General features: G+C 52.2%; 38 protein-coding genes and 3 pseudogenes. 7 read left to right on the top strand and 34 right to left on the bottom strand.

All coding sequences use genetic code 11. From position 1 onward, the window contains the following. A pseudogene (locus ACFPVS_RS09250) lies at nt 1-90 on the top strand (IS1595 family transposase); the annotation flags it as partial. A gap of 29 nt (nt 91-119) precedes the next feature. Here ACFPVS_RS09250 and ACFPVS_RS09255 read toward each other — a convergent pair. Together ACFPVS_RS09255 and ACFPVS_RS09260 are read right to left on the bottom strand one after the other, a co-directional pair. Beyond that, nucleotides 120-1,112, bottom strand: coding sequence for a TerC family protein (locus ACFPVS_RS09255; protein ID WP_378595700.1), 993 nt, complete (start codon nt 1,110-1,112; stop codon nt 120-122). Between the two features lie 110 nt (nt 1,113-1,222). Then, entirely contained in the window at nt 1,223-1,672 is a 450-nt protein-coding gene (locus ACFPVS_RS09260; protein ID WP_123804625.1) for a CopD family copper resistance protein, read from the bottom strand. A gap of 186 nt (nt 1,673-1,858) precedes the next feature. On the opposite strand from ACFPVS_RS09260, the gene ACFPVS_RS09265 reads away from it, so the two are divergent. Next, nucleotides 1,859-2,065: a glycine zipper 2TM domain-containing protein gene (locus ACFPVS_RS09265; protein WP_123804626.1), complete on the top strand. Its 207-nt coding sequence runs from the start codon at nt 1,859-1,861 to the stop codon at nt 2,063-2,065. 114 nt (nt 2,066-2,179) lie between these two features. Here ACFPVS_RS09265 and waaA read toward each other — a convergent pair whose 3' ends face one another. The 27 genes from waaA to ACFPVS_RS09400 form a co-directional block, all read right to left on the bottom strand. Continuing rightward, entirely contained in the window at nt 2,180-3,460 is a 1,281-nt protein-coding gene (gene waaA / locus ACFPVS_RS09270; RefSeq protein WP_378595701.1) for a lipid IV(A) 3-deoxy-D-manno-octulosonic acid transferase, read from the bottom strand. A gap of 255 nt (nt 3,461-3,715) precedes the next feature. Then, nucleotides 3,716-4,912, bottom strand: a complete 1,197-nt coding sequence (locus tag ACFPVS_RS09275; RefSeq protein ID WP_123804628.1) for an FUSC family protein — start codon at nt 4,910-4,912, stop codon at nt 3,716-3,718. A 122-nt stretch (nt 4,913-5,034) separates the two neighbouring features. Further along, complete coding sequence (locus tag ACFPVS_RS09280) at nt 5,035-6,321, bottom strand: FAD-binding domain-containing protein (RefSeq protein WP_123804629.1); 1,287 nt, start codon at nt 6,319-6,321, stop codon at nt 5,035-5,037. Between the two features lie 142 nt (nt 6,322-6,463). Next, nucleotides 6,464-7,588: a glutamate 5-kinase gene (proB, locus tag ACFPVS_RS09285; protein WP_123804630.1), complete on the bottom strand. Its 1,125-nt coding sequence runs from the start codon at nt 7,586-7,588 to the stop codon at nt 6,464-6,466. Between the two features lie 168 nt (nt 7,589-7,756). Further along, on the bottom strand, nt 7,757-8,056 hold the full coding sequence (locus ACFPVS_RS09290) for a DUF2818 family protein (RefSeq protein WP_378595702.1): 300 nt from the start codon (nt 8,054-8,056) through the stop codon (nt 7,757-7,759). A gap of 206 nt (nt 8,057-8,262) precedes the next feature. After that, on the bottom strand, nt 8,263-9,705 hold the full coding sequence (gene nuoN, locus ACFPVS_RS09295; RefSeq protein ID WP_123804632.1) for an NADH-quinone oxidoreductase subunit NuoN: 1,443 nt from the start codon (nt 9,703-9,705) through the stop codon (nt 8,263-8,265). 9 nt (nt 9,706-9,714) lie between these two features. Next, the gene (locus ACFPVS_RS09300; RefSeq protein WP_378595703.1) at nt 9,715-11,214 is read right to left on the bottom strand and encodes an NADH-quinone oxidoreductase subunit M; all 1,500 of its coding nucleotides are present in this window, start codon (nt 11,212-11,214) and stop codon (nt 9,715-9,717) included. Between the two features lie 28 nt (nt 11,215-11,242). Continuing rightward, entirely contained in the window at nt 11,243-11,383 is a 141-nt protein-coding gene (locus ACFPVS_RS09305; protein ID WP_158608770.1) for a hypothetical protein, read from the bottom strand. 52 nt (nt 11,384-11,435) lie between these two features. Continuing rightward, on the bottom strand, nt 11,436-13,460 hold the full coding sequence (nuoL, locus tag ACFPVS_RS09310; protein ID WP_378595704.1) for an NADH-quinone oxidoreductase subunit L: 2,025 nt from the start codon (nt 13,458-13,460) through the stop codon (nt 11,436-11,438). Between the two features lie 51 nt (nt 13,461-13,511). Then, complete coding sequence (gene fic, locus ACFPVS_RS09315; RefSeq protein ID WP_378595705.1) at nt 13,512-14,057, bottom strand: protein adenylyltransferase Fic; 546 nt, start codon at nt 14,055-14,057, stop codon at nt 13,512-13,514. Nucleotides 14,058-14,088: 31 nt separating this feature from the next. After that, on the bottom strand, nt 14,089-14,394 hold the full coding sequence (nuoK, locus tag ACFPVS_RS09320; protein WP_095503504.1) for an NADH-quinone oxidoreductase subunit NuoK: 306 nt from the start codon (nt 14,392-14,394) through the stop codon (nt 14,089-14,091). Beyond that, nucleotides 14,391-15,056 (bottom strand): NADH-quinone oxidoreductase subunit J, encoded by a 666-nt coding sequence (locus tag ACFPVS_RS09325; RefSeq protein WP_378595706.1) that lies wholly within the window; start codon nt 15,054-15,056, stop codon nt 14,391-14,393. Before ACFPVS_RS09325 ends, nuoK begins: the two co-directional genes overlap by 4 nt. Nucleotides 15,057-15,274: 218 nt before the next feature. Beyond that, nucleotides 15,275-15,562 carry a hypothetical protein gene (locus ACFPVS_RS09330; protein ID WP_378595707.1) on the bottom strand — a complete coding sequence of 96 codons (288 nt, stop codon included), beginning with the start codon at nt 15,560-15,562 and terminating at the stop codon, nt 15,275-15,277. A 111-nt stretch (nt 15,563-15,673) separates the two neighbouring features. Beyond that, nucleotides 15,674-16,270, bottom strand: a complete 597-nt coding sequence (locus tag ACFPVS_RS09335; RefSeq protein ID WP_123804637.1) for a toxin-antitoxin system YwqK family antitoxin — start codon at nt 16,268-16,270, stop codon at nt 15,674-15,676. Nucleotides 16,271-16,306: 36 nt separating this feature from the next. After that, a complete protein-coding gene (gene nuoI / locus ACFPVS_RS09340) occupies nt 16,307-16,786 on the bottom strand; it encodes an NADH-quinone oxidoreductase subunit NuoI (protein ID WP_123804638.1) in 480 nt (159 codons plus the stop codon). Nucleotides 16,787-16,904: 118 nt separating this feature from the next. Further along, on the bottom strand, nt 16,905-17,981 hold the full coding sequence (gene nuoH, locus ACFPVS_RS09345) for an NADH-quinone oxidoreductase subunit NuoH (protein ID WP_373754457.1): 1,077 nt from the start codon (nt 17,979-17,981) through the stop codon (nt 16,905-16,907). 2 nt (nt 17,982-17,983) lie between these two features. Next, entirely contained in the window at nt 17,984-20,245 is a 2,262-nt protein-coding gene (gene nuoG, locus ACFPVS_RS09350; protein ID WP_378595708.1) for an NADH-quinone oxidoreductase subunit NuoG, read from the bottom strand. Nucleotides 20,246-20,419: 174 nt separating this feature from the next. After that, entirely contained in the window at nt 20,420-21,253 is an 834-nt protein-coding gene (locus ACFPVS_RS09355; RefSeq protein ID WP_378595709.1) for a PD-(D/E)XK nuclease family protein, read from the bottom strand. 10 nt (nt 21,254-21,263) lie between these two features. Continuing rightward, nucleotides 21,264-21,434 carry a hypothetical protein gene (locus tag ACFPVS_RS09360; protein ID WP_378595710.1) on the bottom strand — a complete coding sequence of 57 codons (171 nt, stop codon included), beginning with the start codon at nt 21,432-21,434 and terminating at the stop codon, nt 21,264-21,266. Between the two features lie 77 nt (nt 21,435-21,511). Beyond that, nucleotides 21,512-22,807: an NADH-quinone oxidoreductase subunit NuoF gene (gene nuoF, locus ACFPVS_RS09365; protein ID WP_378595711.1), complete on the bottom strand. Its 1,296-nt coding sequence runs from the start codon at nt 22,805-22,807 to the stop codon at nt 21,512-21,514. Between the two features lie 744 nt (nt 22,808-23,551). Next, nucleotides 23,552-24,025: an NADH-quinone oxidoreductase subunit NuoE gene (gene nuoE / locus ACFPVS_RS09370; RefSeq protein WP_123804643.1), complete on the bottom strand. Its 474-nt coding sequence runs from the start codon at nt 24,023-24,025 to the stop codon at nt 23,552-23,554. A gap of 155 nt (nt 24,026-24,180) precedes the next feature. After that, nucleotides 24,181-24,786 carry a hypothetical protein gene (locus tag ACFPVS_RS09375; RefSeq protein ID WP_123804644.1) on the bottom strand — a complete coding sequence of 202 codons (606 nt, stop codon included), beginning with the start codon at nt 24,784-24,786 and terminating at the stop codon, nt 24,181-24,183. A 49-nt stretch (nt 24,787-24,835) separates the two neighbouring features. Next, complete coding sequence (nuoD, locus tag ACFPVS_RS09380; RefSeq protein ID WP_123804645.1) at nt 24,836-26,095, bottom strand: NADH dehydrogenase (quinone) subunit D; 1,260 nt, start codon at nt 26,093-26,095, stop codon at nt 24,836-24,838. After that, the gene (locus ACFPVS_RS09385; protein WP_123804646.1) at nt 26,088-26,678 is read right to left on the bottom strand and encodes an NADH-quinone oxidoreductase subunit C; all 591 of its coding nucleotides are present in this window, start codon (nt 26,676-26,678) and stop codon (nt 26,088-26,090) included. The genes nuoD and ACFPVS_RS09385 overlap by 8 nt, the downstream gene beginning before the upstream one ends. 9 nt (nt 26,679-26,687) lie before the next feature. Then, nucleotides 26,688-27,167 (bottom strand): NuoB/complex I 20 kDa subunit family protein, encoded by a 480-nt coding sequence (locus tag ACFPVS_RS09390; protein ID WP_066075530.1) that lies wholly within the window; start codon nt 27,165-27,167, stop codon nt 26,688-26,690. After that, nucleotides 27,158-27,514 (bottom strand): NADH-quinone oxidoreductase subunit A, encoded by a 357-nt coding sequence (locus tag ACFPVS_RS09395; RefSeq protein ID WP_095503515.1) that lies wholly within the window; start codon nt 27,512-27,514, stop codon nt 27,158-27,160. Before ACFPVS_RS09395 ends, ACFPVS_RS09390 begins: the two co-directional genes overlap by 10 nt. Before the next feature lie 421 nt (nt 27,515-27,935). Further along, nucleotides 27,936-28,667, bottom strand: a complete 732-nt coding sequence (locus tag ACFPVS_RS09400; RefSeq protein WP_123804647.1) for an LOG family protein — start codon at nt 28,665-28,667, stop codon at nt 27,936-27,938. Between the two features lie 190 nt (nt 28,668-28,857). Between ACFPVS_RS09400 and ACFPVS_RS09405 the strand changes: the two are divergent. Next, nucleotides 28,858-29,412: pseudogene (locus tag ACFPVS_RS09405) on the top strand (pseudouridine synthase). Nucleotides 29,413-29,865: 453 nt separating this feature from the next. On the opposite strand, the gene arcC reads toward ACFPVS_RS09405, so the two are convergent. From arcC to allE, 5 genes are all read right to left on the bottom strand, one after another. Further along, entirely contained in the window at nt 29,866-30,813 is a 948-nt protein-coding gene (gene arcC / locus ACFPVS_RS09410) for a carbamate kinase (RefSeq protein ID WP_123804648.1), read from the bottom strand. A gap of 80 nt (nt 30,814-30,893) precedes the next feature. Beyond that, nucleotides 30,894-32,255: an allantoinase AllB gene (gene allB / locus ACFPVS_RS09415; RefSeq protein WP_123804649.1), complete on the bottom strand. Its 1,362-nt coding sequence runs from the start codon at nt 32,253-32,255 to the stop codon at nt 30,894-30,896. A gap of 99 nt (nt 32,256-32,354) precedes the next feature. Then, a complete protein-coding gene (locus tag ACFPVS_RS09420; protein WP_123804650.1) occupies nt 32,355-33,779 on the bottom strand; it encodes a YfcC family protein in 1,425 nt (474 codons plus the stop codon). Nucleotides 33,780-33,983: 204 nt separating this feature from the next. Further along, the gene (locus ACFPVS_RS09425) at nt 33,984-35,012 is read right to left on the bottom strand and encodes an aspartate/ornithine carbamoyltransferase family protein (protein WP_123804651.1); all 1,029 of its coding nucleotides are present in this window, start codon (nt 35,010-35,012) and stop codon (nt 33,984-33,986) included. A gap of 80 nt (nt 35,013-35,092) precedes the next feature. Beyond that, entirely contained in the window at nt 35,093-35,869 is a 777-nt protein-coding gene (gene allE / locus ACFPVS_RS09430) for a (S)-ureidoglycine aminohydrolase (RefSeq protein ID WP_123804652.1), read from the bottom strand. A 459-nt stretch (nt 35,870-36,328) separates the two neighbouring features. On the opposite strand from allE, the pseudogene ACFPVS_RS09435 reads away from it, so the two are divergent. From ACFPVS_RS09435 to ACFPVS_RS09450, 4 genes and pseudogenes are all read left to right on the top strand, one after another. Beyond that, a pseudogene (locus ACFPVS_RS09435) lies at nt 36,329-36,666 on the top strand (transposase); the annotation flags it as partial. A 379-nt stretch (nt 36,667-37,045) separates the two neighbouring features. Next, nucleotides 37,046-38,095, top strand: coding sequence for an AraC family transcriptional regulator (locus ACFPVS_RS09440; protein WP_158608790.1), 1,050 nt, complete (start codon nt 37,046-37,048; stop codon nt 38,093-38,095). A 276-nt stretch (nt 38,096-38,371) separates the two neighbouring features. Further along, nucleotides 38,372-39,844: an NCS1 family nucleobase:cation symporter-1 gene (locus ACFPVS_RS09445; protein WP_378595712.1), complete on the top strand. Its 1,473-nt coding sequence runs from the start codon at nt 38,372-38,374 to the stop codon at nt 39,842-39,844. A gap of 195 nt (nt 39,845-40,039) precedes the next feature. Beyond that, nucleotides 40,040-41,902, top strand: a complete 1,863-nt coding sequence (locus ACFPVS_RS09450; protein WP_378595713.1) for a ribonuclease catalytic domain-containing protein — start codon at nt 40,040-40,042, stop codon at nt 41,900-41,902. Nucleotides 41,903-42,118: the final 216 nt, after the last annotated feature.

Here is a 42,118-nt window from a genome sequence, read left to right on the forward strand (position 1 = left end):
TTTGAAGGAATGTGAATGGCGTTTTAACCACAGTGAGATAAAGTCTCTTGTTCCATTTTAAAACAATTAGTAAAGCAGAATTTATTCTAGTTATCTAATACAGCCCCTTTTTTTATGTTTTACAGTTTACCTTGTTGCTTATCAAGATGACGGCTATAAATCAGCGAAGTCAGAATTGATGTACCCAGCGCACCGAACACCACCGACAGCGAAATCGAAATCGGAATATGAATCCAGTGCATAATCAACATTTTTACGCCGATAAAGCTCAACACAAAGGCCAAACCGTATTTCAGGAAAATGAAGCGATCGGCAACATCGGCAAGCAGGAAATACATCGCACGCAAACCCAGAATTGCAAAAATGTTGGACGTTAACACGATAAACGGGTCGGTAGTCACGGCAAACACAGCAGGAATACTGTCTACCGCAAAAATCACGTCGCTTAACTCAACCATAATCAGCACCAGAAATAGCGGCGTAGCGATGCGTTTGCCGTTTTCTATCGTAAAGAATTTTTCGCCGTTTAATTCGTGACTGACCGGCACATGTTTGTTCAGCCAATTGAGCAGTTTGTTTTGCGACAAATCCCCACCCTCGTCATCGCCGCCGCAGGTTTTAATCATGTGCAGACCGGTGTAGAGCAAAAATGCGCCGAATAGGTACAGAATCCATTCAAACTGCTGCACCAAAACCGCGCCGACAAAAATCATGATTGCACGCAGCACGATCGCACCGAGCACGCCGTAAAGCAGCACGCGGTGTTGGAATTGCGGCGGCACTTTGAAATAGCTGAAAATCATCAGAAAGACGAAAATATTGTCCACCGCCAGAGATTTTTCCAGCACATAGCCGGTAAAAAATTCTAAAACTTTTTCTTTTGCTACTACTGCGCCGTAAGCCGGATTGCCGGCAAGCTCGAAATACAGCCATAAGGCGAAACCGCAGGATACCGCCACCCAAACACATGACCAAGCCAAGGCTTCCCTGACACTGACTTTATGTGCGCCGTTTTTTTTCAGCGACAGCATATCGATGGCAATCATGACCAACACGACAATAAAAAAGACACCGTAAAACAACGGCGTACCGACCGAAGGATGATCTGTCATCTGTATAACCCTTAAGAATTTATTTTTTCAGACGGCATTCTGACATGCCGTCTGAAAAACTACCAACAAATTTCGTTAACATCATTTAATCTGTTGTTGCTAAATCAATATTACCAATTAAAATAGAACATCGCTTTGGCTAAAAACACAATCAGCAGCATATGGGCAAACACCACAACATGAATATATTTCGACCAGCCCACGGTTAACGTGCCCCGCGCCATTTTCACTACGGCGACGGCAAAATGCAGCAACACGCTAAACGCCAGCAAAACTTTGAGAAACAGCATCGCACCGAAAGACGAGGCAAACGGTTGATGGAACACCGGCACATAGCGTTCAAACACCATCACCAAGCCGGATAAAAACAACACAATCACTACCGGCGGCATTACCCGCACGGCACGATACGACATCGCCTTTTCCACTTCACGCCGCGCCTCGCGTGAGACGCGTTTGGTGTGCATGACCGACAACACCAACATCTCAAAAAACACACCGCCGACAAAAGCAATCGCGCAAAACAAATGCACAATGTGTGCCACCGCATAAATACTCATCGCTGATTCTCTATCCTTTTAAAATTGCCGTCATAGTGTACACCCGCCGCAAAAGAAGTGCCACGCATAAAAAAATTTTCTTAGTTTAAAGAGTCTTTACTTTTATAAGATATTATTAAACCAAGTTTGTGCCATACTAGACTGACTATACCAAACAACATAAATCCTTTTGGATTGGAGACTTTTATGAAATCAATCATCACCAAAACCGTTGCCCTGATTGCCGTTGCGGCTTCTTTGAGCGCTTGTGCAGGCATGTCTACTTCTCAACGCAACACCGCAACCGGCGCCGTTGTCGGTGGCGTGGCCGGTAACTTGTTGGGCGGCGATACAGCTTCTACTTTGGGCGGTGCAGCCTTGGGCGGCGTAATCGGCAGCCAAGTAAACCGTTAACCGGACAAACACCACAAAGGCCGTCTGAAACCTTTCTCCAGTTGGTTTCAGACGGCCTTTTCTCATGCGGAAAACTATTCGCCCAACGGTTCAATTTCTTGCGTATCGTCTTTCTTAAAGCGCAATATTTCTATATTTCAAAATCATTTTGCCGATTTCATAGGCCATACGATCGCTCGCACCGCGATGTGCCGACACAAACGCTTCGGCATTGCCTCTCAAACGATTGCCCACTTTCGCATCATTCAAACACGCGGCGGCAGCTTGCAACCACTCTTCCGCACTCTTGACCTGTTGCGCCGCACCGGCTTTGACCGCCAAATTGCACGCGGCGGCAAAATTATAAGTAGACGGCCCGAACAAAGTCGGCACGCCGCAGGCAATCGGTTCGATGATGTTTTGACAGCCGGTATCGACCAAGCTGCCGCCGACAAAAGCCACATCCGCACTTAAATAATAGGCAAACAATTCTCCCATGCTGTCGCCAATCCAGACTTGCGTGTGCGGCGACACCAATTCATTGTCGCTGCGTTTTTGTACCGTAAAGCCTAAGCCGGCTGCGGCATCAAAGGCCGTCTGAAAACGCTCGGGATGGCGCGGCACGATTACCAGCAGCGCATCGCCTTGATATTGCTGCCATGCTTTCAATAATAATCCGGCTTCATCAGTGCCTTTGTGCGCGCGCGTACTGGCGCACAACACCACCGGCCGATTACCGATGCGTTCTTTAAACGCGGCGGCCAAAGCGCGCATGCCTTCCGGCGGCGTGATATCGTATTTGGTATTGCCGCAAACATGCACATTCGATGCGCCGATTAAGTGCAAGCGCTCGGCATCGGCGGCAGTTTGGGCAAAGCAGCCGCTCAAAGTCTGCATGGCAGGCGCGACCAGCCGGCGGATTTTCAAATAACCGTTTTGCGATTTTTCCGACAAACGCGCGTTTGCCAAAAACAGCGGCACACCCTGCTCGGCACAGCCGTAAATCAGATTCGGCCAGATTTCGGTTTCCATCAACACACCAAACCGCGGCTTGTGTTCGCTCAAAAACTGCTCAATCCATTCCGGCTTGTCATACGGCAGATAGCGGCATTGCGCATCAGGGAACAATTCTTCGGCGGCGGCGCGGCCGGTCGGCGTCATCTGCGTCAACAGCAGCGGTGCATCAGCAAAATAACGGCGCAAGGCGGTAACCAACGGCAGCGCGGCACGGGTTTCACCCACCGACACGGCGTGTATCCAAATCGGCTGGTGCACGGGATCGGGCAATGGCGCGCCGAAGCGTTCGTCCCAATTATCCAAATAAGCGGGCGATTTGGCGGCACGTTTTTTCAGATAACGGCGGATCAGCGGCGGCGCGGTTTTCCAAAGTTGTTTGTAAAGCCAACGGTTTATCATCTATTTCTGCTTTGAGGGTGTCGCGGTTCTTTGCCCATTCTAGCTTATTTTAAGTGCAAATGCGAAACTCAGGCTGTCTGAAAACCTGAATATTCGGCTTTCAAACAGCCTGAGACCTTTGCAAAACCCTGGATTTGAGTGCAGCTCAAAGTTGTAGCAGTACACAAAGCGCAGACATATTATGAAGACAGGCAAGCTTTCGAGCAGCACACAATGAAAAAATGTGCCCAAAATAGGGATTTGAAAGGCCTCGGCCTACTCTTCTGCAACTTCGCCCGCCCTGCCCTCCAGCAAATAAGTGCGCAAACGTTGCAGTTCATGGCCATCCAGCCAGCGGCGGCGGGTGCGCTGCAGCAAAATCACCAAGCCGGCGACTTCATTACGGGCATTTGCCCCCAACCATAAAAAGCCCTGCCAATCAAAGGGCAAATTCTGCGCCAGCTTTTCCAATTCGGGATTCGCGGCGTTGCCAAAGCGAATGCGGCGTGCGTAATGTCCTTTAATCAGGCGCACGGTCAAACGCAATTCGCGCTGCAACTGGGCAAACTGGCGGCTGATGAGTTTGGCTTCGTCTTCACTGGTTTGCGGCTGCTGCAGTTTGGCAGAAGTGGTCAGCAGCAATTCGGTGCTGTTGACGATTTTGCGGTGCGCCAACTGCATCGATTCCATCATTGGTTTACCGATATGGCTCTCGCCCGACATGGCATCAAGATGGCTGCGGCTTTTTACCAAACGCGCGTTAATCTGCTTCATTTTGACGCGGTTTTGTTCCAAACGCTCACGCGTCATGTGTTGGCCGTTGCTGACTTCAGAGATGATGCGGCTGCATTCGGTCAGATTATCCGCCAACATAAAGCGCCACATCAAAGTTGAACGCAAAGGCAACAATTTGGCCGCGCCTATTGCAATCAATGCGCCGATCAACACATTCAACGCACGCGTCACGCCGCTGTCGAGCCAATCCATACTACTGTCGCCAATCAGCATACACATGGTCAAGCCGACCAGCATGGGCATGTAGCCGTTTTTACCGACCGCCGCCCAGCCCGACAGCGCGCTCAGCAAACCTACCGCCACATAAAACAATATGCCGCCGTGAAAATAATGCTGGTTCAGCCACAATACGCTCAAACCCACGCCCAAACCGATGACCGTGCCGAGCATCCGCTCCACCGCCTTGGAATAAATCGCGCCCTGAAACTGCAGCATACCCAATACGATAAAGACCGTCATGCCGATCCATTCGCCGTGTTCGACTTGCGGCAAACGCGCCAGCAGTGTGGCGAACACCACCGCCAACCCTAAACGCACGGCGTGAATCAGGCGGCGGTAACGGTAGCGTTCATAAGAATTGAGCCAGCTTTCGACAAAGTGCGCACGCTCGGAGGTACGGCGGCGTGAGAAGGCGGAAGTTTTGAAGAAAGACGGTTTTTTGAATGTGAAGGGGCGCATAAATGTTGAGGTTTAAAGGGTTTATTGTTTTTAAAATAGAATCATCCAGGCCGTCTGAAAAAGCATCGATTTTCGATCTTTTTATTTTTCAGACGGCCTTTTCAATCAGTAATCAATACGGTTCAAATCTCCACCATCGGCAGCGGATAACCATGGCTATCGACATCACCACGCGCCAGCCACGGCGCGTGAATCACGTCTTTGGGCAGGTGGGCGAGCTCGGGCAGATGACGGCGGATAAACGTGCCGTCGGGGTCAAACTGCTGCGCGGCGACAGTCGGATGCAGCACACGCGGGGCGTGCAGCGACAGCAATCCGGCGGCTGTTTGCCAGTTGCCGAGATTGACGGCAGCCTCATCGTCCGACTGATTGTGCGCAAACCAGCGCGCACCGTGCTGCCAAGGCTGTTGCAAGGTCACGCACCAAAACTGCGCGGCCGCCTGCCGCAATACCGGTGGCAACCAACCGCTGCGCTGCAAATAACGCATGGCGGCATCGATGAGCGGAAAACCGGTTTCGCCTTGCGCCCAACGGCAGAAAAAATCGGCATTGAAAGCGGCATCCTCATCAATCTGCCGCGCCGCTTCGGGATAATGAAACAGCCATTGCTGATAAAAATCGCGCCGAATCAGATTCTGCAGCCAATCATGCGCACCGCGTGCAGCGGCTTCTGCGGCCAACGCCCGCGGCGAAATGCAGCCGGCGGACAAATACGCACCCAATTGCGACGTGGCTTTTTTGGCGGGGAAATCTTTTAACAAGGGATACACGCCCAATTGCGGTACAAACTGCCGCCATTGCCGCCAAGCCGCCTGTTCGCCACCTTGCAGCATCAATGCGGCCGGTTCAATTTCGGGAAACGGCGGTAAATCGGCAAAGGCCGTCTGAAACGGAATATCGGGCTGTTCAGACGGCCTTTGTCCGACAATCTGCTGCTTAAAAGCATGGAGCCAAGCCTGTTTATACGGGACAAATTCAAGATATGGGCGGCCGTGTTCGCTCATGATGTCGGCCTTGGCAAAGACGGTGCGGTCATTGAACCGTTCAAAAGCAATGCCTTGCGCGTCCAATAGCCGCCAAATGCGGTTGTCGCACTCGGTTTCAGACGGCGTGTAAGCTTCGTCGGCCAACACGCTTTGCGCATTCAAACGTGTGGCCAAATCCGGCACAGCTTCCGCCACATTCCCCTGTACGGAAAACAATGGCACACCTTTGGCCGACAATTTCGCCGACAACTCTGCCGCCGCCTGATGATGAAACGCCGTTTGGCGCGGATTCACACTTTCAGACGGCCGCTGCCACGCATACATTGCTGCCAGCGGCAAACCACGCGCCACAGCGTGCTGCAGCACGGCGTTATCGGACAGACGTAAATTGCGGCGAAACCAAATCAAGGTGATTTTTTGCATAGCTTAGGCCGTCTGAAATCAAGAAAACTGATTTTAGCAGAATTCGGTTTTATTGAATAATAGATTGATTTAACGAAACAAAAGGCCGTCTGAAAGGCACACAATCCATACCTTTCAGATGGCCTGGGACCTTCGATATTCCCTATCGGCGCAAAGCCATATTGTCACGGTGAATCAGCTCTTCTTCCTGTGCATAACCGAGTTTGTCATGGATATGATGCGAATCGGTTTGCAGGATTTTAGCGGTTTCGTCGCTGCTGTAATTGATTAAACCGCAGGCGATTTCTTGGCCGTTTTGATCGATGACGGCCACCAGTTCGCCACGGTGAAAATGGCCTTGCACGCCAATGCAGCCGACGGGCAGCAGGCTGGCGTGTTTTTCGGCCACGGCTCGCGCGGCACCGCTGTCGACGGTGATTTTACCGGCGGTTTGGATGTGGCCGAGCAGCCATTGTTTGCGGGCGGCAACGCGGCTGTAGGTACTGGTGAACAGCGTGCCGATGGATTCGCCTTGTTGCAGTCGCACCAAAACATTCGGCTCGCGGCCGCTGGCGACTACGGTGGCTGCGCCGCTCAAGGCTGCGCGTTTGGCGGCGGTGACTTTGGTAAACATACCGCCGGTGCCGACGCTGCTGCCTGCGCCGCCGGCCATGGCTTCGAGTTCGGGATGGTCGGCTTCGATTTGATGGATAAATTTGGCGTGCGGATTTTTGCGCGGGTCGCTGCCGTATAAACCGCTTTGGTCGGTGAGAATCACCAGCGCATCGGCGTCGACCAAGTTGGTCACCAGCGCACCCAAAGTATCGTTGTCGCCGAGTTTGATTTCATCGGTGGTAACGGTGTCGTTTTCGTTGATAATCGGCACAATGCTTTTTTCGACCAAGGTCAGCAAGGTGCTGCGGGCATTGAGATAGCGGGTGCGGTTGCTCAAATCTTCATGTGTCAGCAACACTTGCGCGGTTTGGATGCCGTGGTAGGCAAAAGCATATTCGTAAGCCTGAGCAATACCCATTTGGCCCACCGCTGCTGCCGCCTGCAATTCGTTGATGGCGGTAGGGCGCTTCGCCCAGCCCAAACGCTTGATGCCCTCGGCAATAGCGCCGCTGGAGACAAAAATGACCTGCACGCCTTTGGCTTTCAATTCGGCAATCTGCGTCGCCCAACGGTTGAGCGCGATTTGGTCGATGCCTTTGCCCTCGGCGGTAACAAGGCTGGAGCCGACTTTGACGACAATCAGTTTGGCTTGCGACAGGTTTCGGATGGTCATGGTAGATTCACTTCAGGCTAAGTTTTGCAATGGTTTCAGTCAGCTGAAAAATATCGGGGGCTGTATGTTTTCTGTTCCCCTTCTCCCTAACCCTCATGGGGAGGGGACAGGTTACAGGGGCGGCGGCAGTTTCAGACGGCATTGAAATGTTCTAGGCCGTCTGAAACATTATTGAACGTTGCGTGCGTTCCAAAAATAACGCCATACGAAACAAGGGAATGCGAAAATCAAATACAGGCACACGGTTATGGCATAAAATTCCCATTCCTGCGGATGCACGGCACCGGCACGCGATTCGAGCAGATAAGCCAGTGCAGCGGTGATGCCGAAGCCGATAAACAGCTCCAGCAGGTGGTGGCCGAAATGCTTTTGGGCCACGGGAATCACGCCCAAGAGCTTATTAGTTAAAAAAGGTGCGTTGGCGAAAATCAGTGCCAACAGCAACAGGATGTACATGGATGCGGTCATTTTGGTCTTTCGGGTTTCAGACGGACTGATGGTGTTTTGAGGCCGTCTGAAAAAAATCTTTTTGGTTTATGCGGGGTTGTGATTGGGTTTAAGCCCAACGTTTTTCAGACGGCCTCAAAACACCATCAGTCCGTCTGAACAACACACCTGCTATCTTAACAAAAAACGGCAACCTTTTGCAGGTTGCCGTTACTTTTCTTCGTCGTTTACAACGTATTATTCAATGCCGCGGCACACCAGTCGATAACGGTTTGCGGCATGATACCCCACAATAGCAGCAGCAAGGCGTTAACGGTCAGCACGAATTTCACCGCGTAGTTGCCGCCGACAGGTTGGTCGTGATCGGCTTCGTCGAAATAAATGGTTTTCACCACACGCAGGTAATAAAACGCACCGATCAAACTCATGATGACGGCAAACACCGACAAGCCGGCATAGCCTTGCAACAACAGCGCTTTAATCACGGCGAATTTGGCGTAAAAGCCCATCAGCGGCGGAATACCGGCCATCGAGAACATACACAGCAGCATCAAGAATGAATACCAAGCGTGGCGTTGGTTTAAGCCGGCCAAATCTTTGATGTCTTCGCATTCGATGGTTTCGTTAGACAAGACCATCAATACGCCGAAGCCCACCGCGCTCATCACGGCATAGGTAATCGCGTAGTACAAACCCGCCGCAAAACCTACCGCACCTGCCATAAAGGCCAGCAGGATAAAGCCCATGTGCGAGATGGTCGAATAGGCCAACATACGCTTGATGTTGGTTTGCATGATGGCGGCCAAATTACCGACCAACAGCGATGCCACCGCCAAAATCGCCAGCATTTGCGACCAATCTTCAAAATTGGTGCCCAAACCGGTTACCAAAATACGGAAGGCAAACACCACGGCGGCGATTTTCGGGGCGGTGCCGACAAAGGCGGTCACCGAAGTCGGCGCACCGTGGTACACGTCGGGTACCCACATATGAAACGGTACGGCGCCGAGTTTGAACGCAATCGCCACCACGATAAACACCAAGCCCAATTTCAGCAGCCAATCGTTGGCTTCTTCGTTAAACGCCGTGGCCAATACGCTGGCAAACTCCAGCGAACCGGCCGCGCCGTAGACCATGGAAATACCGTAGAGCAGCAGACCCGAAGCCAAGGCGCCGAGCACGAAATATTTCAGTGCGGCTTCAGCGGAAGCGGCGGAATCGCGACGCAATGCAATCATGGCATACAGAGACAGCGACAATAGCTCCAAACCGATATAGGCCGTCAGAAAATGACCGGCACTAATCATCACGCTCATGCCCAACAGCGCAAACATCGACAGCGTGTAAAACTCTCCTTTCAACAGCGCGCGCGCCTCATTGTAAGGTTTGCTGTAAATAAACAGACCCGCCGTCAGGCCGTAGAGCGTGAGTTTGGCCAACCGCGACATGCCGTCGGCAATATACATGCCGTGAAAAGAAGACGTGCTGCCTTTTTCCCACACCGCCAATTGCACCAGTGTCACAATCACCATGCCGGCCAAGCTCATGGTGTGGGTAAGAAAACGCTTGTCATCGCTGATCCACAAATCGGCCAGCAACACCACGCACAACACCGCCAGCAAAACGATTTCAGGCATGGCAGGAAGTAAATTCAAATCAGTCCAGTTCATTCACACACCTCAAATCTTGCTTTGCGCGACTTGCGTAATCAGGTCGTTGGCCGCCTGATGCACCACTTCGATAAAGGCTTGCGGATACAAACCCATGCCCAACACGACCACCGCCAATACCGCCAATACGGCAAACTCGCGGCAATTGATGTCTTTCATTTCCGCCACCTGCGGATTATGAATCTCGCCGAAAATCACGCGTTTATACATCCATAAGGTGTAAGATGCGCCGTAAATCAGCGTCAAGGCAGCGAGTGCGCCAATCCAGAAATTGGTTTCCACCGCACCCATAATCACCATAAATTCACCGACAAAGCCTGAAGTGGCCGGCAAACCCGCGTTCGCCATGCCGAACAGCATCATAAACGCGGCAAATTTCGGCATCACGTTCACCACGCCGCCGTAATCGGCAATATTGCGCGTGTGCAGGCGGTCATACATCACACCGATACACATAAACATCGCCGCCGACACAAAACCGTGTGAAATCATCTGAATAATCGCACCCTTCAGCGCCCAATCATTCAGACTGCCTTCCACAAACAAAAACATACCCAGCGTCACGAAACCCATGTGGCTGATGGAAGAGTACGCCACCAGCTTTTTCATGTCGGTCTGCACCAAAGCCACCATACCGATGTAAATCACCGCAATCAGGCTCAACACTATCATCACCGGCGCAAAAAAGCGCGCGGCATCGGGCACAATCGGCAAAACAAAGCGCAAAAAGCCATACGCACCCAGCTTCAGCGTAATCGCCGCCAACACCATCGAGCCGCCGGTCGGCGCTTCAACGTGGGCATCCGGCAGCCAGGTGTGCACCGGGAACATCGGCACTTTCACCGCAAAAGACAGGAAAAACGCGCCGAACAGCAATTGCTGCACCGTCAGCGGAATCTGTTTGATGTTTTGCAATTCCACAATTGAAAAGCTGCCGCCCGCCTGATACGACAAATACACCAGCGCCACCAGCATCAGCAGCGAACCCATCAGCGTATAGAGAAACAGCTTCACCGACGCATACACGCGGCGCGGCCCGCCCCACACGCCGATAATCAGATACAGCGGAATCAGCATGCCTTCGAAAAACACATAAAACAACAACGCATCCTGCGCCGCAAACGCCCCGTTAATCAGGCCGCTCATGATGAGAAACGCCGCCATATACTGCGCCGTGCGCTTCTGAATCACTTCCCAACCGGCCACGACCACCATCAGCGTGATGAACGCGTTCAAAATGACAAACAGCACCGAAATCCCGTCCACACCCAGCGCGTAATTCACTTTCAAGAGCGGAATCCACTGATAAAACTCGGTGAACTGATAACCAGCGCTCAAACGGTCGAATCCGGTAAACAACGGCAGCGTGACCAAGAATCCGGCCAAAGCACCGGCAAACGCGATGATACGCGCCAAAGGCGCACGCTTATCCTTGCCCGTGGCCAATACCAGCAAGCCCGCGGCAATCGGCACCCATATGGCCAGGCTGAGTAAGTGGTTGGAAAACATGTTTTTTTCCTGTGGTTTTTAGTTTAATTTAAACAGCTACGGTTTTATCTGAGGCCGTCTGAACAATGGCGATGTCTTTGGTTTCAATGTTCAGACGGCCTAATAGTCCTTTACCAACCCAACCCCTTACATTCCGGCGGTAGAAGGGGAAGATTGCTGCATCGCTCAATGATTCCTCTTTCAGACGGCCTCAACCTAATCCAAGGCCGTCTGAAAACCTGCTACATAAACAAACGCCAGAAAGTCAGTCCCAGCAGCACCAACACGCCGAACACCATCGCGGCGGCGTAGCTGTAGATAAAGCCGGTCTGCATTTTGCGCACTTGCGCGGCGACTGCGCCCACCACTTTGGCGGAATTGTTGACGATACCGTTGTCGATAATCGCCACGTCGCCGACTTTCCAGAAGAAATTGCCCAATGCGCGGCTGCCTTTGGCGAACACGTTGTAGTAAATCGTGTCGAGGAAGTATTTGTTATCCAGCAGTTTGTAAATCGGGCTGAATGTGGCGGCGATTTTGGCCGGCAGATGCGGTGCTTTCACATAAAGGAACCAAGCCGTTAACACGCCTGCGATTGCCAGATACAGCACCGGCGTTTGGAAGCTGTGCGCCACCATGGCCAATGCGCCGTGGAAATGTTCGCCCATCACCTGCATGGTCGGATGCGCTTCATGGTTGACGTAAATCACGTCTTTGAAGAAATCGCCATACAGCATAGGCTCAATCGCGATATAACCAATCACCACCGACGGAATGGCCAGCAAAATCAGCGGCAAGGTCACCACCCACGGGCTTTCGTGCGGATTGTCGTTTTTACCCAAGCCGTGATGATGCCCGTCGTGGCCATCTGAATGATGGTGTTCGATTTCACGCCATTTTTCTTTGCCGTGGAACACCATAAAATATTGGCGGAACGCGTAAAACGCGGTCACAAACACGCTGGCCAGCACCGCAAAATAGGCAAAACCGCTGCCCGGAATGGTGCTGTATTTGGCCGCTTCGATAATCGAATCTTTGGAATAGAAGCCGGAGAAAAACGGCGTCCCGATCAAGGCCAAGTTGCCCAGCAGCATGGTGATCCACGTAATCGGCATGTATTTTTTCAGATTGCCCATGTGGCGTATGTCTTGGTTGTGGTGCATGCCGATAATCGCGCTGCCCGCCGCCAAGAACAACAAGGCTTTGAAAAACGCGTGCGTCATCACGTGGAACATCGCCACCGAATAGGCCGACGCGCCCAAAGCCACGGTCATATAGCCCAGTTGCGACAGGGTCGAATACGCCACCACACGCTTGATGTCGTTTTGAATCGTGCCCAAAAAGCCCATAAACAGCGCCGTAATCGCACCGGTCACCATGATGAAGCTCAAGGCTGTGGTACTCAATTCATACATCGGCGACATGCGCGACACCATAAACAAGCCCGCCGTCACCATCGTGGCCGCGTGAATCAGCGCGGAAATCGGCGTCGGGCCTTCCATCGAATCGGGCAGCCACACATGCAGCGGAAACTGCGCCGATTTACCCATCGCGCCGACAAACAGCAACAGACAGGTAACGGTAATCAGGCTCCATTCCACACCGGAAAAAAGCTGAATCGTGGCCGTCTGAATCTGCGGCAGATAGGCAAACACATCTTGATACCGCAAACTGCCGCCGAAATAAGCCAACACCAAGCCGATACCGAGCAAAAAACCGAAATCGCCGACACGGTTGACCAGAAAGGCTTTCAAGTTGGCGAAAATCGCGCTGTCGCGTTTGAAATAGAAACCGATCAGCAGGTAAGACACCAAACCTACCGCTTCCCAGCCGAAGAAAAGCTGGATAAAGTTGTTCGACATCACCAGCATCAGCATGCTGAAGGTAAACAGCGAAATATAGCTGAAAAAGCGTTGGTAGCCGACTTTTTCATCGTGCATATAGCCGATGGTATAGATATGCACCATCAGCGACACAAACGTCACCACCACCATCATCATTGCCGTCAGCGAATCGACCAAGAAGCCGACCGAAAAATCCAAGCCGCCCATAGTGAGCCAGGTATAGACATTCTCATCAAACTTCGCGCGCGTGCCGCTGATAAAGCCCCACAACACATAAGCCGACAACAGCACCGACACCGCCACGCCGAGAATGGTCACCGTATGCGCACCGGCACGGCCGATTTTATTGCCGAACAAGCCCGCCAACAGACTGCCTGCCAGCGGCAACAAGGCAATCATCAAATATAAAGTCATGTCGTTCATAGAAATGAACCTTTTAATTTAAAAAATGTTTCTGCTTTTTCAGACGGCCTTTCAGCCCTTCTGATAACCTTCGTAGTAATAAGATTGCTCGATGCCTTTGAAAATCATCTCGCAGTTGTCGACATCTTCGGTTAAATTCGCCTGCAATAAGAAGCGCAATTCCAAATCGTTGACAGGGCTGCGCTCCATCGCCTGTAAATACAGGGTTTTGTCGACATGCTGCCAATCCACGACTTTCTTCAGGTTTTTCTTCAGCACCAAATCCAACCAAATGCGTGTGCTTCTGCCGTTGCCCTCCAAAAACGGATGGGCGATGTTCATTTCCACATATTTGGCGATGATGTCTTCAAAAGTGTTTTCCGGCATCGTTTCAATTTTGGCCAAGGCTTCTTTCAAATACAGCGCATTGGCAAAGCGGAAACCGCCTTTGGAAATATTCAGCTCGCGGATTTCACCGGCAAAATCATATAAACCGTCAAACAAATAAGCATGAATCTGCTGCAAGCCGCGGGTGGTGCCGACTTCCATTTTATCAATGTCGCCGCTGTCAAACAGGCGGTAAGCATGTTGTAAACTTTTTTCGTCGATTGATTTCATGGTTCTATTCCGTTTTCAGACGGCCTGAAAATCAGCCTTTCAGTTTATCCAAATCGGCCACATTGATGGTTTGTCGGTTGCGGTACACCAGCACCATAATCGCCAAGCCGATGGCTGATTCTGCGGCAGCCACGGTCAACACGAAAAACACGAAAATCTGCCCTGCGGTATCGCCTAAATGCTGTGAAAACGCGATAAAGTTGAAATTCACCGCCAGCAGCATCAATTCAATCGACATCAGCAACACCAATACATTTTTGCGGTTCATGAAAATGCCCATCGCGCTGATGCCGAAGAGCAGCGCACCGAGCACCAAATAATGCGTCAAGGTAATCATGCTTTACCCTCGCTTTCTGATGACTGGCCGTCTGAAACAGTTTCTTCCGGTTTCGGACTCGGTTTGACCGCATCCATTTTTACCAAACGCATACGGCTTTCGTCAGCGGTCACTTTCACTTGGTCGGCAGGGTTGATGTATTTCGGATTGGTGGTTTTGCGGTGCACCAAGGCAATCGCCGCCACCATGCCCAGCAACAACAGCACCGCCGCCAATTCAAACGGCAGCAGATAAGTGGTGTAAATCTGGCGGCCCAAATCGCGGATATTGTCGTAATCGGCCGGCACATCTTGCATCAGGCCGAATGATGCCAAATCGGTTTTCGGGTTCATCAAAATCAGAATCAAAGCCACCGCCAGCAACACGCCGGCCACACCGGCCACCGGCGCGTGGCGCCAAAAGCCTTTGCGCATTTCTTCGACGTCGATATTCAGCATCATCACGACGAACAGGAACAACACCATCACCGCGCCGACATATACCACTACCAGCGTCAATCCCAAAAACTCGGCCTGCATCAGCATCCACATCATCGCACTCACGCAGAAAGTCAGCACCAGATACAGCGCGGCGTGAACGGGGTTTTTGGCGGTTACGGTTTTGAGTGCGCCAAACAGGATGATGGCGGCCAAAACGTAAAACATGATTAGGGAGAAGGTCATAGCACTCTTTCTCAGTTGTCTTTTTAATCTTTATTCGGGGTTTTCAGACGGCCTTGATGCCATCTGAAACAAACGCCGGTTCATGCGCCCTGTATTTCTATCTTACTGCTGGCGGCTTAGTTCAGACTGCCCGAAACATTCAAACAGACTCTCAGGAAGTCCAACTGTCTTACACCCTAACCACCTCGTTGCAAGTTTTGCAGCGTTTCCATTGAGGCTTAGGCCTGTTCGTGCGGCACGAATATGCGGTCGTGGCAATGTCCGGCAACAACGTTGCATCTGATTCCGGCGCGGCCGAGTACGGAGGAAAAGGCGGCCAGCCCGACGGCGGCAAGGTCGGAATGTACGTTCAAGGTAATCCATGCGGCGCGGAAAGCATTTTGCAAACCGTATTTGCGCGCAGTTTCTTCTTCCATCACCGACAGACCTTCCGCTTCGCGCATACCGGCGTAGATTTCCGCAACCGTCAGCGCTCTGCCTTCCGGCAGCGTGGCAAGTATGCGCACTCATGCTGAACAGGCTGCATGGCGAGAATTAGGGCTTGCAAATCGCTGACGGCTTGGTTCATGGTTTATCTCCCGACGGTTTTCTGAGGCTGGTAATTGGCCAGAAAAGTATTACCGGCAATTCAATTCTTGTTTTTCAACCAATTTTCCGCTCTCGTCATAAATTTCATAGCGCTTGGCTTTGCCGTTTTGATAAAAAAACCGGGTACGCACTTTGCCTGACGGGAAAAACCCTTCCGACCAGCCCTCTGCTTTACCGTTGGCAAAACGCGTATGGGTTTCCGTTACGCCGCTTGGATAAAATATTTTTAGTTCAGGCACTTTGCCGTTCACTATGTTGTATTTCAACGTGAGATTCTGCGGCAGATCCAGTTTTTGTGTGATAACGCCGTTGGTTTTGTTTTGGGTCGGCGGTGCGGGGACAATTTCGTTACAAAGCCTCGTAGTATTAACGAGCCTGGATGGTTTAGCCGGTTGCTTGAGTGCCGGTTGCCAGCCGCATTTTTTGGCAATTTGCTGCTGGTGGGATTGAGGTATGAGTTTAAAGGCTTCAGGATGCATGAAACAATCTTCATACACTTTGTCATGAATTTGTTGTACGAAAAAACAGCCGTTGAGCAGCAAAGCTGCGGTTGCAGTTAACGCAATGGTTAGCTTTTTCATCATCTTACTCCTTTGAATTTTAAATTTTAGTTTCCCGTCGGCCATCAATGCCCGACCTACACATCCGTTTTTCAGACGGCCTCAACGATACGGCGCATCCGCCGCTTTGCGCTTGGCGATTTCGGCTTCGTATTTGTCGCCGATGGCCAGCAAAATCGGTTTGGTCATGTACAAATCGCCTTTTTTCTCGCCGTGGTATTCGAAAATATGTGTTTCGACAATGGCATCGGTCGGGCAGGCTTCTTCGCAGAAACCGCAGAAAATGCACTTGGTCAAATCGATGTCGTAACGCGTGGTGCGGCGCGTGCCGTCGGCGCGTTCTTCCGATTCGATGTTGATCGCCATCGCCGGACACACCGCTTCGCACAGCTTGCAGGCAATGCAGCGCTCTTCGCCGTTGGGATAACGGCGTTGGGCGTGTAAGCCGCGGAAACGCACCGATTGCGGCGTTTTTTCCTCGGGGAAATATATCGTGTCTTTGCGGGCGAAAAAGTTTTTGAGCGTCACGCCCATGCCTTTGGCCAGTTCGCCGAGCAAGAAAGTTTTAACTAGGTTTGCCATTGGTGTTCCCTTTGAATCGGGTTCTCTATTTGTTCAATTTCGGTTTCAGACGGCCTATTCTTTCAGGCCGTCTGAACAATATGTTTCAATTCTGTAGTGTGGGGATCAACCCACCATTTTATTTCCACAAACTCAACGGCGAAATCATCCAGCCGCCGAGTAACACGATGCACAAAAAGCCAATCGGAATCAGAACTTTCCAGCCCAAGCGCATGATTTGGTCGTAGCGGTAGCGCGGGAAAGTGGCGCGAATCCACAAGTAGCCGTAAAGCACAAACGCCATTTTGGCAAACATCCAAAACGCGCTCGGTGTGCCGACCCAGCCCCAGCTTTGCGGGAACGGCGACAGCCAGCCGCCGAGAAACATCAGCGCGGTCAGGGCGGCAATCAGGATCATGAAAATGTATTCGGCCAAGAAGAACAAGGCAAACGCGAAGCCGGAATATTCGACGTGGAAACCGGCCACGATTTCCGATTCGCCTTCCGCCACGTCAAACGGCGCGCGGTTGGTTTCGGCCACGGCGGAAATCAGATACACGATAAACACCGGAAACAAAGCCAGCCAGTTCCATGACAACACCGAACCACCGGCGATGCCTGTGGCCTGCGCGGCCACGATGTCGGCAAAATTCATGCTGCCCGACACCATCACCACACACACCAGCGCGGCACTCATGGCGATTTCGTAGGAAATGGTTTGCGCCGACGAGCGCATCGCACCCAAAAACGAGTATTTTGAGTTCGACGCCCAACCGGCGATAATCACGCCATACACCGACAGCGAAGTAATCATCAAAATAAACAGCAAGCCCGCGTTGACATGGGTGAGCACCCATTCTTCGGAAAACGGAATCACCGCCCATGCCGCAAAAGCGGGCGCGAGCGAGAGCATGGGGCCGATGTAGAACAAGGCTTTGTTCGATAGTTTCGGGCGCGTCACTTCTTTAAACAACAGCTTGAACACGTCGGCAAACGGCTGAATCAAGCCCCACGGGCCGGTCACGTTGGGGCCGACGCGCAGCTGCATAAAGCCGATGACTTTACGCTCGAAATAGGTCAGATAGGCCACGGTGAGAATCAGCGGAATCAGGATAATCACGATTTTCAAAATCACCGACACCACCAAACCGACGCTCAGGCCGATGTCGCCCCAACCTAAGGTCACGGCAAACAGGGATTGGAACCATTCTTGCATGTTTACGCCCCCGCCAATTCAATCGCATTCATCATCGCCCCCAAGGCCGCGTTGTCGCTGTGCAGCGGCAGATGCACCACATATTCCGGCAAGGCCGCATCGGCCACGACCACCACATTTACACCCACGCCGCCGTGTTTGGCCACGACTTGCTGGCCGTCTGAAAGATTCAAGGCCGCCAAGGTATTCGGATGCACACACGCGGCCGGTACCGCCGCATGGCTGGTTGCCTGCAACGGCGCGCTGCGGCGCACAATGGCATCGGTGTGATACAAACCGACACCGCCGATGCGCACCAATTGATTCGAGGCCGTCTGAACGGCTTCGCCATCAAAAGTAGTACGGTTATTCAGTTGCACCGACACGATTTCCTGATTGAGCGCGGCTTGCAAAATCTCTTCGCTGCCGTGGTAATCAAAGCCCTTCACGTCAAACAGATTACCCAACACACGCAACACTTTCCACAACGGACGAGAATCACCGAAGCCCTGCACCACGCCGTGGAACGACTGCAAACGGCCTTCCATATTGACGAAGCTGCCCGAAGTTTCGGTAAACGGCGCAATCGGCAGCAACACGTCGCACACATCGAGCAAAGTTTCACTGACAAACGGCGTAAACGCCATCACGCTCTTGGCCTGTTTCAACGCGGCCACGGCTTGCGCACCGTTGGCCACATCGATTTCAGGCTCGACATTCATCAGCAATACCGCCTGCTTCGGCTGGCGAATCATGGCTTGAATGCTGTCACCTCGGTTAACGTTCAATGCGGCCGCACCCACGCTGTTGGCGGCTTGCGGCAGGATACCCAAAGTGGCATCGGTGGCTTCAGCCAGACGTTGCGCGGCGGCGTAAATAGCAGGGTAATCAGGATGGTTTTGCGCTTCCGCGCCCAAAATAATCGCGGCTTGGTCGGCATTCGACAGGCTGGCGGCCACGTCTTGATCCAAGTCTTGCGCCCATTCGTTCAGACGGCCGGCCCATTCATTCGGATGCACCGCTTCTTGGGCAAACAAAGGCATGTGCAGCGTTTCTTTTCGGCCGGCCAATATGCTCAATTTCATGCGGCCATGCGTGGCACGGCGCAAACGCGCGGTCAACAGCGGCTGCTCTTGGCGCAGGTTTGCCCCCACCACCAATACCGCGCCGTTTTCTGCCAGCGATTGAATGCTCTGACCCAACCATTGCGCGCCCGACAGGCCGTCTGAAACGCGGTTGTCTTGGCGTTGCAGACGGGTATCGATGTGGCGGATGCCTAAGCCTTCAGCCAGTTTTTTGGTTAAATACAATTCTTCGACCGTGTTCATCGGATTCGCCCAAATGCCCACCTGGTCGGCATGGCCGTCTTTGGCGATGCATTCTACCGCATTACGCACATACTCCAGCGCGGTTTTCCAGTCGACATCGACCCATTCGCCGCCCTGTTTGATTTTCGGGTTTTTCAAACGGCTTTTGTGATACAAACCCTCATAGGCGAAACGGTCACGGTCGGACAGCCAGCATTCGTTGATGGCTTCATTTTCCAACGGCAGCACGCGGCGCACGGTGTGGTCTTTGGTTTGCACAATCAGGTTGGAACCGAGCGCGTCATGCGCCGACACCGATTTGCGGCGGTTGAGTTCCCATGTGCGCGAATCGAAACGGAACGGCTTACTGGTCAACGCGCCGACCGGACACAAATCAATCACGTTCCCCGATAATTCGGTTTCAATCACCTTGCCGATAAACGGCATGATTTCCGAATGCTCACCGCGGCCGGCCATGGCGATTTCCTGCACACCGGCGATTTCTTCGGTGAAACGCACGCAGCGGGTGCAATGGATGCAACGGCTCATTTCTTCGGCGGAAACCAACGGCCCCATGTCTTTGCCGACCACCGCGCGTTTTTCTTCGGTGTAGCGGCTGGCCGGTTTGCCGTAGCCCACGGCCAAATCCTGCAACTGACATTCGCCGCCTTGGTCGCACGTCGGGCAATCCAGCGGGTGGTTGATCAGCAAAAACTCCATCACTCCGGCTTGCGCGGTTTTGGCCAAAGGCGAATGCGTGCGCACCACCATGCCGTCGGTCACCGGCGTGGCACAGGCAGGCAGCGGCTTGTTGGATTTTTCCACTTCGACCAAACACATGCGGCAGTTGGCGGCGATGGACAATTTCTTGTGGTAGCAAAAATGCGGAATATACGTTCCGAGCCGGTTGGCGGCTTCAATCACCGTCGTGCCCTGCTCCACCGTCAGGTGTTTGCCGTCGATTTCGATTTGTAACATGGCTGTTTCCTAGTTACTTTATTCTTTGGATTAAAAATTTTTTCTTAGCGCTCAGGCCGTCTGAAAGGTTGGGATTGGGGTTTCAGACGGCTTTTTTAGGTATTCATACGGGTAACTTGGGCGGAAACCCGACAAGGTTTTTGCGTTTCAAAAAGTGTTGGGCCTTGACCCAAGCTACTTGCTGAATTGCTGGGCAGTTTCTTCAAAAAAGGCAATAACCTGCCTTAATCTCAATACCACATCTTCAGGATTTAACTTATCTTCTTTATTGCCAAGCCAATCTTCGCAAGCGATAACAGCAGCGGTCATGGTTTTACCTGACCCGAATCTTTTTGGTTTGTGAAGAATAAAACCTTTCTCTTGTGCCTTTTTTGATAAAAAAGCGAAATAGGTCTTGGCAGTATGAGATTGCTTATTTTCATCTCTTATTTTGAAACACAGCTTCCCACCTTTGCTTTCAATCTGTAAGTAAACAGACGGATAAGATTTCAAAATGCCCCACCATAATCCACCTGCGGCATTAGCTGCATAAGCCCATTTTTTCAGCAGTCTTTCTTCTTCACCCAATCGTTCGTTTTCTAAAAAACCAAAAAAACCTTGCCAATCATACTTAGCCCATTGGCCGATTTCTTTGTCTTTAAATGCTTCATTTTTATCTTCAAGCATACGCAAACGCGCTAAAAAATCCTGAAAAATATCGTTTTGAATATGACTGTATTTTTCTAAAATTTCTAAAAAGTCTTGCCGCAAAAATGTATAGAAACCATCTTGTTTAACATTTTCCAAGCTACCCAAACTTTGATTACCTGTTTTCAAATAAATACACACCGGATTGGCATAGTTATGTTTATGGCAATCTTTTTCTGCAATCTCACGGTAGCGTTTCAATTGGTTATTGTGTGTCCCTGTATTGGTTTTGTCTTCAATAATCAAACGGTAACATTGGTTAATTAATACCCAAATATCAATATTTTGATGCTGCCGCTTCGCTTCTACGGAAGTAATCATGCTGTCAAAATCAGGATATTGTTTCCTCAATAACGTGGTACAATTCACGGCTGCACTTATTCAGTTCGACATAATCCGCTTCTAACTCAACATTACCAAATAAAAGTAACCATGTAATAAAAGCGTCTTGGCTCAGTTCTTTAGTGGCAATATTAAAAATATTCGGTTTATTGTTTGTCATCTCTTCAGTTTTCCTATAATGAATTTTTTTATTTTATTTTTTCAGACGGCCTGTTCAGCCCCAAGGCCGTCTGAAACTCAACACCACTTATGCGCCTTCATCGGCTTCCCATGCTCAATATAATGCACAAATTCATCGCGGAAATGCTGGGTAAAACTCTTCACAGGGAACACAGCCGCGTCGGCGAGTGCGCAGATGGTGCGGCCCATCATGTTGCCGCCGATGGAATCGAGCAGTGCCAAGTCTTCCATGCGGCCTTTGCCGTTGGCGATGCGGTGGATGATGCGGTAGAGCCAGCCGGTGCCTTCGCGGCAGGGGGTGCATTGGCCGCAGGATTCTTCGAAGTAGAAATAGGCCAAACGCTCCAAGGCTTTGACCATGCACACGTCTTCATCCATCACGATAATCGCGCCGGAACCGAGCATGGAGCCTGCTTTGGCAATTGAGTCGTAATCCAAGTTGGTCTGCATCATAATGTCGGCCGGTAAGACTGGGGCAGACGAGCCGCCGGGAATCACGGCTTTGAGTTTTTTGCCGTGGCGCATCCCTCCGGCCATCGCCAATACGTCGGCAAACGGCGTGCCCAGCGGCACTTCGTAATTGCCCGGGCGTTCGATGTGGCCGGAAATGCAGAATAATTTGGTGCCGCCCGCACCGGCAACGCCTTTGTCGGCAAAGGCTTTACCGCCGTCACGGATGATGAACGGCACGGAGGCGAAGGTTTCGGTGTTGTTGACGGTGGTCGGTTTGCCATACAGACCGAACGATGCGGGGAACGGCGGTTTGAAGCGCGGCTGGCCTTTTTTGCCTTCCAAACTTTCCAGCAGCGCGGTTTCTTCGCCGCAGATGTATGCGCCGTAGCCGTGGTGGGCGAAGAGTTCGAAATCGAAGCCCAAGCCCATGATGTTTTTGCCCAAAAAGCCTGCGGCGCGCGCTTCGGCCAAGGCTTGTTCAAAGCGTTGGTAGCCTTCGAAAATCTCGCCGTGAATGTAGTTGTAACCGGCCGGACAGCCCATGGCGAAACCGGCAATAATCATGCCTTCAATCAGCGCGTGCGGGTTGAACATGATGATGTCGCGGTCTTTGAATGTGCCCGGTTCGCCCTCGTCGGTGTTGCAGACCACGTATTTGTCGCCGGGGAACGAACGGGGCATAAAGCTCCACTTCAAACCGGTCGGGAAACCTGCACCACCACGGCCACGCAGGGCGGAGATTTTCACTTCTTCGATGATTTCGTTTTGCGTCATCGGCTGGGTCAAAATACGGCGCAGGGCTTGGTAGCCGCCGCGCGACTGGTAGGCCGCGAGCGTCCAGCAGTCGGGGGCGCGTGTGTCCACGCATTCAAAGATTACGCCTGATTGGTAAATAGCCATTTGGTTTGCCTATTTTGGGTTTGCTTCGGTTGGGGCTGCCTGAAAGGTAAATAATTCAGACGGCCTTTTTGTTCTGGTAATGTTCGGGTTGCTGATATTTTTTACGGTTTGTTTTTTCATTTCAGGCTGCCTGAAACGTTTTCAGACGGCCTTTTCAGGCAGCCTTCTGTATCAGCTAGTGTTGGGTTTGCAACCCAAGCTGCCTTGTGTTTCCAAACAGCCTTAACAGGCCGTCTGAAATTTTTGCCAGTGGGTTTACATCCTGCCCTTTTAAATTAAGCAGCCTGAAATTTTATCATTTCAATTGGCAAATAACGGTTTTGCCCGCTCAAAAATCAACCTGCGCTTGTTCTTTTAGGCCGGCATTTTATTCTGCTGCTTTTTACGCCAATGATAAGTAATCCGTTAAATGCTTCTTCATATGCCTTCAAGCCTGTGTCATTTCAAATGACGGCGGCCTTTGCCTTTTCCTGCTAATAAACCGTGTGGGGCTGCTGTCCCGGCATCATGACTAAATTCCACAGATATATGTTGCTGATAAACAAAAATGCCGCAAAACGGTTCAGGTGCGGCAAACAGGATACCTCCGTATTGCACTTCTTCGCCTACTGTTCCAATATTCTTGTACGCACACTATTGATGATTTCATACAAATCGGATTAACCGCTTACCATGTTCAACAAATTTTATTCGTGTCAGCCTGCCCGGGAAAGTTGTCTATATTTATCGGCTTTTCAGACGGCCTTACTGCAATTCCGCCAATTTCTTCTCAATCGCTTCCGCGTCCATAAAGCTGCACATTTTGTGGTTATTGACCAGCATGACGGGAGCGTCGCCGCACGCGCCCATACACTCGCCTTCCAGTAATGTAAATTTTCCATCTGCGGTAGTCTCACCGTAGCCGATGCCGAGCTTCTGTTTCAGGTATTCGCCGGCATCGATGCCGCCGCGCAGGGCGCAGGGCAGGTTGGTGCAGACGGTGAGTTTGTATTTGCCCACAGGCTCCAGGTTATACATGTTGTAGAACGTGGCCACTTCATAGGCTTGTGCAGCAGTAATACCGATATAGTCGGCAACGTAGGCAATGGTTTCGGGGGCAAGATAGCCTTTTTCAGCCTGTGCAATACGCAATGCGCCCATTATCGCGCTGCGGCGTTGGTCGGCCGGGTATTTGGCTAACTCGGTGTCTATCTGTTGCAGGGATTGCGGGGATAACATGGTTTGTAATCCTAGTTTTTATTCAATCAATAATCGGTCGGCAGTTTTTGTTGCGGGCAGGGTGTCAAATCCAATATTTTCAGGCTGCCTGAAAAAGTTTTGTCAGGTTTGCAATTCAAGCTGCGCCACTGCGGCTTAAACCGATATAACCATTTTTACAATAAAGTAATTCCGATTTCATGCAAATCTTGCTGCAAAGCGTCTAAATCAGTATCGGGAGCGAATGCCAAAATATCCGCCTCGCTTAATGTCGGGTTGTGGATAATATTTCGGACACTTTCACAGTCCAAATCGTCCTGTTCATAATAATCCGCCGCAAAATCGCAATAGGCACCGGCATCGCCGTTTACAGCAAAAAACAGCTCGGCAAAGGCGGCGGCATTTTCGGGTGCAGCATGAATTATCCATTCATGACCGCTATCGGCCTTATAGGCGCAAAAATTGCCATGCTGCACTGTATCGGTAAACGCAGGTTCGCGCAAAAAATTCTCATGCTGCCAATGTTCAGGCAGACTTTGGAACACGGCAGTATCGGCTGGGTACCGAATGCGTGCCGCAACAGCAATGCCGTAATCATCTATCAATGCGAACCACCCGCTGCCACTGCCATCGCGCATAGATGCCATCATTTGATTGGGTGCCCAATGAGCATTGAATGAAAAATAACGGTATCCCCATTCGGGCGACAAAACGGCTTCCAATAGTGCGATGCGTTGCTGGATACGGATAAAATCGGCTTTATTGGCGGGGAAAGTTATCATTTCTTCATGACTTGTAGCAGGTAACCATCACTTTGCAGACTGCCTGAAACTACCTGTCCACTTCCCCAAACACAATATCCTGCGTGCCGATAATCGCTACCACGTCCGCCAGCATATGCCCACGCGCCATTTCGTCCATGCCTTGCAGATGGGCAAAACCCGGTGCGCGGATTTTCAGGCGGTAGGGTTTGTTGGCGCCGTCTGAAATGATGTAAACGCCGAACTCGCCTTTCGGGTGTTCGACAGCGGTGTAGGTTTCGCCTTCGGGAACATGCATGCCTTCGGTGAAGAGTTTGAAATGGTGAATCAAATCTTCCATGCCGGTTTTCATGTCGGTGCGTTTCGGCGGGGCGTATTTGTGGTTTTCGGTAATCACGGAGCCGGGATTGATGCGCAGCCAATCGACGCATTGTTTGATGATGCGCACGGATTGGCGCATTTCGGCCATACGGCAGAGATAGCGGTCGTAGCAGTCGCCGTTGACACCGACGGGAATGTCGAAATCCATCAGGTCATACACCTCATACGGCTGGGTTTTGCGCATGTCCCACGCAATGCCGGAGCCGCGCAACATTACGCCGGTAAAGCCTTTTTGCATGGCGCGCTCGGGCGACACCACGCCGATGCCGACGGTGCGCTGTTTCCAGATGCGGTTGTCGGTGAGCAGGGTTTCGAGGGTATCGATGTTTTTCGGAAAGCGCTCACAGAAGGCATCGATAAAATCGAGCATGGAGCCTTCACGCGCTTCGTTGAGCTGTTTCAACACTTTGGCATTGCGGAATTTGCTTGATTCATATTTCGGCATAAAATCGGGCAAATCGCGATATACGCCGCCGGGACGGAAATAGGCGGCATGCATGCGGGCGCCGGATACGGCTTCGTATAAGTCCATCAGCTCTTCACGGTCGCGGAAGGCATACAGAATCGCAGTCATGGCACCGATATCCAGCGCGTGCGAACCGACACCCATCAGGTGATTCAAAATACGAGTCACTTCGGCGAACATCACGCGGATATACTGCGCACGAATCGGCACATCAATATTGGCCAGCTTTTCCACCGCCAAGCAATACGCTTGCTCGTTGACCATCATGGAAACATAGTCCAAACGGTCCATATAAGGCAGGGCTTGCAGATAGGTTTTGGTTTCGGCCAGCTTTTCGGTACCTCGGTGCAACAGACCGATGTGCGGATCGGCGCGGACGATGGTCTCGCCTTCCAATTCCAAAATCATGCGCAACACACCGTGCGCTGCCGGATGTTGCGGGCCGAAATTGATGGTGTAGTTTCTTAATTTGTTTTCACTCACCGTAATGCTCCTCGCGCACGATACGTGGCGTAATTTCGCGCGGCTCGATGGTAACGGGTTGGTAAATCACGCGCTTTTGTGCTTCGTCGTAGCGCATTTCCACATGGCCGGATACTGGAAAATCTTTGCGGAACGGATGGCCGACAAAGCCGTAATCGGTCAGAATGCGGCGCAAATCAGGATGGTTATTGAACAGAATACCATACATATCGAAGGCTTCGCGCTCATACCAATCGGCGCTGTTGTAAATCCCGACCACCGATTCCGCCACCGGAAAATCATCATCTTGCACCCACACGCGCACGCGGATGCGCTGATTGTTTTGCACCGACAACAGCTGGCTGACCACGGCAAAGCGTTTGCCCTGCCACGTGTCGTTGCGGTAGGTGCTGTAATCCACGCCGCACAAATCAACCAACAGTTCAAAGCGCAGAGCTTCATGGTCGCGCAAGGTAGCCATCACGTCCAAATAATGTTCAGGCAGGCATTCAACGGTAATCTCGCCCAATTCCTGAATCACTTTCAGCGCTTTGTCGCCCAATACGCCGACAGCCTGCCCGTATAAATGATTTAGCGTTGCCATGCTTTCTCCTTAATCGCGCGCAATGGTTGAAGTGCGCTTGATTTTCTGCTGCAACTGAATCAGGCCGTAAATCAAGGCTTCCGCAGTCGGCGGGCAACCCGGCACATATACGTCCACCGGGACCACGCGGTCGGCGCCCCGCACCACCGAATAAGAATAATGGTAATAGCCGCCGCCGTTGGCGCACGACCCCATCGACAACACCCAACGCGGCTCGGCCATTTGGTCGTACACGCGGCGCAGGGCGGGTGCCATTTTGTTGGTAAGCGTACCGGCCACAATCATTAAATCCGACTGGCGCGGCGACGGGCGGAAAATAATGCCGAAACGGTCAAGGTCGTAACGCGCCATACCCGCGTGCATCATCTCCACCGCACAACAGGCCAAGCCGAAGGTCACCGGCCACAGCGAGCCGGTGCGCATGTAGTTCAACACCGTATCCGCGCTGGTGGTGACGAAACCTTTTTTCAACACCCCTTCTATTCCCATTCCAGCGCCCCTTTTTTCCATTCGTAAATAAAACCGACCGTCAGCAACACGATAAACACCATCATCGACCAGAAGCCGTAAACGCCCAGCTCTTTAAAAACGACCGCCCACGGAAACATAAACGCCACTTCCAAATCGAACAGAATAAACAGAATCGCCACCAGATAATAGCGCACGTCAAACTTCATGCGCGCGTTTTCAAAGGCTTCGAAACCGCATTCAAACGGCGTGTCTTTTTCGTGGTAGTGGTTTTTCGGCCCCAGAATCGAGCCTAGCAAGAGAAAAGCCACGCCGGCAATCAAGCCGACGAGGATAAAGATGAGAACGGGAAAGTAACTGGCTAACATGGTTGCACCTGAGTGTGTGGATGAGCAACATGATCAAGGGTATTTCGTTCGCTCAAACAGCAGGCCGCAATGCAACGCGCAAAGGAACATCATCTAGCCCGCCTTGGCCGATAACACAAAATACCGGAAAATAATTGGTCATTTTATCTAAAATTATAAGCCATTTAAAGATTAATATTGTGAAAAGCACAAAAAAAAGCTCAATAAATTCAATCATTTTTTGATAACGATTATTGTTTGTATTTATTTTAAATTTTCCGACACAAAACCTAATTCTTTAGGATTATCCGAATACTAGCCTTTAGGGTAATAATGTGCCTCAGCCAATCAATCGCCTATCAGCGGCAGCAAACAAAAGGCCGTCTGAAAACCACATTCATGATTTTTCAGACGGCCTTTTCAATAATTTATTAATGATTCATCACAAACCCAACAACCAAGTATCGTTGCCTTGTTCCGACAAATCTTCCAAGCGGTTTTCGTAATGCGCGAAAATGTATTCCACAATTTCGTCTTCATCATCAATCAGTTGAATCAAATCCACGTCTTCCGGCGAAATCAGACGGTTGCCCAACAGCTGGTCTTTAATCCAATCAAGCAGCCCCGCCCAAAATGCTTTGCCGACCAAAATAATCGGACGGTTTGGAATTTTGCCCGTTTGTGCCAAAGTCAGGCTTTCAAACAACTCATCCAGCGTACCAAAACCGCCCGGCATCACCACATACGCCACCGCATGCTTCACAAACATCACCTTGCGCGGAAAAAAGTGTTGGAATTTAATCGACAAATCCTGATACGGATTGGCATGCTGCTCATGCGGCAACACAATATTCAAACCCACCGCAGGGCTGGCACCGGCAAACGCGCCTTTATTGGCCGCCTCCATAATGCCCGGCCCGCCGCCCGAAATCACCGAGAAACCGGCATCGGACAACTTGCGCGACAAACGTTCGGCAAACAGATAATCCGCATGATCCACCGGCGTGCGCGCACTGCCGTAGATACTCACCGCCGGCTGAATCGCCCGCAATTCCTCACCCGACTCGACAAACTCAGAAATAATCTTCAACACATGATACGACTCGCGGCCGTGAATTTCGCGGCGCGTTTCATCGGGCAACATCGGCATCGGCAATTTTTTATGCAGCATCATCTTCCTCCTTAACTGTTTCAACCGATTGTAACGGATTTTGCTGAAAATACAACGCCCAAAGATTGCGCAAAAAACCGCAGCTTTTCAGACGGCCTCGTTTACAATAGAGGCCGTCTGAACCCCAAAACCAACCATGCTCGACATCCCCCACCACAACCGCCACAGCATCGCCGTCAACAAACCGGCCGGCATGCTCGTTCACTGCTCATGGCTCGACCGCCACGAAACCCGTTTTGTCATGCAGGCCCTGCGCAACCAAATCGGCCAACACGTTTATCCCGTGCACCGCCTCGACCGACCTCCGGCATGTTGCTGTTTGCCCTCGACCCCGATTCCGCACGAGCACTCACCCAACAATTCGAATGCAAAACCGTCACCAAAACCTATTGGGCGGTTGTGCGGCCACCTGCCCGAACACGACCGCATCGACTATCCGCTCAAATACCAGCCCGACCAGATTGCCGAAGCCATGACCGAAGCCACTTTGCAAGATGCCGTTACCGATTACCGCTGCTTGGCGCAAACCGAATTACCGTTCCAATCCGCCCTGCGCTATCCCACATCGCGCTATTCATGGGCAGAACTTACCCCACATACCGGCCGCAAACACCAACTACGCCGCCACATGAAACACATTTTCCACCCCATCGTCGGCGGCACCGACTACGGCGACCTGCGCAAAACCACGCCGTTGCGAGCATTTGGGTACCACCCGCTTGCCGCACGCGCGGAAATTGTCGTTTGAAAGTCTGGAAAACGGCGAAACGGTAAATATTACCGCCCCGACGGACGGGCAACAGGCTGTGTGGCTGGAGAAGTTTTGATTTGTAGGTACGGTTACGGCGTGCCGTATAACCGTACCTACGCAAAAAGCTTCTTGCTCGGCTAAATGACGGATTAGGTTTTTTGAATATTTCCGGGTTTTGTAAATACAGGTATAGGAAATTGTCGGGTTGTTTACACTTTTTTATGCAAAACAGCTTTTATTTTCTGCCCGGATGATTGTTTTAGGTTTTTGAGCATTGTCAAGAATGCCGAAAGGCACGGCAAAGCCGCACGGTTCTTGACAATGCTCAAAAACCCCAAAACGGGCCTTCAGGCAAAAAAGCAAAAGCGTAAACAACGCTGGCTTTTCTTACACTATCAGGCCGTCTGAAATTTTCAGACGGCCTTTCAGGTTACAAAATCGGTAGTTTACTTAATCGGCGGCGGCTGACGAACCGCAGTCGATTCCGTCGAAGCCGGTACTGACTGCGGTTCCCGCCTGACCCTGTACAATCGCTTCGATGTCGCGCAGCGCACCGATAACGGCGGTTTTGCCAGTGGTACGGGCAAAGTTGACGGCAGCCTGCACTTTCGGCCCCATCGAGCCGTCGGCAAAACCGATTTTTTCGATTTCGCCGGCATTGGCCGTGCGCATCAAACGCTGGTTTTCCGTACCCCAATCCAAGTAAACGCCGTCGATGTCGGTGGCGATGACCAGCAAATCGGCTTCGACCGACGCAGCCAGCAGCGCGGTGGCCAGGTCTTTGTCGATCACCGCTTCGGCACCGCACAGTCTGCCTGTTTCGTCATAGTAAGTCGGAATGCCACCGCCGCCGGCACAAATCAGGATGTAGTCGTGTTCAATTAGGGTTTTCAACGGCTTCAGGCCGAAAATGCGCGTGGGCAGCGGGCTGGGGACGACGCGACGGTATTTGTCGTTGTCTTTGGCCATCGTCCAGCCTTTTTCGGCGGCAACGGCATCGGCCTCTCCTTTGGTATACACGGGGCCTACGGGTTTGCTGGGGTTTTGGAACGCCGGGTCTTTCGGATCGACTTCGGTTTGGGTCAGAACGGTGGTCAATGAAGCTTCTTTGGGCACGAAATTGGCCAGTTCCTGCTGAATCATATAGCCGATCATACCGACGGATTCTGCACCTAAAACGTCCAGCGGATACATCGGTACTTCCTTATAGGCGTTGCTTTGCAAAGCCATCAGTCCGACTTGCGGGCCGTTGCCGTGGGTGATGACGAGCTGGTTGCCCGGATAGATTTTGGCGATTTGTTCGCAGGCGGTGCGGACATTCATGCGTTGGTTGGCTGAAGTCAGGGGTTCTCCGCGCTTGAGCAGGGCGTTACCGCCCAATGCAATCACAATTCTCATGATCATCTCCTTTAATCTGAAATGATGTCGGGTTTTCAGACGGTCTGTCTGCTCAACAGGCCGTCTGAAACCTTTCTGCGTCAGACGTTTTTACCCAAACGGGTTCTGATGCCCGACGGTTTGCCGAAACCGTTCTCCAGTGAATAAGCTTCCTGCCCGCGCACGAATGTGGCGGTAATGCGGCAGCCGATTTCCATGCCTTCGTAGGCGCTGAATTTGTTTTTATAGAAGAGTTTGTCGGCGGTAAGCGTGTAGCTTTGGTTGGGGTCGAGCAGCACGATGTCGGCGTCTTTGCCCAAAGCCAGCGCGCCTTTGTCGATCAGGCCGAATCGTTCGGCGGGACGGGTGGCGAGCGCGTTCATCAAGATCACAGGGCTGATGTTGCGCTGCTTGACCGCTGCATCGAACAGCGCGTCCACGCTGTTTTGGCAGCCGGAAATGCCGCCCCATGCTTTGAATGCGTTGGGGTCGGCTTTCAGGTCGGGCGTGCAGGGCGAGTGGTCGGAACAAATGATGTCGAGTATGCCGTCTTCGACAAGCCGCCAAAGCCGCACTTGGTGGCCGCGGTCGCGTATGGGCGGCGAACATTTGGCTTTGGGGCCGATGGCATCCAGGTCTTCGGTGGCCAAGAGCAGGTAGTGTACGCAGCTTTCGCAACTGGCATCGACGCCGCGCGCTTGCGCTTCCAAAACGGCTTCGACGGCTTCGGCGCAGCTGCAATGGGCGATGTGGATGCGGCAGCCGGTCTGTTCGGCCAGATACAGCACGCGGCGGACGGCTTCGACTTCGGTGAAAACCGGGCGGGTGGCCACATAGTCGCTGACCAAGGTTTTGCCTTCCGCTTTGGCTTTACGCCCTAAACCGTCGGTGAGCGTGGCGTTTTCGCAGTGCACTACCAGCAAATCGCCTGTTTCGGCCAAGACTTTCATGCCTTCATATAGCTCGAAGTCGGTTACATTTTTAAAGTCACCGGGTTTGTCGGAACCGCAGGTGGCGACAAAGGCTTTGAAGGCCGCTGCGCCTGCTTGGGAGAGTTCTTTGAGTTTGTCGAGGTTGTGCGGCACGAGCCCGCCGAAAAAGGCGTAGTCCACATGGTTCTGCCCTTCGGCGGCGCGGCGTTTGATTTCCATCGTTTCGGCGTCGATGGTGGCGGGGATGGTGTTGAGCGGCATTTCGACGTAAGACGTCGTACCGCCTGCAGCCATAGCCTGCGTGCCGGTGAAATAGCCTTCCCATTCGGTGCGGCCGGGTTCGGAAATGTGCATGTGCACATCGACCATACCGGGCAGGACGTATTGGCCGCCGGCATCGACCATGCGCGCGGCTTCGGCATCGATTTCGGGGGCAATGGAGGCGATTTTGCCGCCTTTCACGGCGATGCTGCCGTGCAGCGTCTGTTCGGGCAGCACCAGCAGACCGTTTTTGATGATTAAGTCATACATTTTTTTGCTCCTTTGTTTTTTATTGCTACGGGGGAGGCCCTGTGTTTTCAGACGGCCTGCCTGATGGGTGAGGCCGTCTGAAATTTCCGCTTTACAGGATTACAGCGCACCGACACCCGATGCCTGCATGAAGTAAAGCGCGATGCTGGACAACAGTCCCAACAGCAGCATCAAGGGCATGTAGAACCGCAGCCATTTGCTGTATTCCACTTTGGCAATCACCAGCGTGGCGACGAAGAAACCCGAAGTGGGGAAGAAGATGTCGGTGAGCTGTCCGCCCCATGCGTTGGCAGAAACCACGGCTTGTTGCGAAATGTCCAGCAGACTCGCCAGCGGCGAAATAATCGGCATGGTCAGTACGGTCAGAGCGGTTGCGCCCGGAATCAGGAAGTTGAACACGGCCTGTTCCCAGAAAATCGCGATGGCGGTCATTTCGGACGGAACGGAACGCATCATGCCTTCCAGCCAGTACACCAGCGTATCGGTAATCACGCCTTTGTCCATCACCACGGCAATCGCCGAGGCCACGCCGCACAGGAGCGCCGCAACCATCATGTCGCGCATGCCTGCATTCACGTCGTCGCAAATCTGTTGAGCCGATTTGCCCGCTACGGCGGCGGCGGTGATGCCGATGAAGAGGAATAGGCCGCCGATGGCCGCGAAGCCCAGATTGTTTTTCAGAATCAGGAAGATGGCGGCGGGGAACAGTACCATACAGGCAATACCCGCGTATTTTTGGCGTACGGTAAACACCTGTCCCGCTTTGGCCGCGTCTTCTTCGGCGATGGCCGCGCGCAGCACATGGTCGGTGTCGTAGGTCAGGCTGGCTTCAGGATTGCGTTTCACTTTAACCGCGTAACGCATCACATACAGGACGGTAATCAGCACTACCGCTGCCAGCACCACCGCGCGGAAAGCCGAACCGGAAAACATCGGCAGCTGCGCAATCTGCTGCCCCATACCGACCGAACCGGGAATGGTCAAGCCGAAAGTGAAGCCCATACAGGGACCCAGCAGCGACACGGCGGTGGCCGTCATGCCGTCGTAGCCCAGCCGGTAAAACAACGGCAGCAGCACGGGCAGATAGGCCAGCGACAGCTCGGGCACGCCGATAAACGCTGCCAGTCCCGAAAAGATGGCAATCAGAATCGGAATGACCAGAATATCCTTGCCGCCGACAGCCGTACTCAGCCTCTGCACGCCCATGTCGATCAGCCCGGCGCGTTTTATCAAACCCATGCAGCCGCCGACCATAAAGGTCAGGAACACGATGCCCGCCGCGCGCTGCAAACCGTCGGGAATGGCCGTTACCAAATCCATAAAGCCCACCGGCTGCTGCCCGACGGTATGGTAAGTTCCCGCCACCACCAGTTTCTGCGTACCGTGGGCGGTTTCCACCACCTGACGTTCGTATTCGCCGGCCGGCACGATGTAGGTCAGTACGGCCGCCACCAGAATAAAGACTGCCAATACGATATAAATATCCGGCATCTTGAAAGATTTTTTCGGTTTTTGCGTATCCATTACACAACTCCTTCAATCTTGTCGTTCGGAACAACAGCCGCCGGGCGGCTGCCGCTGTCCCTTTCGTTTTTTGTCTGTAATCCGTATTTTTGTTTTTGGGTAACAGATATTGAAGAAAGCAAAGGCCGTCTGAAAAACATCTTCCCGTTTCAGACGGCCTTCACCGTCCTCAACGCTTTCCCTTAAAGCCGGCACCCGCTTCGGTCAGTCCACGCCGACCACCGCGGCCAGCAACGCCATGCGCATGGCAACCGAGAAGCCGATGGCGCGGAAGTAGAGCTGGTGTTCGGTATTGTCGATGCCGAAGTCGAACTCGCCCGGATTACGCGGCAGCGAGTGGTGCACGCCCACCGTTTTGCCGTTTTTCTCTTTAATGCGTTTGAGCATATCCGGAGAAATGTAGTAGTTCTGCATTTTTTTCATGAAGTCTCCGCGGGCGGGATCATCTTTTTTCACCGAGCTGCCCGGCAGGTAAATCAGGTCGATGCCGTTTTCGGCGTAGAGTTCTTCGTTTTGTTTCTCGGTCAAGTCGAAATGCTCTTCGAAATGCGCGCCCATTGCGGTCAGCTTGTTGCGCACCACTTCGGGCGTACGCAGTTCGCTCGTGCCGGTGTAGATGATTTTCGCGCCCATCGAAGCCAGTGCCAGTGCAAACGACTGGCCGGAACGCGCCCGCGACAGGTCGGGCGTGGCGATGGCGACGGTGGCGTTGCGCAAATCACCGAACGCGCGCCAGCAGGTGTAGCAGTCGAGCAGGCCTTGGGTCGGGTGGGTAACGTGGCCGTAGCCGCCCGAAATCACCGGTGACGCGTAACCCGCCAGCTCGTCAATCGCGCCCAAGGCTTCTTTGTCGTCAGGGTGGCGCATCACGATCACGTCGGCGTACTCGGAAGTCACGCGCAAGGTGTCGTACAGGCTTTCGTTTTTGGCCACCGCCGCGTTGTGCTGCGGGTCGGATTCGGTAATCACGCCGCCGCCCAAACGCAGCATGGCGTTTTCATGGCTGCAGCGGGTACGGGTGGACGGTTGGAAAAACAGGGTGTAAAGCACTTTGCCCTGCAACAGGTTGAGACCGGTGCGCAAAAACGGTTCCATCATTTGAGCCGCTTGAAACAGCGATACGATTTCTTCGCGTTTGAAGTCGTCCAGAAACGTGATGTTTTTTCCGCGCATATGAGTGGCGGCCAATACTTCGCGGATGTCCAAAGTTCTAAAATTTTGATCTAAAGCCATGATAATTACTCCTTTATTTTGAAGAGGAGGCCGTCTGAAAACTGTCAGCATTCAGGCGGTCATGCGGTTTTATCGGGAAATCAGATGTCCACATCCCTGTGGCAGTCTTTGGAATAAATGTAGGTAAACGGACTGCGGCCTACCGCGTAAGAAGCCTGTTTGCAGTACGGGCCGAACCAGATGAAGTCTTCTTCTTTAATAAGGTACCACTCATCGTCCAGGCGGTAACAACCCTGTCCTTCGTACACATACGCGCCGTGTTCCTGCACATGGGTTTCGACGATGTTGTGGCTGGCGCCCGGGTCGAAACTCAACACGTGCATGTTCATGTCGAAGTTCTGCTCCACCGGCAGCAGGTCTTTGATGTGGACGTTGGCCATGCCGTCGTAATCCACCCACTCGATGCCGTGCACGCTGCCGAATACCGCATAAGGCTTCAGTCCTGCCGGATGCTCGATGTAGCGTTGTTTGTATAAAAGGATGCGGCCTGTTTTGTGATTGGCGTTTTCAAAACGGATGCCCGCACCCGGCGGCGCATAGGCATAGCCGCCCTGTTTCAGCACATGGCTCTCACCGCCGACGGTAACGTTCAATTCGGCTTCGCCGTCGAGTAGGTACACAAACGCTTCTTCGTGCGGCTTCGCACCGTAAGCCAAAGTGGTTTTGGCGTTTTCGCCCAACGTGCCGATGAGCTGCACGAAACTCGCCCCCATTTTCGGCGTGGCCAGAACCGTCATCAGGCAGTCTTCGATGCCGGGAATCACGTTGATGACCCGGCCCTGCGGCGTAATCACGGCATAGTTGCCGTGTTTGACGACCGAACGGTTTTGTAAAATATCTTGAGGATAACCCGGCATTTTCATTCTCCTTTCAAGCAACAACCCTTTGTTGTCAGGGGAATACTACCGCCGAACACGCCGGACACCTCTAGCCGCTTGTGACAAAGGGCTGTCTTTACGCGCCATCCCCGTATTTGCAAGGTAAAAAAAGGCCGCCTCGCTGAACTGTACCCCCAAAGTTAGACACATTACCCAACTTTAGGAGGTGCGGTTTTTTATGGCAAAATATTCAAACGGATTTAAATTGAAAATAGTGGAATACTATTTGCAGGGACATGGCGGAAAGCTTACGGCCAAAGCCTTTTGCTTAGATCATGCTGCCGTACGCAAACGGGCAACCCGTTATATCCTTCATGGGGAGGACGGCATCAACAGACGGTCGGGTATTACCGTTTATCCTGAGGGTTTCAAGCTGAACGCCGTCAGAATGGTCATAAATGAGGGGCTGTCCCAAAAAGAGGCATCCGCCCGAAAGTGGCGTTTAAGGCATTAATGCCGTCTGAAAAGCCGATACTGCATTCGGATCAGGGGGGGGGGCAGTATTCAGATGTTTTTTTATCAACACCGGTTAAAAGAGAAAGGATTAATGCAGGGTATGTCCCGTAAGGGAAACTGTTTTGGACAATGCGGCAATGGAAAGTTTCTTCGGCACATTAAAGCCGGAATGCTTCTATACGCGCAAATATGCTTCTGCTGCCGAATTGGAAGAAGCACTGCACGAATATATCCGTTACTGCAACCACGATGGGATTAAGTTGAAATTAAAAGGACTGAGCCCTGTACAGTACAGGATTCAGTCCTTGAAAAGCGCTTGATCAAACTGTCCGGCTTTTTGGGGTCAGTTCAGCGCGGCGGCACTGTTTTTCCGGCATCATACCGATGCCTGTTGTCGGTTTTCAGACGGCTTCAAGTGAGAAAACATCTAATCTGAAATAACTATCTGATTGATATTTGTAAAAAATATTTTCCCGAGTACCCGTTTGGCAATATTGTGTTTATGCCGTACCGTTAAATTAATACTTTTAAACCAAATAAAACAAAATCCATACAAAACAATCTTTATCTTATTTGTCCCTTCCGAAAGATATAGCAAAATGCCCGTTTCTCTTGCTATAATTTCAAAAGGTGTTTCAATATTTAACAAACCCCGTCTCCCGCCTTTATCCGTCAGGAATGTTACGCAAGGAGCATACCGTGCCGTCAAAGATGCCTTTCCCCACTAAAACCGCAGGGCACAGCGTACTGGTCAGCTGGGTCTCTTCCATCTGCCAAACCGCACGCGGTTACGGCATTGATCCTTTTCCGGTTCTGGCAAAATGCAATCTCGATGCCCGCCTGCTCCATATGCCCGACTCACGCTTTCTGCTGGAGGGCGTGCGCCGTTTGTGGGAAGAACTGATTCAGGCGACCGGTGACCCCTTGTTCGGCTTGCAGGTCGGGCGGGAAATCCAGGCCTCGGCATTACAGGGCTTGGGCTTGGCAATGATTTCATGCGGCTCCCTTTCCGATTTGATGATGATTATGGTACGCTACTGCCGGATTATTTCCACGACCATGCGCATTAATTTCGACCATCCGCCGGAACTCAAAGACACCAAGCTGGTACTCAGTTCCGATTACGGTTCCGAACACATGAATGCCGCACGGCTGGCCATACTGGCCTTTATCTACCGGCAGGCGTGCAGTTTGTCGCAACATCCGGTTCGGCCGGTCGGCGTGACACTTTCTATGGCCGACTGCGGCGACGTCTCCCGTTTGGACGGTTATTTTCAGGTTCCCGTGAACACGGGCTGCGAAAAGGATTCGATTACCTTCAGCTACGCCGACACCATCGAGCCGTATGCCGGCGCCAACCCGCAATTGATGGACATGGGCACCGCCATCGCCGGTCGCTATCTGAATCATCTGAACCATATGGACATTGTCTCCCGCGTGGATTCGCTGATTCAGGAAGAATTGAAAACCGGCGAACCGCGCCTGCAGGCGGTCGCCGACAAACTCCACCTGTCGCCGCGTACGCTGCAACGCCGCCTGCGCGAAAACGGCCACTCGTTCAACAGCCTGCTCGACAGCATCCGTCACGAAATGGCGCACAATCTGCTCATGCACAGTGACTTGAGCATTACCGAAATCGGCTTCAGGCTCGGCTTTTCCGATTTGAGCAATTTCATCCGCGCCTGCCACCGCTGGTTTGGCTGCACCCCGCTTCAGCACCGCGGCAACAGCGTGCTCATCAGCATCTGAATGCTTTCCTTTGTCTGTTTTCAAACGGCCTTACCACTTGCTCCCGCTCCAAGGCCGTCTGAAAATCCGCCTATTGTTACCCGATTTATTTTCACGCGGATTTTTCTGCATCCCTTGGCGCAAGACAACAGGCTCTTGTCGCCTGATGACAGGATAGGTGAAACCTTCCTTTATTATAGTGTAGTCAGTTGGAATGACTTTTAACGTCTGCAACGTGTCTGCGTTGTTGCCTTTTCAACGACACGGTTGCTACGACGATACCGAAAAGGAATAGCCATGCCTGCCTACATCAAAAAACTGAAGTCGATCAAACCGACCAATCAACGCCTGAGCAACGACGACCTGCTGCCGGCCGAAAAAAATTGGAACTGGTACAACATATTTGCCTTTTGGATGTCCGACGTACACAGCGTAGGCGGCTATATGTTCGCAGGCACCTTGTTTGCCTTGGGGCTGACTTCGTGGCAAATCCTGATTACGCTGGCCGCCGGTATTTCCATCGTCATGGTATTGTCCAACCTTTTGGGCAAACCCAGTCAGAGTGCGGGGGTTCCTTATCCCGTGATTGCCCGCATGTCCTTTGGCGTTTACGGTGCCAACATTCCCGCACTTTTGCGCGGTATCATCGCCATCGTGTGGTACGGCATCCAAACCTACTTGGCTTCTGTGGCATTGACCATCATCCTGCTCAAATTCTTCCCCGAACTGATAGCGTGGCAGGAACCGACTTTCCTTAAATTATCGTATTTGGGTTGGTTCAGCTTCTTCATCATGTGGATGGCGCAAACCGTTTTGTTCCTGCTCAAAATGAATGCCATCAAAGTATTCTTGGATTATTCAGGGCCTGCCGTATACATCGTCATGTTTCTGCTGATGCTGTGGATTGTGTATAAAGCAGGTTGGGAAAACATCAGCTTTTCACTCTCCTTGACCAAACTCGGCTTTTGGCAGACCCTCGGCACGATGTTGGTGGGCATGTCGCTGATTGTGAACTACTTCGCAGGCCCTACGCTTAATTTCGGCGATTTTTCCCGCTACTGCCGCAGCATGAAAGATGTGAAAACCGGCAATTTCTGGGGCTTGCCGGTCAACTTTACCGCCTTCGCGCTCACCGTCATCATCACCATCACCGGCACGCCCGTCATCTTCGGCGAAATGATTATCGACCCCTTGGGCATCGTGGCTAAAATAGACAACATCGGTATCGTGCTGCTGCTGGCCTTCACATTCGTCACCGCCACCGTCGGGACCAACATCGTCGCCAACTTTGTCTCCGCCGCCAACGACATTTCCAACCTTTACCCCGGCCGCATCAGCTGGCGCATCGGCGGCATGATTGCAGCCGTCCTGTCGGTCGTGATTACGCCGTGGAATCTCTACAACTCGCCCGAAGTCATCCACTACACCATCGACCTGCTCGCTGGTACGCTCGGCCCGATGTACGGCATCATCTTGACCGACTATTACCTGCTGAAAAAACGCGTGATCCAGGTGGACGACCTGTTTGACGATTCAGCCGACGGCACCTATTGGTATCAAAACGGTTACAACCGCGCCGCCGTCAAAGCCATGCTGCCGGCCTCCGGCTTGGCCATCCTAATCGTCCTCATCGCCGATTTCCATTTGGCCAATCCGCTGTTTGCCGCCATCGGCACACTGGCACCTTTCTCCCTCGTCATCAGCATGGCACTGGGCGGCATCCTTTACTACCGCTTCAGCAAAAAAAACGGCTGCCCACCCGCGCATTAATCCCTTTCAGCCGGAGAGATGAGTCGGGCAATATGATATAACCCGTAAATACGGCAGGCCGCCACCTGCTTGCAGCGGGTTTTGCAAAGGTCTCAATTGATGATAAAACGCGCAAGGCCGTCTGAAACTTTTCCTGCTTTCAGACGGCCTTTCTGCTAAAATTCCCACCTTAAAAATTTACCTAACCGCAAGCAAATGAATATTTTTTACGAAGAATCCGGCCAGTTTAAAGTCGCTGCCGTCGTGCAGAAAAACGATGCCACTTACCAAGTCGATACCCAGCACGGCAAGCGCACGAAGGTGAAGGCGAATAATGTGTTTACTGAATTTAACGGCGACATGGCGGCGTTTTTGGAGAAAGCGCAGGCGGATGCGGCTGAGATTGACACGGATTTGCTGTGGGAAGTGTGCGGGGAAGACGAGTTTTCCGCCGAAGCGATTGCGGAAGAATATTTCGGCCACGCGCCGAGCCAGTCGGAATTGGCGGCGACTTTGATTGCGCTGTATGCCGCGCCGATGTATTTCTACAAAAAGGCCAAAGGCGTGTTTAAAGCCGCGCCGGAAGAAACTTTGAAACAAGCCTTGGCGGCGATTGAGCGTAAAAAGCAGCAGGATGCGCAGATTGATGCGTGGGCGGCGGCCTTGCAGGTGGGTGAAATGCCGTCTGAAATCGCGGCGGATTTGAAAACGATTTTACACGCGCCCGACAAGCAGGCTTTGACCTATAAGGCGTTTATCAAGGCGGCGGACGCGTTGAAATTGCAGCCTTATGATTTGGCCAAGCAAACCGGCGCGGTGACGTCGCTGCCGCAATACCTGCTCGACGCGTTTGAAATGAAGCATTATCCGCAAGGCGCGGTGTTGGCGGAGATGGAAGTTGCGCCACCGCCTGAATTGCCGCAAGCCGATGTGGCGGCGTTTTCGATTGACGACGAATCCACCACCGAAGTGGACGATGCCTTAAGCCTAGCCGATTTGGGCAACGGCCTGAAACGCGTGGGCATCCACATCGCCGCACCGTCGTTGGCGATTGAACCGGGCAGCGCAATTGAAAAAACGGTGATGAACCGCTTGAGCACGGCCTATTTCCCCGACGGCAAAATCACCATGTTGCCGGAAAACTGGATTGCCGCGTTCAGCTTGGACGAAGGCGCATACCGTCCGGCGGTGAGCATTTATTTCGATGTCGATGCCGAGTTCAACTTGGTTGGCGAACCGGTGAACAAAATCGAAGCGGTCAACATCGCCGAAAACCTGCGTATTCAAACGATTGAACCGCATTTCAACGCTGAAGCCGGCTTGGATGACGCCGGTGAAGCCATGTTCAACCATCATCAGGATTTGATTTGGTTTCATCAATTTGCCATCGCGCGCCAAAAAGCACGCGGCAAATACGAAGAAAACCGCGCGCCGCAATACGATTACAGCGTGGAAGTGGCTTCAGACGGCATCGTCTCCGTTACCCGCCGAGAACGCGGTTCGCCCATCGACACGCTGGTGAGCGAAATGATGATTCTGGCCAACAGCACTTGGGCGCAGATGCTCGATGAAAACGATTTGCCGGGCTTGTTCCGCGTGCAGCCGAGCGGCAAAGTGCGCATGAGCACCCAATCCGAGCCTCACATCGGCATGGGCGTGCAGCATTACGGCTGGTTCACCTCGCCGCTGCGCCGCGCCGCCGACTACATCAACCAAAAACAGCTCATCAGCCTGATTGATGAAACCGCCGCGCCTCTGTTCCAAAAAAACGATGCGGATTTGTTTGTCGCCCTGCGCGATTTCGACACCGCCTATTCCGCCTACGCCGATTTCCAACGCCAGATGGAAGCCTATTGGAGCTTGGTGTATTTGGAGCAGCAAGGCACGAAAGAACTCACCGCCACGGTATTGAAAGAAGATTTGGTACGCATCGAAGGACTGCCGCTGGTGACCCGTGCGGTGGGCATTCCGTTTGATACCTTACCGAAATCGCAGGTGCTGCTCAATATTACGGGCTTGGATTCGGAAAAGCAGTTTATCGGTTTGAATTATGTGAAAGCAGTGGCGCCGCAGGTTTGATTGAATAAAGTACACAAAGGCCGTCTGAAAACATTTTCAGACGGCCTTTTATATTTAATAGGCATAAACAAAATCAATATAATGCGTGCGGGGCTGGAAACAATAAAAGCCCCATGGCAGTGAACTGCACCCCAAAAGTTGGACACCATCCCCAACTTATTGAGGTGCAGTTTTTTATGGCAAAGTATTCAAACGGATTCAAGTTGCAAGTAGTAA

The organism is Neisseria weixii (genome assembly GCF_042658245.1).
Classification (GTDB): Bacteria; Pseudomonadota; Gammaproteobacteria; order Burkholderiales; family Neisseriaceae; genus Neisseria; species Neisseria weixii.

What these genes read in the sequence shown, in the direction of transcription:
- ACFPVS_RS09255 (WP_378595700.1), bottom strand. Translation starts at nt 1,112, where the DNA reads ATGACAGATCATCCTTCGGTCGGTACGCCGTTGTTTTACGGTGTCTTT.
- ACFPVS_RS09260 (WP_123804625.1), bottom strand. Translation starts at nt 1,672, where the DNA reads ATGAGTATTTATGCGGTGGCACACATTGTGCATTTGTTTTGCGCGATT.
- ACFPVS_RS09265 (WP_123804626.1), top strand. Translation starts at nt 1,859, where the DNA reads ATGAAATCAATCATCACCAAAACCGTTGCCCTGATTGCCGTTGCGGCT.
- waaA (WP_378595701.1), bottom strand. Translation starts at nt 3,460, where the DNA reads ATGATAAACCGTTGGCTTTACAAACAACTTTGGAAAACCGCGCCGCCG.
- ACFPVS_RS09275 (WP_123804628.1), bottom strand. Translation starts at nt 4,912, where the DNA reads ATGCGCCCCTTCACATTCAAAAAACCGTCTTTCTTCAAAACTTCCGCC.
- ACFPVS_RS09280 (WP_123804629.1), bottom strand. Translation starts at nt 6,321, where the DNA reads ATGCAAAAAATCACCTTGATTTGGTTTCGCCGCAATTTACGTCTGTCC.
- proB (WP_123804630.1), bottom strand. Translation starts at nt 7,588, where the DNA reads ATGACCATCCGAAACCTGTCGCAAGCCAAACTGATTGTCGTCAAAGTC.
- ACFPVS_RS09290 (WP_378595702.1), bottom strand. Translation starts at nt 8,056, where the DNA reads ATGACCGCATCCATGTACATCCTGTTGCTGTTGGCACTGATTTTCGCC.
- nuoN (WP_123804632.1), bottom strand. Translation starts at nt 9,705, where the DNA reads ATGAACTGGACTGATTTGAATTTACTTCCTGCCATGCCTGAAATCGTT.
- ACFPVS_RS09300 (WP_378595703.1), bottom strand. Translation starts at nt 11,214, where the DNA reads ATGTTTTCCAACCACTTACTCAGCCTGGCCATATGGGTGCCGATTGCC.
- nuoL (WP_378595704.1), bottom strand. Translation starts at nt 13,460, where the DNA reads ATGAACGACATGACTTTATATTTGATGATTGCCTTGTTGCCGCTGGCA.
- fic (WP_378595705.1), bottom strand. Translation starts at nt 14,057, where the DNA reads ATGAAATCAATCGACGAAAAAAGTTTACAACATGCTTACCGCCTGTTT.
- nuoK (WP_095503504.1), bottom strand. Translation starts at nt 14,394, where the DNA reads ATGATTACCTTGACGCATTATTTGGTGCTCGGTGCGCTGCTCTTCGGC.
- ACFPVS_RS09325 (WP_378595706.1), bottom strand. Translation starts at nt 15,056, where the DNA reads ATGACCTTCTCCCTAATCATGTTTTACGTTTTGGCCGCCATCATCCTG.
- ACFPVS_RS09335 (WP_123804637.1), bottom strand. Translation starts at nt 16,270, where the DNA reads ATGGCCGACGGGAAACTAAAATTTAAAATTCAAAGGAGTAAGATGATG.
- nuoI (WP_123804638.1), bottom strand. Translation starts at nt 16,786, where the DNA reads ATGGCAAACCTAGTTAAAACTTTCTTGCTCGGCGAACTGGCCAAAGGC.
- nuoH (WP_373754457.1), bottom strand. Translation starts at nt 17,981, where the DNA reads ATGCAAGAATGGTTCCAATCCCTGTTTGCCGTGACCTTAGGTTGGGGC.
- nuoG (WP_378595708.1), bottom strand. Translation starts at nt 20,245, where the DNA reads ATGTTACAAATCGAAATCGACGGCAAACACCTGACGGTGGAGCAGGGC.
- ACFPVS_RS09355 (WP_378595709.1), bottom strand. Translation starts at nt 21,253, where the DNA reads ATGATTACTTCCGTAGAAGCGAAGCGGCAGCATCAAAATATTGATATT.
- ACFPVS_RS09360 (WP_378595710.1), bottom strand. Translation starts at nt 21,434, where the DNA reads ATGACAAACAATAAACCGAATATTTTTAATATTGCCACTAAAGAACTG.
- nuoF (WP_378595711.1), bottom strand. Translation starts at nt 22,807, where the DNA reads ATGGCTATTTACCAATCAGGCGTAATCTTTGAATGCGTGGACACACGC.
- nuoE (WP_123804643.1), bottom strand. Translation starts at nt 24,025, where the DNA reads ATGTTATCCCCGCAATCCCTGCAACAGATAGACACCGAGTTAGCCAAA.
- ACFPVS_RS09375 (WP_123804644.1), bottom strand. Translation starts at nt 24,786, where the DNA reads ATGATAACTTTCCCCGCCAATAAAGCCGATTTTATCCGTATCCAGCAA.
- ACFPVS_RS09385 (WP_123804646.1), bottom strand. Translation starts at nt 26,678, where the DNA reads ATGGCAACGCTAAATCATTTATACGGGCAGGCTGTCGGCGTATTGGGC.
- ACFPVS_RS09390 (WP_066075530.1), bottom strand. Translation starts at nt 27,167, where the DNA reads ATGGGAATAGAAGGGGTGTTGAAAAAAGGTTTCGTCACCACCAGCGCG.
- ACFPVS_RS09395 (WP_095503515.1), bottom strand. Translation starts at nt 27,514, where the DNA reads ATGTTAGCCAGTTACTTTCCCGTTCTCATCTTTATCCTCGTCGGCTTG.
- ACFPVS_RS09400 (WP_123804647.1), bottom strand. Translation starts at nt 28,667, where the DNA reads ATGATGCTGCATAAAAAATTGCCGATGCCGATGTTGCCCGATGAAACG.
- arcC (WP_123804648.1), bottom strand. Translation starts at nt 30,813, where the DNA reads ATGAGAATTGTGATTGCATTGGGCGGTAACGCCCTGCTCAAGCGCGGA.
- allB (WP_123804649.1), bottom strand. Translation starts at nt 32,255, where the DNA reads ATGTATGACTTAATCATCAAAAACGGTCTGCTGGTGCTGCCCGAACAG.
- ACFPVS_RS09420 (WP_123804650.1), bottom strand. Translation starts at nt 33,779, where the DNA reads ATGGATACGCAAAAACCGAAAAAATCTTTCAAGATGCCGGATATTTAT.
- ACFPVS_RS09425 (WP_123804651.1), bottom strand. Translation starts at nt 35,012, where the DNA reads ATGGCTTTAGATCAAAATTTTAGAACTTTGGACATCCGCGAAGTATTG.
- allE (WP_123804652.1), bottom strand. Translation starts at nt 35,869, where the DNA reads ATGCCGGGTTATCCTCAAGATATTTTACAAAACCGTTCGGTCGTCAAA.
- ACFPVS_RS09445 (WP_378595712.1), top strand. Translation starts at nt 38,372, where the DNA reads ATGCCTGCCTACATCAAAAAACTGAAGTCGATCAAACCGACCAATCAA.
- ACFPVS_RS09450 (WP_378595713.1), top strand. Translation starts at nt 40,040, where the DNA reads ATGAATATTTTTTACGAAGAATCCGGCCAGTTTAAAGTCGCTGCCGTC.